Annotated in this window: 48 protein-coding genes (2 of these 48 only partly in view); 18 read left to right on the forward strand and 30 right to left on the reverse strand. The window is 59.4% G+C overall.

Annotation, left to right across the window (positions count from 1 at the left end):
* The 6 genes from BM267_RS11010 to BM267_RS11035 all read left to right on the forward strand — a co-directional run.
* A protein-coding gene (locus BM267_RS11010; RefSeq protein ID WP_074780011.1) for a mannose-1-phosphate guanylyltransferase/mannose-6-phosphate isomerase crosses the window boundary here: on the forward strand, nt 1–428 show its end. 1,024 nt of this gene lie to the left of the window's left edge; only the last 428 of its 1,452 coding nucleotides appear in the window; its start codon lies beyond the left edge, outside the window; it ends in the stop codon at nt 426–428.
* The gene (locus tag BM267_RS11015; RefSeq protein ID WP_074780014.1) at nt 425–1,927 is read left to right on the forward strand and encodes a lipopolysaccharide biosynthesis protein; all 1,503 of its coding nucleotides are present in this window, start codon (nt 425–427) and stop codon (nt 1,925–1,927) included. The genes BM267_RS11010 and BM267_RS11015 overlap by 4 nt, the downstream gene beginning before the upstream one ends.
* A 28-nt stretch (nt 1,928–1,955) precedes the next feature.
* Entirely contained in the window at nt 1,956–3,206 is a 1,251-nt protein-coding gene (locus tag BM267_RS11020) for a polysaccharide pyruvyl transferase family protein (protein WP_036992478.1), read from the forward strand.
* Nucleotides 3,193–4,569 (forward strand): Coenzyme F420 hydrogenase/dehydrogenase, beta subunit C-terminal domain, encoded by a 1,377-nt coding sequence (locus BM267_RS11025; protein ID WP_074780016.1) that lies wholly within the window; start codon nt 3,193–3,195, stop codon nt 4,567–4,569. Before BM267_RS11020 ends, BM267_RS11025 begins: the two co-directional genes overlap by 14 nt.
* A gap of 127 nt (nt 4,570–4,696) precedes the next feature.
* A complete protein-coding gene (locus BM267_RS11030; RefSeq protein ID WP_074780019.1) occupies nt 4,697–5,701 on the forward strand; it encodes a glycosyltransferase family protein in 1,005 nt (334 codons plus the stop codon).
* A gap of 111 nt (nt 5,702–5,812) precedes the next feature.
* Nucleotides 5,813–7,228, forward strand: coding sequence for an undecaprenyl-phosphate glucose phosphotransferase (locus BM267_RS11035; protein ID WP_074780022.1), 1,416 nt, complete (start codon nt 5,813–5,815; stop codon nt 7,226–7,228).
* Between the two features lie 14 nt (nt 7,229–7,242).
* Here the strand turns inward: BM267_RS11035 and dsdA are convergent, their stop codons facing one another.
* The 3 genes from dsdA to BM267_RS11050 all read right to left on the reverse strand — a co-directional run bounded on the left by dsdA (nt 7,243) and on the right by BM267_RS11050 (nt 12,027).
* Nucleotides 7,243–8,601 carry a D-serine ammonia-lyase gene (gene dsdA, locus BM267_RS11040; RefSeq protein WP_074780025.1) on the reverse strand — a complete coding sequence of 453 codons (1,359 nt, stop codon included), beginning with the start codon at nt 8,599–8,601 and terminating at the stop codon, nt 7,243–7,245.
* A gap of 171 nt (nt 8,602–8,772) precedes the next feature.
* Nucleotides 8,773–10,143, reverse strand: a complete 1,371-nt coding sequence (locus BM267_RS11045; protein WP_074780137.1) for a DUF1329 domain-containing protein — start codon at nt 10,141–10,143, stop codon at nt 8,773–8,775.
* A 24-nt stretch (nt 10,144–10,167) separates the two neighbouring features.
* Nucleotides 10,168–12,027, reverse strand: coding sequence for a DUF1302 domain-containing protein (locus tag BM267_RS11050; protein ID WP_074780028.1), 1,860 nt, complete (start codon nt 12,025–12,027; stop codon nt 10,168–10,170).
* Nucleotides 12,028–12,290: 263 nt separating this feature from the next.
* On the opposite strand from BM267_RS11050, the gene BM267_RS11055 reads away from it, so the two are divergent.
* Entirely contained in the window at nt 12,291–13,343 is a 1,053-nt protein-coding gene (locus tag BM267_RS11055; protein ID WP_083392497.1) for an AraC family transcriptional regulator, read from the forward strand.
* A gap of 56 nt (nt 13,344–13,399) precedes the next feature.
* Here the strand turns inward: BM267_RS11055 and BM267_RS11060 are convergent, their stop codons facing one another.
* The 7 genes from BM267_RS11060 to galU all read right to left on the reverse strand — a co-directional run bounded on the left by BM267_RS11060 (nt 13,400) and on the right by galU (nt 23,752).
* On the reverse strand, nt 13,400–15,199 hold the full coding sequence (locus BM267_RS11060; RefSeq protein WP_074780035.1) for a DUF1302 domain-containing protein: 1,800 nt from the start codon (nt 15,197–15,199) through the stop codon (nt 13,400–13,402).
* A 160-nt stretch (nt 15,200–15,359) separates the two neighbouring features.
* Nucleotides 15,360–17,360 (reverse strand): polysaccharide biosynthesis protein, encoded by a 2,001-nt coding sequence (locus BM267_RS11065; RefSeq protein WP_235818272.1) that lies wholly within the window; start codon nt 17,358–17,360, stop codon nt 15,360–15,362.
* A 101-nt stretch (nt 17,361–17,461) separates the two neighbouring features.
* Nucleotides 17,462–18,478 carry a UDP-glucose 4-epimerase GalE gene (gene galE / locus BM267_RS11070; protein ID WP_074780038.1) on the reverse strand — a complete coding sequence of 339 codons (1,017 nt, stop codon included), beginning with the start codon at nt 18,476–18,478 and terminating at the stop codon, nt 17,462–17,464.
* Complete coding sequence (locus BM267_RS11075; protein WP_074780041.1) at nt 18,475–19,887, reverse strand: phosphohexomutase domain-containing protein; 1,413 nt, start codon at nt 19,885–19,887, stop codon at nt 18,475–18,477. The genes galE and BM267_RS11075 overlap by 4 nt, the downstream gene beginning before the upstream one ends.
* Nucleotides 19,888–19,928: 41 nt before the next feature.
* Nucleotides 19,929–21,542 carry a glucose-6-phosphate isomerase gene (gene pgi, locus BM267_RS11080; RefSeq protein WP_074780044.1) on the reverse strand — a complete coding sequence of 538 codons (1,614 nt, stop codon included), beginning with the start codon at nt 21,540–21,542 and terminating at the stop codon, nt 19,929–19,931.
* Between the two features lie 26 nt (nt 21,543–21,568).
* Nucleotides 21,569–22,864 (reverse strand): UDP-glucose dehydrogenase family protein, encoded by a 1,296-nt coding sequence (locus BM267_RS11085; protein WP_074780046.1) that lies wholly within the window; start codon nt 22,862–22,864, stop codon nt 21,569–21,571.
* A 3-nt stretch (nt 22,865–22,867) separates the two neighbouring features.
* Nucleotides 22,868–23,752 (reverse strand): UTP--glucose-1-phosphate uridylyltransferase GalU, encoded by an 885-nt coding sequence (gene galU, locus BM267_RS11090; protein WP_074780048.1) that lies wholly within the window; start codon nt 23,750–23,752, stop codon nt 22,868–22,870.
* A gap of 236 nt (nt 23,753–23,988) precedes the next feature.
* Between galU and pyrC the strand changes: the two genes are divergently transcribed.
* The 5 genes from pyrC (at nt 23,989) to BM267_RS11115 (ending at nt 29,930) form a co-directional block, all read left to right on the forward strand.
* Entirely contained in the window at nt 23,989–25,023 is a 1,035-nt protein-coding gene (pyrC, locus tag BM267_RS11095; RefSeq protein WP_074780051.1) for a dihydroorotase, read from the forward strand.
* 96 nt (nt 25,024–25,119) lie between these two features.
* Nucleotides 25,120–25,725 (forward strand): ribonuclease T, encoded by a 606-nt coding sequence (rnt, locus tag BM267_RS11100; protein WP_407920278.1) that lies wholly within the window; start codon nt 25,120–25,122, stop codon nt 25,723–25,725.
* Between the two features lie 137 nt (nt 25,726–25,862).
* Nucleotides 25,863–26,837 carry a TAXI family TRAP transporter solute-binding subunit gene (locus BM267_RS11105; RefSeq protein WP_074780056.1) on the forward strand — a complete coding sequence of 325 codons (975 nt, stop codon included), beginning with the start codon at nt 25,863–25,865 and terminating at the stop codon, nt 26,835–26,837.
* A gap of 64 nt (nt 26,838–26,901) precedes the next feature.
* Nucleotides 26,902–29,490, forward strand: coding sequence for a TRAP transporter permease (locus BM267_RS11110; RefSeq protein ID WP_074780059.1), 2,589 nt, complete (start codon nt 26,902–26,904; stop codon nt 29,488–29,490).
* Between the two features lie 11 nt (nt 29,491–29,501).
* Nucleotides 29,502–29,930, forward strand: coding sequence for a universal stress protein (locus BM267_RS11115; protein ID WP_074780062.1), 429 nt, complete (start codon nt 29,502–29,504; stop codon nt 29,928–29,930).
* Nucleotides 29,931–30,043: 113 nt separating this feature from the next.
* Here BM267_RS11115 and BM267_RS11120 read toward each other — a convergent pair whose 3' ends face one another.
* Complete coding sequence (locus BM267_RS11120; RefSeq protein ID WP_074780143.1) at nt 30,044–31,363, reverse strand: DEAD/DEAH box helicase; 1,320 nt, start codon at nt 31,361–31,363, stop codon at nt 30,044–30,046.
* Nucleotides 31,364–31,565: 202 nt separating this feature from the next.
* Between BM267_RS11120 and dusA the strand changes: the two genes are divergently transcribed.
* Complete coding sequence (gene dusA / locus BM267_RS11125) at nt 31,566–32,591, forward strand: tRNA dihydrouridine(20/20a) synthase DusA (RefSeq protein ID WP_074780065.1); 1,026 nt, start codon at nt 31,566–31,568, stop codon at nt 32,589–32,591.
* 53 nt (nt 32,592–32,644) lie between these two features.
* On the forward strand, nt 32,645–33,595 hold the full coding sequence (gene tal / locus BM267_RS11130; protein ID WP_074780068.1) for a transaldolase: 951 nt from the start codon (nt 32,645–32,647) through the stop codon (nt 33,593–33,595).
* Here tal and rssC read toward each other — a convergent pair.
* The 3 genes from rssC to BM267_RS11145 all read right to left on the reverse strand — a co-directional run bounded on the left by rssC (nt 33,584) and on the right by BM267_RS11145 (nt 36,140).
* A complete protein-coding gene (rssC, locus tag BM267_RS11135) occupies nt 33,584–34,069 on the reverse strand; it encodes an anti-sigma factor antagonist RssC (protein ID WP_036992638.1) in 486 nt (161 codons plus the stop codon). The genes tal and rssC overlap by 12 nt on opposite strands.
* The gene (locus BM267_RS11140) at nt 34,069–35,259 is read right to left on the reverse strand and encodes a SpoIIE family protein phosphatase (RefSeq protein WP_036992499.1); all 1,191 of its coding nucleotides are present in this window, start codon (nt 35,257–35,259) and stop codon (nt 34,069–34,071) included. Before BM267_RS11140 ends, rssC begins: the two co-directional genes overlap by 1 nt.
* A 158-nt stretch (nt 35,260–35,417) precedes the next feature.
* Nucleotides 35,418–36,140 (reverse strand): MlaA family lipoprotein, encoded by a 723-nt coding sequence (locus tag BM267_RS11145; protein WP_143063067.1) that lies wholly within the window; start codon nt 36,138–36,140, stop codon nt 35,418–35,420.
* 215 nt (nt 36,141–36,355) lie between these two features.
* On the opposite strand from BM267_RS11145, the gene BM267_RS11150 reads away from it, so the two are divergent.
* A complete protein-coding gene (locus BM267_RS11150) occupies nt 36,356–36,634 on the forward strand; it encodes a DUF4404 family protein (RefSeq protein ID WP_074780074.1) in 279 nt (92 codons plus the stop codon).
* Nucleotides 36,635–36,675: 41 nt separating this feature from the next.
* On the opposite strand, the gene queF is transcribed toward BM267_RS11150, so the two are convergent.
* The 3 genes from queF to BM267_RS11165 are packed head-to-tail and all read right to left on the reverse strand — an operon-like array spanning nt 36,676 to nt 39,266.
* Nucleotides 36,676–37,509, reverse strand: a complete 834-nt coding sequence (gene queF / locus BM267_RS11155; RefSeq protein WP_074780077.1) for an NADPH-dependent 7-cyano-7-deazaguanine reductase QueF — start codon at nt 37,507–37,509, stop codon at nt 36,676–36,678.
* Between the two features lie 42 nt (nt 37,510–37,551).
* Nucleotides 37,552–38,328 (reverse strand): ABC transporter permease, encoded by a 777-nt coding sequence (locus tag BM267_RS11160; RefSeq protein ID WP_036992504.1) that lies wholly within the window; start codon nt 38,326–38,328, stop codon nt 37,552–37,554.
* Nucleotides 38,329–38,330: 2 nt separating this feature from the next.
* The gene (locus BM267_RS11165) at nt 38,331–39,266 is read right to left on the reverse strand and encodes an ABC transporter ATP-binding protein (RefSeq protein ID WP_036992505.1); all 936 of its coding nucleotides are present in this window, start codon (nt 39,264–39,266) and stop codon (nt 38,331–38,333) included.
* A gap of 71 nt (nt 39,267–39,337) precedes the next feature.
* On the opposite strand from BM267_RS11165, the gene BM267_RS11170 reads away from it, so the two are divergent.
* Nucleotides 39,338–39,661, forward strand: a complete 324-nt coding sequence (locus tag BM267_RS11170; protein ID WP_136869814.1) for a hypothetical protein — start codon at nt 39,338–39,340, stop codon at nt 39,659–39,661.
* Nucleotides 39,662–39,695: 34 nt separating this feature from the next.
* Complete coding sequence (locus tag BM267_RS11175) at nt 39,696–42,125, forward strand: acyl-CoA dehydrogenase (RefSeq protein ID WP_074780145.1); 2,430 nt, start codon at nt 39,696–39,698, stop codon at nt 42,123–42,125.
* 66 nt (nt 42,126–42,191) lie between these two features.
* Here BM267_RS11175 and BM267_RS11180 read toward each other — a convergent pair whose 3' ends face one another.
* The 7 genes from BM267_RS11180 to BM267_RS11210 form a co-directional block, all read right to left on the reverse strand.
* Nucleotides 42,192–43,988: an ABCB family ABC transporter ATP-binding protein/permease gene (locus BM267_RS11180; RefSeq protein WP_074780084.1), complete on the reverse strand. Its 1,797-nt coding sequence runs from the start codon at nt 43,986–43,988 to the stop codon at nt 42,192–42,194.
* A 64-nt stretch (nt 43,989–44,052) separates the two neighbouring features.
* Entirely contained in the window at nt 44,053–45,441 is a 1,389-nt protein-coding gene (locus tag BM267_RS11185; RefSeq protein ID WP_051611324.1) for a hypothetical protein, read from the reverse strand.
* A 181-nt stretch (nt 45,442–45,622) separates the two neighbouring features.
* Nucleotides 45,623–46,408 (reverse strand): dienelactone hydrolase family protein, encoded by a 786-nt coding sequence (locus BM267_RS11190; protein ID WP_074780087.1) that lies wholly within the window; start codon nt 46,406–46,408, stop codon nt 45,623–45,625.
* Between the two features lie 104 nt (nt 46,409–46,512).
* Nucleotides 46,513–48,417, reverse strand: coding sequence for a molecular chaperone HtpG (gene htpG, locus BM267_RS11195; protein ID WP_074780090.1), 1,905 nt, complete (start codon nt 48,415–48,417; stop codon nt 46,513–46,515).
* An 88-nt stretch (nt 48,418–48,505) separates the two neighbouring features.
* Nucleotides 48,506–49,510, reverse strand: coding sequence for a hypothetical protein (locus BM267_RS11200; RefSeq protein WP_074780093.1), 1,005 nt, complete (start codon nt 49,508–49,510; stop codon nt 48,506–48,508).
* A gap of 37 nt (nt 49,511–49,547) precedes the next feature.
* The gene (locus BM267_RS11205) at nt 49,548–49,985 is read right to left on the reverse strand and encodes a PaaI family thioesterase (protein ID WP_036992513.1); all 438 of its coding nucleotides are present in this window, start codon (nt 49,983–49,985) and stop codon (nt 49,548–49,550) included.
* Nucleotides 49,982–50,446 carry a PaaI family thioesterase gene (locus BM267_RS11210; protein ID WP_074780096.1) on the reverse strand — a complete coding sequence of 155 codons (465 nt, stop codon included), beginning with the start codon at nt 50,444–50,446 and terminating at the stop codon, nt 49,982–49,984. Before BM267_RS11210 ends, BM267_RS11205 begins: the two co-directional genes overlap by 4 nt.
* A 160-nt stretch (nt 50,447–50,606) precedes the next feature.
* On the opposite strand from BM267_RS11210, the gene BM267_RS11215 reads away from it, so the two are divergent.
* Nucleotides 50,607–50,927: a hypothetical protein gene (locus tag BM267_RS11215; RefSeq protein WP_036992515.1), complete on the forward strand. Its 321-nt coding sequence runs from the start codon at nt 50,607–50,609 to the stop codon at nt 50,925–50,927.
* Between the two features lie 68 nt (nt 50,928–50,995).
* Here BM267_RS11215 and BM267_RS11220 read toward each other — a convergent pair whose 3' ends face one another.
* From BM267_RS11220 to odhB, 6 genes are all read right to left on the reverse strand, one after another.
* Complete coding sequence (locus BM267_RS11220; protein ID WP_051611327.1) at nt 50,996–51,751, reverse strand: DUF599 domain-containing protein; 756 nt, start codon at nt 51,749–51,751, stop codon at nt 50,996–50,998.
* A gap of 22 nt (nt 51,752–51,773) precedes the next feature.
* The gene (gene brnQ, locus BM267_RS11225; RefSeq protein WP_036992516.1) at nt 51,774–53,084 is read right to left on the reverse strand and encodes a branched-chain amino acid transport system II carrier protein; all 1,311 of its coding nucleotides are present in this window, start codon (nt 53,082–53,084) and stop codon (nt 51,774–51,776) included.
* Between the two features lie 163 nt (nt 53,085–53,247).
* Nucleotides 53,248–54,129, reverse strand: coding sequence for a succinate--CoA ligase subunit alpha (gene sucD, locus BM267_RS11230; protein ID WP_036992518.1), 882 nt, complete (start codon nt 54,127–54,129; stop codon nt 53,248–53,250).
* Nucleotides 54,129–55,295, reverse strand: a complete 1,167-nt coding sequence (sucC, locus tag BM267_RS11235; protein WP_036992520.1) for an ADP-forming succinate--CoA ligase subunit beta — start codon at nt 55,293–55,295, stop codon at nt 54,129–54,131. The genes sucD and sucC overlap by 1 nt, the downstream gene beginning before the upstream one ends.
* A gap of 204 nt (nt 55,296–55,499) precedes the next feature.
* Nucleotides 55,500–56,936 (reverse strand): dihydrolipoyl dehydrogenase, encoded by a 1,437-nt coding sequence (gene lpdA / locus BM267_RS11240; protein ID WP_074780099.1) that lies wholly within the window; start codon nt 56,934–56,936, stop codon nt 55,500–55,502.
* Nucleotides 56,937–57,037: 101 nt separating this feature from the next.
* Nucleotides 57,038–57,671 carry the 3' portion of a 2-oxoglutarate dehydrogenase complex dihydrolipoyllysine-residue succinyltransferase gene (gene odhB, locus BM267_RS11245; RefSeq protein WP_074780102.1) on the reverse strand. It continues 614 nt past the right edge of the window, so the window shows 634 of its 1,248 coding nt (coding positions 615–1,248); its start codon lies off the right edge, out of view; the stop codon is at nt 57,038–57,040.

The following is a 57,671-nucleotide window of genomic DNA, read 5'->3' on the forward strand; positions in this document are numbered from 1 at the left end:
TGGTCGAGCAACTCAAGACCACCGGCCGTCAGGAGACCATCAGCCACCGCGAAGTCTATCGGCCCTGGGGAGTCTATGATTCCATCGACCATGGTCACCGCTATCAGGTCAAGCACATCACCGTAAAGCCCGGCGCCAAGCTGTCCTTGCAGATGCACCATCATCGGGCCGAGCATTGGATCGTGGTCTGCGGCACAGCCAAAGTGACCAACGGTGACAAGACCTATCTGGTGACCGAGAACCAGTCCTCCTATATCCCGGTCGGCCAGATCCATACTCTGGAGAACCCCGGCGTCATCGATTTGCAGCTGATCGAGGTGCAGTCCGGGTCCTATCTGGGCGAAGACGATATCGTGCGCTTCGAGGACCGTTACGGTCGCGTCGAAAAGGCTGCCGTCGACACCCGAGCGGTGACCCACCTCAAATGAGTGATCGCGCATCGACAACGACAACGACACCCTCTCCTGCCCGAAGCCTCGGCAGCATTGCTGCCCGAGGCGCCATACTCACCATGGGCGGCCAAGGTGTGAAGATCATGCTGCAGTTCTGCGGCATCGTGATCCTCGCGCGCCTGCTGTCGCCCAACGATTATGGCTTGATGGCCATGGTGGTGGTGCTGACCGGCATTGGCGAGGTGCTTCGTGACTTCGGCCTGTCGTCCGCGGCGATTCAGACGCGGAGCCTGTCCGTCGAGCAACGCAGCAACCTGTTCTGGATCAACTCGGCAATCGGTGTGATCCTCGCCCTGACGCTTTTTACCATCGCCCCGGTGCTCGCCGCCTTCTACGATGAGTCCCGGCTAATCCCTATCGCTCGTATCCTGGCCATCACCTACCTGTTGAATGGCATCGCTACCCAATACCGGGCCCAGCTCAATCGGGGGATGTCCTTCGGCACGCTGGCCATAATCGATATTCTCGGCATGGCCGCCGGGCTGGCGGTAGGGCTGTTCATGGCCATCGAGGGTTACCAGTATTGGGCGCTGGTCGGTCAGCAACTGGCCTTGTCCGCAGCCACGCTGGTGACATTGGTGCTTGCGGCACGCTGGCTGCCCGGCCTGCCGTGCCGCAGCGCCCCAATGGCAGACCTGCTGCGTTACGGCTGCAATCTGATGGGCACGCAGTTGATCGGCTATGCCACGCGCAACCTCGACAGCCTGATTATCGGCTATCGCTTCGGCGCAGAGGCCCTGGGGCTGTACAGCAAGTCCTACCAGCTTTCCATGTTGCCGCTGAATCAGATTAACGCACCCGCTACCACCATCGCCCTGCCCGTGCTGTCTCGCCTGCAACAACAACCGACGCGCTATGACCAGTTTCTGCTGCATGGTCAGACCCTAATGCTGCATCTGATCGTTTGTGTATTGGCATTTGCCGCTGCCTTGGCCGAACCGCTCATTCTGCTGGTGCTGGGGCCGCAGTGGCAGGAGGCGGTGCCGGTATTTCGTATTCTGGCGGTGGCGGGCATCTTCCAAGCCGCCAGCTATACCAGCTATTGGGTGTTCCTGTCCAAGGGCCTGACGCCACTGCATCTGCGTTTCACCCTGATATCCCGACCCGTAATGATCGGTTTCATCTTTCTCGGGGCACTCTGGGGCGTATCGGGCGTGGCGATTACCGTCGCCAGCGGCATGGGCGTGCTGTGGCTCTGGGGCTTGTTCTTTCTGCGGCACTCCGGCGCCCCGGTCGGCGCCATGCTGCGCAATGGCCTGATCATCATCAGCGGTTACGCGCTCAGCGCCGGGTTCGCCTGGTACAGCGCCGACCGCTGGGGCTCATCGCTACCCCTACAGTTGCTGATCGGTAGCGCAGCCATGGTCGGCGCCGTCCTGACGCTCGGCCTGAGTTGGCCGCCTTTCCGAGGCAGCCTGCTGCAAGTGCTCAGTTCCAGCACCCTATTACGTGCAGGGCGCCCGTCACAACCTTGACCACTCCAACTTTACCTGCGGGACAATCATGAAAAAACGAATCAGAGCGGCCCTCGGGCATCCACGCCTGCTGCTTTTCATCGATCGGCTGCTATTCACAGTCGGGCCAGCAACCAATCAGCGCTCCACCTTCAGCCTGCTGATCGCGCCGCCTGGTGCTGGAAATATCGGCGATCAGGCCATGATCGAGGCCTATCTGGAGAATACCCCGGGTGATATCCGCATCATCTGCCACGGGCAGCAGGACATCATTGTTCCCGACCAGCATATCGAGCGAACCCGGGTGATCGTCCTGCCAGGGCTCATTTACGGGCATCTTATCCCGCATGTGCGCAGCATCGGAGTATTTCGCCGGTTGCTCGGACGAGCCCAGTCACTGGCCATTACCGGTGCCGACATCATGGATGGCGCCTATAACTGGCAGGCTTCCACCAATCGCGCCAACATTGCCTGGCTAGCGGCCCAGGCCGGGGTTGCCGTGCGTATTCTCGGCTTCAGCTGGAATGGGCAGGCACACCCCCAGGCGGTGACCGCCTTACGGCGCGCCACCGCAGCCGGTGTCCAGCTGTGCCTTCGCGATCCGTTATCCGCCGAACGCGCCCGCGCCGACGGTCTGGCCAATGTCACCGAAGTTGCGGACATCGTATTCGCCGCCCGTACCGTCAACTTCGCAACGGCCTCGCGGTTGCTGTATTCCCTGCCGGCCCACTGCGACTATGCACTGGTCAATGCCAGCGGCCTGATTGGCCGAACACAGGGACAGATCGACGGCTACGTGCGCATTATTCGCGAACTGCAGCACCAAGGGCTGCAGGTGATACTGCTACCCCATGTCTCCCGCCCCGGCGGCGACGACCTGCCGGTCTGTCAGGCGATCCATCAGGCCCTCAAGGACCCGCAGGTCGTTCTGGTCGACCAGTTGCTCTCTCCTTCAGAAATACGCGGCCTGACCGCCAGCGCAACGCTGACCGTCACCGGACGTATGCATCTGGCGATCATGTCGCTGTATAGCGGTGTGCCAGCTATTACTCTGGCGACGCAGGGCAAGGTCGAGGGCATGATGCGATTGTTCGGTGCGGAATTCCTGTGCATTGAACCGCGGCCCGACTTCGCCGATCGCGTTATCACCGTCGCCCAGCAGATTCTGTCGCGCCCGGATGACCTGCGCCAGCATCTACATAGCAAGCTGCCTGCCGTCCGCAGGCTGGCCAGCCGCAATTTCGATAGCCCCCAACAAGACATCGTCAACCAGAAGGAATTGTCCTGTGCCTACGATTGAGCAGGTAGTCCAGCGGGATATCTGTGTGGGCTGCGGCGCTTGCCAGTTCGTCACCCGTGGTGAAATCCAGGTTCGACGCAACACGCTTGGTTACTACAGCGCCGACCTGTCACATGCCCGGCCCCGCAGCCTGGCCACGGCCAGTCGCGTTTGCCCGTTCAGCAATGAATCCCGGAATGAAGATGACATCGCCGCGGCGGTCTTCCCGGCCGAGCTCAAGAATGATCCGCGCACCGGCAAGTACCTCAGCATCGCCGCCGCCCGGACTACAGACGATGATTACCTGCGCGGCAGTAGCTCCGGCGGCCTGACCAGCTGGATCCTGATAAAACTGCTCGAGTCAGGGCATATAGACGGGGTTATCCATGTCGGCCAGGGCGGTGATGGGCTGTTTTCCTATCGCATCTCCCGCAGCCGTCAGGAACTGACCGCACGGCGCAAATCCATCTATTACTCCACCAGCTTCAATACCGCCTTGCAGAGCATCCACGGTGACGGCCAGCGCTACGCCCTGGTGGGCGTGCCCTGTTTCATCAAGAGTGCGCGGTTGCTGTGTATGGAAGACCCAGTGCTAGCTTCGCAACTGGCCTATTTCATCGGCCTGGTCTGTGGCCACCTCAAATCCGCCGCCTTTGCCGAGCTGCTGGCCTGGCAATGCGGGATCAGCCCCGATGAGCTGACCGCTGTCGATTTTCGGGTGAAGCAGCCCGGACAGGATGCGGGGCGCTACAGTTTCGGTGCGCGGGCCGGCAAGGACACCAGCGAGTGGACCACGCGCCCCACCAGCCAACTGCTGGGTGGTAACTGGGGACACGGCATGTTCCAGCTCAATGCCTGCAACTATTGCGACGACATTTTTGCCGAGACCGCCGACCTGGTGCTCGGTGACGCCTGGCTACCCCAGTACCGGTCCGATTGGCGTGGCACCAACCTCATACTGTGCCGCAATGCATTGATCCAGCAGTTGATTGATGATGGCGCGGCGATCGGCGAACTCTTCATCCAGCCTCTCTCGGTAGCCCAGGCTGCCAGTTCCCAGGCAGGCAACTTCCGTCACCGTCATGAAGGTCTCGCACTGCGCCTGGCCGATGACCAGAATGCCGGACACTGGGTTCCCAACAAGCGCGTCACGCCGGACCACAATGTGGTCGGCAACCGTCGCCGCGAACTCATCCGTCGTCGCCGCGAACTATCCCGGGCCAGCCACGAGTTGTTTGCCGAAGCCAGGGAGCAGGGTTCGCTGGCGCTCTTCATCGACCGAATCACCCCGCTGGTGCAACGGTATGAAAAGTACAAAGCAGCGTCGCTGCCGCGCCGGCTGCTGGGACTGGCCAAGCGGCGAATCCAACTGATCCTGTCCTGATTCCATCTTCGCTCACTCAACGAGCCCCCCAATGATTCGAACAGTCTGTGACGCATTGCGCTCCCGCCCAAGAGCAGCTGCCCCGGTCACGAGACCGGAAACCGGATGCTCAAAGAAGGAGTACCATTTGACGAATAACACGGCTCGCCGGCTGAAAATCGGCTATGTTCCTGGGCATGCGGAGGGCAACGCCTACGTACAACGCACCCAGGAGGCACTGGCCGAACTGGGTCAGGTTTATCCATTGTCGCCTTCCACCAAATCCCTGTGGCGGCTACTGAAGTTTCGCCCCGGCTTCTTCGACGTGATCATCGTCAACTGGCTGGAATACAAGATCGCCAACCCGGCTACCGGCAGGCCCTCCTGGGCCGGTGTGCTGGCGTATTTCATGCAGATTCTCTCCTTCCGGATATTCTGCCGAAGACTGATCTACCTGCGTCACAATACCTATCCGCACCACGCCCGCAGTCGGTCCGCCAACACCCTGACCCGAATAATTGATCTATCCGAGCACTTTTACTCCACGACCGCCACCCACAGTGGCCACTTCACCGACAAGTACTACGTTCCCCATCCGCTCTATCAGGAGCACCCCCTGGCGACCAAAGGCGACCATTTCATCGTTTTCGGACGAGTCATGCCCTACAAGAACATTGAACAACTGATCCGCCACTTCCCCGCTGATGAACAACTGATCATCGCCGGCCCCTGCGATGACCCACCCTACTTTCGCAAACTTCAGACAATCGCCGAAGGCAAGAACATCGAATTCATTTCCCGTTTCCTATCGGAAGACGAGGCCCAACACCTGGTGGGCACCGCGCGCGGCCTGATTCTGTCTCATGCCGATAACGACATGATCGTCAGCGGCAGTTTCTTCTACGCATTGAGTCTTGGCACACCGGTCATCGCCGTAAAGACGCCGTTCTTCAACTGGGTACAGCGCGAACTGGACGTGGAAGGACTGACCGTTGTCGATGAGGTCGAATCCATCGGCTTGGCACTCAAACAACAAGTCCATCTGCCGGCCGAAACGATCCTCAGATCAGCAAGAAAATACTTCTCCTTGGCGACCGTCACCACCTGCTGGGATGCGTTGTTTGCTCAGCTTCAACTCCAGGACCCGACCTGAGCCATATCCACCCGAACTGCCGAACGGACTCCGCACTCCGAGCGCCCGACGCTTCCCCCGGCTCGGAATCTGCGGGAAATCACATAACGACGCAATTGGAATGTACTCAATATGTTGAACAACCAAGACGGCATCATTCGCTCCAATGAACCTGTACTCGCAGTAATTCAGCGCTGGCTGGATCTGGGGGTCATTTGTGTGGCCCTCTTGTTGGTGATGATGTGGCGGGACATTCCCGGATCGCCTCAGCATATGCTCAGTCTGCTGGTCACGCTTTTTCTGTTCTATCTGCTCAACGATGTCAGCCAGTTGTACGGATCCTGGCGGGGTGAGCAGACCTTCCGTGAGCATCGGCGCGTGGCAGGAAACTGGGGCGCGGCTTTTGTCGGCATGTTCATCATTGATTATTTCCTGCTGCACAATGATCTGCTCACCGACCGCGACCGAGTCTACTGGTTCGCTGCAGGGTTACTCATCCTCAGTGGCTATCGCATCGCCCTGCGCCAGACGATGCGCACCTTGCGCGCAAATGGTTACAACACCCGTACGGTCGCCATCGTGGGTGCGGGCTCGCTGGGCCGGCGGCTTGCCAGCAATATCGTTGACAATCCCTGGATGGGGCTTGATCTGCTCGGGTTCTATGATGATGAGGCCAGTGATGCGATCTACCTGCACAGAATACAGGGCTTCGTGCCTGTACGCGGCGATCACCAGGCGCTCATCGACGGTGCGCGCGCGGGTTACATCGACAAGGTTTACATCACCTTGCCGATGGGGGCGGAAGAACGCATCAAATGGCTGCTTGATCAGCTCAGCGACAGCACCGCATCGGTCTACCTGATCCCGAATGTGTTTATCGTCGATCTGCTGCATGCGCGCAGCGAATCCATCAACGGTCTGCCCAGCATCAGCATCTTCGACTCACCGATGGATGGCGCCAGCCGACTGGTCAAACGCATTGAGGACATTGTTCTGTCGCTGATCATCCTGGCGCTTATTGCCGTACCCATGTTGATCATCGCCTTGGGGGTGCGCCTCACCTCCCGGGGCCCAGCGCTGTTCCGGCAGAAACGCTACGGCATGGATGGCAGACCGATCGAGGTCTGGAAATTCCGCAGCATGACCGTGATGGAAAATGGTGACACCGTTACCCAAGCCAAGCGCAACGACGCCCGCATCACCCCATTCGGTGCATTCTTGCGGCGCACCTCCCTCGACGAACTTCCCCAGTTCCTCAATGTGCTGCGCGGCGACATGTCCATTGTCGGTCCCCGCCCCCACGCGATTGCCCACAACGAGGAATATCGCAAGCTCATCAGCGGTTATATGCTGCGCCACAAGGTCAAACCGGGTATCACCGGCTGGGCTCAGATAAACGGCTGGCGTGGCGAAACTGACACCCTCGACAAAATGCAGAAACGCATCGAATACGACCTCAACTACATTCGCCGCTGGTCCCTCTGGCTCGATCTCAAAATCGTGTTTCTTACCGTATTCAAGGGATTCCTGAACAAGAATGCCTATTAACCTCAGCTCCTCCCCTATACCCTTTGTTTCAAAGCATCTTTCCCTTTAGCCACATACGCCCCCATCTCGTCATCCGGCACCATACTGCCACCGGTGGCCCAAGCCAGGTGGGTAGCGTTCTTCAGCCGATCAGGTGTCAGCTGGAGACGTTGCCGATAGGCTTCGTTTTCGGCGGCAAGCACACGCGCCACACCCGGGACCCCGGCCAGTGCGGAAGGCTCCAGCAGGACGTTCTCCAGTTGCTCCAGCAACGCGAGCAAGGCATAAAGCTCTTCATCCCGGATCGTGTAATAGCCGTCAATGAGCCGCTGCATCGCCTTTCCGACGAAGCCGGACGGCCGCCCTACGGCCAGACCATCAGCGGCAGTGACGTTGTCGATGCCGAAATCCTGCACCGCAACTTCATCATGCAAGCCGGTATATACGCCCAGCAGCATGCAGGGCGAGTGTGTGGGTTCGGCGAAGATACAGTGAACGGCATCACCGAACATCAGCTTCAAACCGAAAGCTACCCCACCCGGTCCTCCACCAACGCCACAGGGTAGATAGACAAACAGCGGGTGGTCAGCATCCACCACTACACCCGCTTCCTCCAGTTGGGGTTTCAGCCGCACTGCGGCGACAGCATAGCCAAGAAACAGGCTGGTGGAATTCTCATCATCAATGAAATGGCAACCTGGATCTGCGTCAGCCTGCTTTCTGCCTTCTGCCACAGCGACGCTGAAATCCGCCTCATACTCCACCACCGTCACGCCGTGGCCACGCAGCTTCTCTTTCTTCCATTCCCGTGCGTCAGCCGACATATGCACGGTCACGTCAAACCCCAGGGTCGCGCTCATGATGCCGATCGATAATCCCAGATTCCCGGTGGAGCCTACCGCGATACGGTGCTGGCGGAAGAATGACCGAAAAGCATCGCTATCGAGCCTTGCGTAGTTATCATCAAGGCTCAGTAGCCCTGCGTTCAGTGCCAGGTCCTCCGCATGCTTGAGCACTTCATATATTCCACCGCGCGCCTTGATCGAGCCGGAGATAGGCAGATGGCTGTCAAGTTTCAGCCAGAGCTGGCCTGGCAGCGGCAGGCCGTAACGCTCACCAAGCGCCTCCTGCAACCGAGGTACGAGCTGGATAGGAGACTCGATGATCCCGCCTGCCTCCTCGGTCTGTGGAAATACCCGACGAATATAGGGTGCGAAGCGGGTCAATCGAGCACTCGCGCCCTGCACGTCTTCCCAAGTAAGCCCCACATCCGGTAATGCGATGTCCGCCGGTTGGACGGCCGGATTGAACCATGCCGTTTCCTTCAATGCCACGAGGTCCTGAACCAGCGGGTGGCCTTGCAACCAGTGGTCAATTGAAATGCCGGTGCTCATATTGGTTCCTCATTCGGTGGGTAATAGTCTCTCCGTATCGCATGAAGTGTATCAGCCGACGAGGCGTCCTGCGGATGCCAGTCGTAACGAGCGCCCCCAGACCGGCTGCGAGCACAAAAAAGGGGCATCCGAAGATGCCCCTTAAACCCAAACGTCCAGCGAACTTACTAATCAGCGCACGCCGGAAGCCCTCAACGCAGCCGGTGTGAACTGGTTGTAGGTCGGAGGCGTACCGCCATACTGCGGGGCAGAGTTTTCTTCGGTGTACATGCCCAGGGCGATATAGCGACCGGCCAGCAGATCGTACAGAGTTTCCAGGGTGTAACCCGGGATCTTGTGCTTGTAGTTGAAGGCAATATGACCCTCACCTACGCGCCACAAAGTGCCACGACCGTCGTAGTGGTCCGCCAGGCCGATCTGCCAGGAGTCCTCGTCAACGAAGAAGTTACGCTGCGCATAGATATGCCGCTGCCCCTGCTTCACGTCACCCTGAACTTCCCATACGCGGTGCAACTCGAAACGCGTATGCTCCGGATTCACGTGACCGGCCTTCAATACATCACTGTATTTCAGATCGGGATCGGACAGCCTGCCGGAGTTATACGGCAAGTAGATTTCCTTCTTGCCGACCAACTTCCAGTTGTAGCGATCAGGCGCACCGTTGTACATGGAGAAGTTATCCGATGTACGCATACCGTCCGATGCAGTACCCGGGCCGTCGTAGGCCACCTGCGGCGCACGGCGCACACGGCGTTGACCGGCGTTGTATACCCAAGCCATACGTGGCTCTTTCAGCTGATCGAGACTATCGTGTACCAGCAGCACGTTACCGGCGAGTCGTGCCGGCGCATTCACCCGCTGCTTGAAGAACAGCAAAGTGTTAGGCATGGACGTCGCGTCGATATCGGGCATCAGGTTTGGATAGCCGACTTCTTCTTCCAGCTTGATCAGTGTGTAAGAACCATTGGTCTGCGGCATGGCCTGCATGTACCAGCGATGCACGTTGAGACGGTAGCGCGTCATGTGGTTCCAGATGACTTCGGCGCCCGACTTGGGAACCGGGAATACGAAGGAAGCACCGGGAGTGACGTTCTCGACACCATCTCCACCGTTGACCAGCTTGGCCTGGCCGGCAGTCCGCTTGACCTGATCATAGAGCTCTTGCGGATAGCCAATGCTACGGTGAGTCTGATAAACCGGCATACGGAAAGTTTCTGGATAGCGCTCGAACATTGCTACCTGGCCCGGCGTCAGATTCTCCTTATATTGCTGGTAGTTCTGCGCAGTAATTACAAACTCAGGCTGTTCGCTCTTGTACGGGTTCTCCAGAAAATTGTTAGCTAAGTCCTGTCCCGCATTGGTAGGCAAACCGCCGGTCCACTCGGGAATGGTACCTGCCGCATTACCAGCCTTCTCCGCCCCGATGGGCGTCAAGGTGGTACCCAATTGATCGATTTCAGACTGGGTAAGGTTTTGTGCCGCAATACTGGTGGCAATCAAGCTGAGGGCCAGACCGCAGGCACCGATTATTGTTTTCTGCATATGCATTTTTTTCTCCTAGCCTGCTTAGAAACTTACGCCGAAGCTGACAGCGGCAAAATCGCGATCAACCAAGGTGTTGTACTTGCCATCAAAGAAGTTGGTGTAGCTGAGACTGGCGTTGTACTTGTTGGCGTAGTCGGCATTCACCCCAACGCTGATCGACTTGGCGTTTTCGGTGAAGTTGGGGCTGTAACCCTCAACGTCATGTGACCAGGCGATGTTCGGAGTTAAGTTGATACCGGCGATTACGTTGCTGTAATCCAGAGACGCGCGCAGACGATAGCCCCAAGAGAAGTCAGTGAAGAAGCCATCGTTTTCACACCAGCTACCTGCTCTTGGAGAAGTGTCAGCTGCAGGGGGCGAGGGGTTGGAGGAACATTGCCCAGCTGTCACCCCACCTCCGTCAGTATCCTGCCATGGGCTTTGACCAAACAACGAATCGCGGCCAAATCGCGGGCCGTTGCCTCCAATACCGCCAATATGGTTGGCACCGACCTCACCGATTAACGCTAGGCGGCTGGCCCCAAAGATGCGATCAATAAAGTGCACCGCGCTCATGGAAGCTTGCCAGAAATCCTTGCGCTCGTACCCTTGAATGTAATCACCTGCTGCCCAAGGGCCGCCTCGGTGGGTGTTATCACCCGGCGCGACAAAGTCAGACAGCGCAGCACGGCTCATGTCACCACTGTTGATCTGGATAGGCATGTTCGGCCGGTAACTCAGCTCACCCGCTACCGAGACCCCACCGATGTCGGTCCCAAAACTCACACCATAAAGCCGGATATCTTCCGGGTGTTCAAAGAAGTAGCCTGCAAGCCCTTGAGCACCATCAATACCAGTAACAGCACCAGGGCCCGGGTCGCCTTTAATGTTTGAATACAACGGGTTACGGCTATGGTAGTTCATTGCATAAAAGCCGAACTCGGTATTATTCAGCTCAGGAACGAACCAGCGGAATGCGACACCGAACTGGCCACTATCGCTCGCTTCTTTATCCTTTCTTGCTCTGACGATATAGGAGGAATACGTTCCAAGGAGCGGGTGCTGGAACCCGTTTTCCAAAGTTGGATCTCCCTGTGGTAGATCCTGCCCGACCCAAATCAGACGGTCGTTACAACCACGCCCTACCACATCCGAACTGGAGAAGAACGTACCGCAGTTATCAGCAATGGTCCCATGCCACTTCAGCTGATAAAACGCCTCCATCGTCAGGTTTTCAGTCAAACCTTGTGACAGATACAACATCTCAACCGGCAGCAGGCCTTCCTTCAGCTCCGCCCCCGGGCGGCGGAAGGCGGATGCATCGATTGGGTTGATGGAGTTGATACCGTTCTGGATGAAGACGCCCTCACCCCAGCTGACTACCTGGCGACCGAGGCGAACGTTGCCGGGGTTATTGCCAATGGCGTAGTTGTGATAGACGAACGCATCCAGCAATTGAATACCGGCACCCTTTTGCAGGGGATGACGACCTGAGTCATCGATATCATAGAAGTCCTGGCTGCCGTCTTTGGTTTCGAAATCGTACCAGTAGTTGCCCCGGATGAAGGCGCCGGAGTTACCGTAGCGCAGTTCCAGATCGTGGGAGCCTTTGAAAATCTTGGAAAACACGTCCCCCTTCTCATAATTCAGACGTCCGTCGTCCGATGTCCGTGCTGCAGCCTCACCACCCTGGTTTACGCCATTAATTTCGGTAAGCGTATGGATGAAGCGCTTGTCCGGATCGGACATCGACATGCTGGCCCCGATGGAAAGCTGTGAGTCAAACTGCGCTTCCACCTCACCGATATTGAAAGTGACTGCATTTGCCGAGCCTGTAACACTTGCGAGCCCGATTGCCAGGGGCAATGCGGCCAACGCCCAAGCATGCTTTGTTTTTGTCATTGTGCTGCTCCGTTAGATTGGATCCATACCAACAGGCCTTCGCAGGGCCCGAGGGTCGGTATCAAGTCTGTCACGGCCCGCTGGGCGGATTTGTCTGATTCGGACCAATACCTTGGCCCAACGGGACATTCAGCGCATGAATGTGATCAATTTACAGAACGGAATGGTCTGTTGTTTTTTTTTGCACAATCGATGGTATTGCTCTATGTTATGTCTCAACGATAGAAATCGTTACAAAATAAAAACAACAAAGAGAATCGGGCATGAACCAGATCCATCCTCCCCTTCCCTGTGCACGACTGCAGGAACGAGCATTGTGGGCGAAAGGTATTGTCCAGGCATTAGTCCCCTACGGCAGACAGGCACGTGAGCTGCCGGAGGATCTCCGTCAATACAACGCACCAGATGACATGAGCCTGGCTCATATCAGCCAGACCGACATGAACCGGCTATGGCACGCCGCCGCCACCCTCAGCCGAGATGATTGCTTCGCCCTGCGTATGGGGCAAGCGTTCTCCAGTCCCACCTCCCAATTGCTGGCCCTTGCCAGTCGCTCCAGTGAGACGGCCAGCGCGGCTGTGCAGCGCCTGGTGCGTTTTATTCAAGTGTTCAGCACGCAGGTGCAGCTGTATTCGGTGGAAGATGAGTATCATCTGACTGTGTATTTTGAACCCAAGGGAGCTGCGCACCCGTTGCAGTTAGAGGCGCTGGTGTCGCGCTGCGTGGCAACCTGGAGAGAATTGGACACCGGGAACCTGCCGCTGATCATGGAGGTGCGTTTGGGCGATGAGATGGATAAGCGACGCGACGAATGTGAACACATCCTCGGCACCCGAGTCCGCCTGGGATGCAAGCGAATCGCTGTGCGCCTCAACCGTCGCGCTCTGCAGGTACCACTGCCGAGCCGCGATGCTTTTCTGCTGAAACGCCTGGATGCGTCTCTGGCGGACATGGTCGAAGACCTGCCCAATGTGGATTTCGCCGAGCAGGTAAAACAGCGCATCCGGGTCCTGCTGTCTGAACGGGAGGTATCCGAAGATCTGGTGGCCACGCCCTTCAACGTCAGCCCGCGACATCTGCGCCGCAAGCTCAGTGAGTCCTGCACAACTTATGAGAAGCTGCTGGATGAGGTGCGCATGGAGCTGGCTATCAAGTTGATCCAGGAACACCGCCTCAATCTCGGGCGCATCGCCTTCGAACTCGGCTTTCTCGATCCCAGCAGTTTCACCCGTGCCTTCCGCCGCTGGACCGGCATGAGTCCAACCGCCTTCCGCGAGCAGGGCCTTGGCAAATCCGAAAGCTCGGTACTTGTGTAAAAAAGAGGGCCCCACAGGGCCCTCAAGCCAGATCGCTGCTGCGATCATCCAATGCTTCAGAAACTCACACCGAAACTCAACGCAGCAAAATCCCGGTCTGTCATTACGTTATATTTACCATCAAAGAAGTTGGTATAGCTGATGCTTGCCTGATAGCGGTTCGCGTAATCGGCATTCAGGCCGATGCTCACCGACTTGGCGTCTTCAATGAAGTTGGGCCCATAACCGTTCACGTCGTGGGACCATGCGATGTTCGGGCTCAGGTTGATACCGGCGATCACGTTGCTGTAATCCAGTCCTGCCCGCACACGATAGCCCCAAGAAGAGCGCGTCACATAGCCTTCATTCTCACACCAGCGGGCATTTTCCGGACGCTGGCCGTAGCATATGCCATCGATGGCCGGGCCCTGCCCGAACAACGGGTCACGGCCATAGCGAGTACTGCCCGGCCCGCTCTCCAGCCCGCCGATGTAGTTGAAGCCCACTTCGCCTGCCAGACTCAGGCGATTGGCGCCTAGTACCCGGTCGATCAGATGCACGACCGATACCTGCGCCTGCCACAGCTCCTTGCGACGGTATCCATTGATTTCATCCAACGGCTGCAATGTCACTACCTCACCGTTATATACCGGCGTAGGGTAGAGATAACCAAGCACCCCGGCGGGGATGGCGGTCAAGCTCAGGTCGGAGGTATTGATCTGCAGATTGTAATTGGGCCGGTAGCTGATTTCCCCGGCTACCGTCGAGCCAGCGACGCTGGTCTGAAAGCTCAGCCCATACAGCTGGATATCTTCCGGATACTCCAGCAAGTAGCCCGCCGGCCCGCTGACACCGTTGATCCCCGGCACTCCCGGTATCACAGTGTCGTGTCCCCTGACCACTGAGAACGCCGGCACCCGGCTGTGGTAATTCATGGCGTATAGCCCAAACTCGGTATCATGCAGCTCAGGTACGAACCAGCGCAGGGCAATACCATACTGACCACTGTCGCTCGCCTCGCGGTCCTTGTCATAGCGAACGTTGTAGTCCGTGGTCAGGTTGGTTGGCGGATACAGGATCGACGGCATACTACCCTGCGGATTGTCCACCCCAACGCCAAGCCGGTCGTTACAGCCCTTGGCCAGGGTATCGCTGGTGGAGAAAAAGGTGCCGCAGTTGTCCACCACGCTCGGCGCCCATTTCAACTGATAGAAGAGCTCCATCGTCAGGTTCTGCGTCAAACCCTGGGAAAGGTAAAGCATCTCGACCGGAATCAACCCCTCCTTGACTTCCGCACCCGGCCGGCGGAAGGCGGACACGTCGATCGGGTTGATGGTATTGAGTGAGTTGCCAATAAACAGGCTCTCTCCCCAGCTCACAACCTGACGACCGAGCCGGATGTTTCCGGGATTATTGCCGATGAAATAGTTGTGGTACACAAAGGCGTCCATCAGCGCGATGCCAGAGCCCTTCTGCAGCGGATCGCGACCACGGTCACTAATATCGTAGAAGCGCTGGCCGCCGTCCTTGGTCTCGAAGTCGTACCAGTATTTGCCGCGGAAGAAGGCACCCGAATCGCCGTAACGCAATTCCAGATCGTGGGAACCCTTGAAGATCTTCGAGAAGGCATCGCCCTTGTCGAAGTTCAAGCGTCCATCGTCGGTGGTTTTGGCCGCCGCTCTGCCGCCGTTGTACGGATCAATGAAATCCGCATCAGGGTTGGCAGTAGCCCAACTGGCACCGATGGACAACTCGCTGTCGAATTGCCCATCCAGATTCCCCCAGGTAAAAGACGCGGCCTGGGCCAATGGTGTGAAAGCAAGGCCGATTGCCAGAGGCAGGAGCGCCAGCGGCCGTGGATTGTCTATTTTTGTCATTGTTCTAATCCCTTGTGTTGATCCACAGGCTCCAACAGGAGTCAATTAGAGACTAGCACCACATGAATGAACATTCATTTTATTTTTTGTCTATGGATCGCAGAAACCAAAAACCGGAGCATGAAGCTCCGGTTTTTAAGAACACGCCGCTGATAGCCCTTCAGCTACCCAGTTTCAAATGTTGTTCATACAGCAGATCAACAATACCGTTACTCGGTGCATAGCCCTGTACTGTGGATAGCAGTGTTTCGCGCACCAGGTTGTAATTGTCATCCCGTACCGCCTGGCGCAGGGTATCGAGAATCGGCAGCAACTGGTTCCACGGTATGTAGATCTCATTGGCCCGGTGGATCTTGCTGTGTGCGGTCGCCTCCGGGTTGTCGCCGATCAGCAGTTCCTCATACAGCTTCTCACCCGGCCGCAGTCCGCTGAAGGTCACCGCGATATCGCCCGAAGGATTGATCTCATCGCGCACTGTCAGGCCCGACAGCATGATCATCTTGCGCGCCAGATCGACAATGGTCACCGGCTCGCCCATATCCAGCACGAACACATCACCACCCTGCCCCATGGCACCCGCCTGGATTACCAACTGCGCGGCTTCGGGAATGGTCATGAAGTAACGGGTGATATCCGGGTGGGTCACGGTCACCGGGCCGCCACGGCGGATCTGCTCGCGAAAGCGTGGAATCACCGAGCCGGACGAGCCCAGCACGTTACCGAACCGAACCATGGTGAAACGTGTACGGTTCACCTGACTGACCTGCGCCTCCTCGCCCCACAGGCGCGGTGCCTGCTCGGCACTCAGCGCCTGCAATACCAGCTCCGCCAGACGCTTGGTGGAGCCCATCACGTTGGTCGGGCGCACAGCCTTGTCAGTGGAGATAAGGACGAAGTTTTCCACCCGGCACTTGATCGCCGCCTGCGCGGTATTCAGAGTGCCGAACACGTTGTTCATGATGCCTTCGGCAATATTGTGCTCCACCATCGGCACATGCTTGTAGGCTGCGGCGTGGTAGATAGTATTGATCTTCCAGGCACCGATCACATCCCGCAACCGACTGAAGTTGCGGATCGACCCCATGATCGGCACCAGCTGGATGTCCAGCTTGCGGCTGCGAATCCAACCCTCCAGCTCGCCATGGATCGCATACAGCGCATATTCGCTGTGCTCGAACAACACCAGCGTGGTTGGCTCCGACTGGACAATCTGGCGGCACAGTTCACTACCGATCGAGCCACCCGCGCCAGTGACCATCACCGCCTGACCCTTGATGCAACGCTGGAACAGCGATGGGTCCGGCGGCACTGGATCGCGCCCCAGCAGATCGGCGATGTCTACCTCCTGCAGGTCATCCACTTTCACCTTGCCGCAGGCCAGGTCCATGATCCCCGGTATGGTACGCACATGCAGACCATGGCCCTGCAGCTTGGCCAGAATCTCCTGGCGCCGCGACCGGGTCGCCGACGGCAGAGCCAGCAGCATTTCCGCCGCGCCGGTTGCGGTGATCATGCTGCCTACCTCTTCTCCGGAATACACCGGCAGGCCAGCAATAGTCCGGCCGACCAGCTTGGGATCGTCATCCACGAAAGCCACCGCCTTGTACATCCGCCCCACCTTCAGCGAAGCCAGCAACTGAGTACCCGCAGCACCTGCGCCATAAATAGCCACCGGCTGCCCAGCTATCTCGCCATCGCGGGAGCGGATGCTTGGCAGACCAGCGGTCAGCCAATCCCCCATGAAGTATTCCCGAGCCAGCAGACGCAACCCACCGATGAAGATCAGGCTCAGTGCCCAATAGGAGAAATACACCGAACGGGGGAACAGCACGTCCCAGCCCAGGTCCTTGGCCACCAGCAGGGTGAAAGCAAACGCCAGGAAGCCCAGGGTGACCGCCTTGGCGATGCAATAAAGCGCAACGTTACCGAAATGCCGCATGACGGCGCGATACATGCCCATGCGCACATAGAGCGGCAAGGCCAGCAGCGGCGCGAGCACGAATAGCAATCCTTGGCCATTCTCCGGCCAGAGCCAACCCTCATCACCCAGCCGCAGAAATAGCGCCAGCCAGAGGGCCAGTGACAACAGAAGCACATCAGCCACGATCTGAATGGAGCGTTTCTGGTTATGGTTGAGTTCAATCAGTCGTTCTTTCAACACAGGAGAAGGCCTCTGTTTTTGGGAAGCAGTACGCCGGGCGCGGCCGCACGGCGCAACCTGCCACAGATGCGACAGCTAATGTAACAGAATGTTCCGATCAATTAACGGTAGCCATTTGGGTTGGCTGACTGCCAACGCCAGGCATCGACGCACATCGCTTCGAGATCCAGGCCCGCGCGCCAGCCAAGTTCCCGCTCGGCCAGCATGGGATCAGCGTAACAGCTGGCGACATCCCCAGGACGACGATCAGTCAGGGCATAAGGCAGTTCGCGACCGCAGGCACGCTCGAACGCATGCAACATATCCAATACCGAATAACCCATGCCCGTACCAAGGTTGAAAGCCTGGATGCCCCGTCCGCGCTCCAGCCACTGCAGCGCCTTGACATGCCCCTCGGCCAGATCCATGACGTGGATGTAATCGCGAACCCCGGTGCCATCGTGGGTCGGATAGTCACTACCGTAGACACTCAACCGCTCGCGCCTACCGACCGCCACCTGGGCGATATAGGGCATCAGGTTGTTGGGGATGTCCGCCGGGTCCTCGCCGATACGGCCACTGATGTGAGCGCCTACGGGATTGAAATAGCGCAGCAATGCAACATTCCAGCTGTCATCTGACACATGCAGGTCACGCAGCATTTCTTCGATCATGAGTTTGGAGCGACCATAGGGGTTGGTCGCACTGGTTGGAAAGTCCTCACGGATCGGCAGGGTAGCCGGATCGCCATAGACAGTGGCAGAGGAGCTGAACACCATGTTCTTCACCCCGGCACGCTGCATGGCCTGGCACAGCACCACAGTGCCGCTGACGTTGTTGTGGTAGTAGCGTAGCGGCTGCGCCACCGATTCGCCCACCGCCTTCAGGCCGGCAAAGTGGATTACCGCATCGATGGCGTGGTCTTGAAACAATTGATCAAGCAATGCTGCGTCGTTGATGTCACCTTCAACCAGAGTCACCGCGTGGCCGACGATATCCTCGACCCGCCGCACCGCTTCACGGCAGCTGTTGCTGAAATTGTCCAGCACCACGACCCGGTATCCCGACTCCAGCAATCTGATGCAAGTGTGCGAGCCGATATAGCCTGCACCGCCTGTCACCAAAATGGACTTGCTCATGCATTGTTTCCTTGATCAATTGCGCGTATGGCTTCCAGCAACCTGTCCGTTTCGCGTTGCATCAGGGTTTCATCACCGCGGCTTTCCACGTTCAGGCGAATAACCGGCTCCGTATTCGAGGCCCGCAGATTGAAGCGCCAGTCCGCGAAACAGACACTCAGGCCGTCAGTGTAATCGATATCCAGCGCACCGGGCGCGTACCGTGCCTCCATCGCCTTGAGCATCGCCGGGGCATCACTGATTGTCAGATTGATTTCTCCAGAAGACGGATAGGCTGCAATGCGTTCACCTACCAGCTCAGAAAGCGGCTTGCCCTTGCGACAAACCAGTTCCGCCACCAGCAGCCAGGGAATCATGCCACTGTCGCAATAGGCGAAGTCACGGAAATAGTGATGCGCACTCATCTCGCCGCCGTAGGCCGCATCCTCGGCGCGCATGCGCTCCTTGATGAAGGCATGCCCGGCCTTGGTTTGCACCGCCGTTCCGCCATTCTGTTCGACCTGCTCCACGGTATTCCATACCAGTCGCGGATCATGAATGATGCGTGCCCCCGGCTCCTTCTGCAGAAAGGCCTCGGCCAGCAACCCGACAATGTAATAACCCTCGATAAAGCGACCCTGCTCATCGAACAGGAAACAGCGATCGAAATCGCCATCCCAGGCAATTCCCATATCGGCCCGGTATTCGAGCACCGCATCGCGGGTCACGCCACGGTTCTCGGTCAGTAACGGGTTCGGGATACCGTTGGGGAAGCTGGCGTCGGGCTCATGACATATCTTTACCATTTCCACCGGCATGTGCAGTTCGGCAAAGGCCTCCTCCAGCGCGTCCACCACCGGGCCGGCCGAGCCATTGCCGGCATTGACCACAAGACGCAGCGGCGTGAATGCCGCCGGGTCGATATAGCCGAGCAGATGCTCGATGTAATCGGCGCGAATATCGATCTGCTCGTAACCGCCACGGTCCACATCGGCGACAGTGGGATCGCGGCCATCGACCAGATCGTATTCATTGGCCTCGGCAAGAGCGCGGATATCCGCCAGACCGGTATCCGCCGAGATCGGTCGCGAGCCTTCGCGTACCAGCTTGAAACCGTTGTAATCGATGGGGTTATGCGAGGCTGTCACCTCGATCCCCCCATCTACCCCCAGGTGGAACGTGGCGAAATACACTTCCTCAGTGCCGACCATACCCAGATCCAGCACATCCACGCCTTCGTCACGCAGTCCGTTGGCCAGCGCCGCCTTCAATACCGATGAGGTTTCTCGCACATCGCCACCCAGAACGACTTGTTTGGGCTTGAGCCATTGCGCGAACGCTCGGGCGATGCGGTAAGCAATGCTCTCATCCAGTTGCGAGCCCAACTGGCCGCGGATGTCATAGGCCTTGAAACAGGTGATCTCAGACATGTTGGTTCCTTTGCTTGAAAATCAGAAAATCGTCCGAACCGCTAACCCAATATCCGCCGCAGCAACCCTGCCGTCGATGAATCCACTCCCTCCAGGTCTTCTCGCTCCCCTCGAATTTGCGCCAGCGTATCCACCGCCAGCCGCTTGCCCATCTCCACTCCCCATTGATCGAAGGGGTTGATATTCCAGATCACCGATTGTACGAACACCTTGTGTTCGTACAGTGCGATCAGTGCGCCAAGACTGTGGGGAGTAAGCTCATCCAGCAGCAGTGTGGAACTCGGCTGGTTCCCACGGTAGCGCTTGTAGCTGGGCATGCTATCGGGGTCCGGGAGCGCGGCGTCGCCCAGAGCCAGCAGACGGGACTGGGCGAGGCAGTTGGCCAACGCCAGTTCATGTTGAGCGGCGAGCTCCTCCACCGGTTGCCCCTGTGCTTCGCGGTAACGCCGAGCCGGCATGATGAAGTCACAGGTCACCGCTTCGGTGCCCTGGTGCAGCAATTGGTAGAACGCATGCTGGGCGTTGGGGCCTACATCGCCCCAGATGATCGGGCAGGTGCTCTGCTCCACCGGCGTGCCATTGCGCGTCACGCTCTTGCCATTGGACTCCATTTCCAGCTGTTCAAGATACATCGGCAGGTGTTTCAATCGCCCGTCATAGGGCAATATCGCCTGGGCATTGATGCCCAGCACATTGGTATTCCACACCCCGATCATCGCCATCAGTACCGGCAGGTTGCGTTCCCAGGACGCGGTACGGAAATGCTCATCGATCAAATGCGCACCGGCGAGCATATTGCGAAAGCCATCCATGCCTACCGTCAGCGCGATCGGCAGGCCGATCGCTGACCACAGCGAGTACCGGCCGCCAACCCACTCCCATATCTGCAATTGGTTCTCTTCGCTGATGCCCCACTCGGTCATCTTCGCCACAGCTGACGAGACACCCAGGAAATGGCAGTGCAACACCCCGCTATTGCTGCCCAACGTCCGCTGCAACCACTGCCGGGCGGTTTCCGCATTGCTCAGCGTATCGATGGTGGTGAATGACTTGGAAGAAATGATGAACAGGGTGGAATGCGGATTCAGGGTTCGCAGCAGTTGCGACAATTGGCTGCCATCCATGGTCGAGGCAAAGTGTACCGTCAGCCGCGACGAGGTAGGCATCGCGCTGTCGCACAGCGCCTCACTAACCATCAAGGGGCCCAGGTCCGAGCCGCCAACACCGATATTGACCACGTCCGTCACCACCTCGCCGGTCACGCCCCGCCACTGTCCGGCGTGGAGCTTGTTGACGATGCGGTCCATACGGTGCAATTGCTCATGTACCTGAGCAGTGATGTTCTGGCCCCCAACCATGCATTTGGTCTCGGCCGGTAGTCGCAATGCCCAATGCATGGCCGGGCGTTGTTCAGTGCAGTTGACCGGGTCGCCAGCGAACAAACGCCCGATCCAGTCATCCAATTTGGCCTGTCGTGCGAGCTCGAACAGATCGGACAATGTCTGCCCCGTCAACCGCTGTTTGGAATAGTCGAATAGCAACGGCCCGCATTCACAATGCAGCTGCTTGAAGCGCTGGGGATCGCTCGCGAACAGCTGCGCCAGATGTTGTTCCTTCATGGTGTCGGCGTGGTCCGCCAGAACGCGCCAGATCATATGCTGTCTCCCACTGCCGTAGCCATTCAACGCCGCCCGATGCCGTAGTACATAAACCCGCTGCGCTTCACGAAGCCCGGATCCCAGATGTTACGCCCATCCAATAGCAGCGGCGTCGCCATCTCGGCATGCAGCCGCGTGAAGTCGGGGCTCCAGTAGGACTTCCACTCGGTCACCAACATCAGCGCATCGGTTGCTGCCGCTGCCGCATAGGGATCATCATGCAACACCAGGTCATCCCGCTCACCAGCCCATTCAGCCAGCGCCGGCAATGCTCGCGGATCATGTACATGCACCTGCACTCCCTGGGCCCACAACGCTTCGATCAGTTTCAGCGCCGGCGCATTGTCAATGCGCGCCGATTCGGGTTTGAATGCCACGCCCCAGATAGCCACCCGGCGTCCTTCCAGCTGCGTGTCATAATGGCGCCAGAGCTTGCGAAACAGCGACTCCTTCTGCCGCTCGTTGATTTGCAGTACCTCTTCCAGCAGCTGCGCCTGCAGACCGCTGTGTTGCAATGTGCTGGCCAGGCTCATCACATCGCGGGAGAAGCTCAGGCCGCCGAACCCGCAACCGGGGTACAGGTAGGCTTCACCAATACGCGTATCCGCTCCCATGCCCTGGCGTACACGTTCGATATCAACGTCCAGACTGTCTGCCAGATTGGCCATATCATTCATATAGCTCAGGCGCGTCGCCAACATGCCGTTGATCGCCAGCTTGGTAAATTCGGCCTCGCGCGGGCGCATATGCATGATGCCGTCACGTCGGCGGTTGAAGGGGCGCAGCAGCTCGGCCACCAGCCGGCTGGCCCAGGGCGTGTCGGCGCCCACCAGCCAGTGATTGGGCCGAGTGAATCCGGTCAGCGCCCCCCCCTCGGTCAACAGGTCCGGCACGCTGACTACCGCACCGAATCGCGAATCTGCACCCGGGCGGTTCAGCAGCGCGCGCTGCAAGGCTTCGGTGCTCCCCACCGGAAAAGTCGACTGGTTGACCACCAGAAATTCCGGATCGATATCCGCCGGCAGGCCTTCAACCAGACGGTGCGCAAGCCCCAGCGCGTCCGGCGATAACGCCAGCCACAAAACGGTACAACGCGCATCAGGCAACACATTAAGGGGGGCCACAGTCAGCCGACCGGTCCGCTTCTGTTCCACCATCAAAGGCGCCAGACCAGGTTCACGCAGAGTGAACTCATCACTGTCCAGGGTGTTTGCGACCGAACCGGGTGAAACATGCAGGGTCACCTGATGCCCCGTCGACGCCATCGCCGCCGCGCTCACCAGGGCGCACAGCGTATCGCCATACACTTCAAGGTTCATTTATCAGCCCTCAGCCTGATAACGTGCCAACAGCGCGCGAAAATCCGCGCCCAGTTGCGGGTCCTGCACACCATAGGCCAGTGTCGCCTCCAGGTAGCCCAGCTTGCTGCCGCAGTCATAGGAGCGCCCCGCTATATGCCAGGCCTCCACGCCTTCGCTCTTCATCAGCTCGGCAATCGCATCGGTCAACTGAATCTCACCACCTGCGCCCGGCGCCGTGTTGGCCAGCAGATCAAAAATGCCGGCAGGCAACACATAACGCCCGACGATCGCCAAATTCGAAGGTGCCTGCTCGCGCGGCGGCTTCTCCACCACGCGGGTCATGCTGGCATGTCCGGCTGGCTGCAGATCAGCGCCGTTCAGGTCGACAACCCCGTACTGATGAACAAGCTCAACCGGCACCGGCTCGACCATGATCTGCGCCCGGCCGGTGTCGGCAAAACGCTGGGTCATCAACCCCAGATCGCTGCCATGGCCGGCCTGTTCCACCAGCACATCCGGCAGCATCACCGCAAAAGGAGCGTCACCGACGACCGGGCGCGCGCAGTACACCGCATGCCCCAATCCGAGGGCCCGCCCCTGGCGTACCGCCGTCACCTTCAATTGCGGTGGTGCGATATCGCGTAATACCTGCAGCAGTTCTTGCTTGCCCCGGCGTTCCAGCTCCGCCTCCAGTTCGTAGTTCACATCGAAGTGATCCTCGATGGCCTTCTTGCTGGAATGCGTCACCAACACGATTTCATTGATTCCCGCGGCCAGGGCCTCTTCCACCACATACTGGATCACCGGCTTGTCCACCACCGTGACCATTTCCTTGGGAATCGCCTTGCTGGCCGGCAAAAAGCGTGTGCCCAGCCCCGCAACCGGTAGAACTGCCTTGGTAACCATCACGGTAACTCCTGAATATCCAAAAAATGCTCCATTTAAGAAAGCGCAGCGTACAGAGAGTTCAGATGATATCTGTGCCACCGCTCCTTTTCCCACCTATAACTGAACCGTTATGGAAAAGTGGCCAGAGCGGCCCTGGACGCCGCTGCCGCTCACCCGGCAACCGGCGCGTGCGACGTGTAAAGCAGTGGCGTTTCCGGTAGCATGACGCCATCGTAACCGCCTGGAATTCACCCATGACCGATCGCCTTACCTTGATCCGGCCCGACGACTGGCATATTCACCTGCGTGACGGCGCTGCGCTGCAGCATACCGTTGCCGATGCAGCACGCCATTTCGCCCGCGCCATCATCATGCCGAACCTCGTGCCACCGGTGCGCGATGGCCAGCAGGCGGACGCTTACAAGGCGCGCATTCTGGGCGCGCGCCCGCAGGGTAACGCCTTCGAGCCGTTGATGGTGCTCTACCTGACTGACCAGACCACACCCGAGATCATTCGCCAGGCCTGGCAACAACGTCAGGCCATCGCCGCCAAGTTGTATCCCGCCGGCGCCACGACCAATTCGGACTCCGGTGTAACAGCGCTGGAGAAAATCTACCCAGCCCTGGAAGTCATGGCCGAGCTGGGCATGCCGTTGCTGGTGCACGGTGAGGTGACCCATGCCGAGGTGGATATCTTCGACCGGGAAAAGGCTTTCATCGACCAACAGCTGGTCGCGCTGACCGAACGCTTCCCAACACTGAAGGTAGTGTTCGAACACATCACCACCGCCGATGCCGTGGATTTCGTGCGCAGCGCCTCCGGTCGCGTTGGCGCCACCATCACCGCCCATCACCTGCTGTACAACCGCAACCATATGCTGGTGGGCGGTATCCGGCCGCACTTCTTCTGCCTGCCGATTCTCAAGCGTCAGCGCCATCAGCAGGCGCTGGGCGATGCAGTGCTGTCGGGCTCCAACAAGTTTTTTCTCGGTACCGACTCAGCCCCCCATGCGCGCCATGCCAAGGAAGCCGCCTGCGGCTGTGCGGGCTGCTACAGTGCCCATGCGGCAATCGAACTTTATGCCGATGCGTTCGAAGAGCTGGGTGCGCTGGATCGGCTGGAAGGGTTCGCCAGTCTGCATGGTCCGGACTTCTATGGCCTGCCGCGCAATACCGACCGTATCACCCTGGTGCGCGAGCCCTGGACCGTACCCGCGACACTGCAATTGGGTGAGCAGGAGCTGGTGCCATTGCGGGCCGGTGAAACCATCCATTGGCGGGTCGTCTGATCCCTTTTGAATTAAGGACGCTGTGTGAGCGAGTTTGACTACGACGATAACGATGCGCTGGAGGGCCCGGCCCATTCCGGTGGCCCCAAACCACCGATGGCCTACCGCTTTCGTGGCTTTCTGCCGGTGGTCGTGGATGTGGAGACCGGCGGCTTCAATTCAGCGACCGACGCCCTGCTGGAAATTGCCGCTACGCCAATCCTGATGGATGACGATGGGCAGGTGTATCCTGACCAGACGCATTTTTTCCGGATCGAGCCCTTCGAGGGCGCTAATGTCGAGCCGGCGGCGCTGGAATTCACCGGCATCAAGCTGGACCATCCGCTGCGTATGGCCGTAAGCGAAAGCCATGCCCTGACGGAAATCTTCAAGCATGTGCGCAAGGCCGTGAAATCCGCTGGTTGCAAACGGGCGGTACTGGTTGGCCATAATGCCTTCTTCGACCTCGGCTTCCTCAATGCGGCTGTCGAGCGCACCGACATCAAGCGCAACCCCTTTCATCCCTTCTCCTGCTTCGATACCGCCACCCTTGGCGGCCTTGCCTATGGTCAGACCGTACTGGCCAAGGCCTGCGCTGCGGCCGATATCGAGTTCGACGGTCGCGAAGCCCATTCGGCTCGGTACGATACCGAGAAGACCGCTGAACTGTTCTGCACCATCGTCAATCGCTGGCGCGACATGGGTGGCTGGCCACCGGTCTGAAGCGCCGCGCAGGCCGGCCAGATAATTTCGATCTGGTCGGCTACACTTTACAGCGGTATTAACAGTTGCTCTGCCAACCACGTGATACCGGCGTGCCTCTGGCATACCGGTGAGACCAAGAAGAAGGAACTATTCCCATGAAATTCAAAGCACTCCCGTATATTTTTTCTGCAGCACTGGGCTACGCCGCAGTGGCGGCCACACCCGCGGTCGCCCAGCAGAATTTCATCACCATCGGTACTGGTGGCCAGACTGGCGTCTACTATGTGGTCGGACAGTCCATGTGCCGTCTGGTCAACCGTAACACCAACGAGCATGGTATCCGCTGCAACGCACCCTCCAGTGGCGGTTCGGTCGCCAACGTCAACGCCATTCGCGGCGGTGAGATGGACATGGGCGTAGTGCAGTCCGACATCCAGTACAAGGCCTATGAAGGGATCGAGAACTTTGCCGATACCGGTGAGTTCAAGGAAATGCGCGCAGTCTTCGCCCTGCACGGGGAGCCCCTGACCATCGTCGCTCGCCGAGACGCAAACATCGAGCATGTCAAAGACCTCAAGGGCAAGCGCTTCAACGTCGGCAACCCCGGCTCCGGTCAGCGTGACACCATGGACGTGGTCATGGACGCGCTGGGCTGGACGCTTAATGATTTCGCCCTGGCCTCCCAGCTGTCCGCTGCGGAACAGGCGGCTGCGCTGGGTGACAACAACATCGACGCCATGGTCTATGTGGCTGGCCACCCCAACGGTTCAATTCAGGAAGCCACCACTACCGTGGACTCGGTCATCGTCGCGGTCAACGGCGAGGAAATCGACGGCATCATCGCCGCGCAACCCTACTATGCCAAGGCAGTCATTCCCGGCGGCATGTACCGCGGCAACGACAACGATGTAGAAACCTTCGGCGTACGTGCCACCATGGTCGCTTCGACCAATGTTCCGGAAGAGACCGTATACCAGACCGTAAAGGCCGTATTCGATAACTTTGATCGGTTCAAACGCCTGCACCCCGCTTTTGCCAATCTCGATGAACAGGAAATGATCAAGGAAGGCCTGTCCATTCCGCTGCATGATGGCGCCGTGCGCTATTACAAGGAACGCGGCTGGATGTAAGCCCTGGGTCGGGCCTGCCCGAGGCAGGCCCGATCTTATCTGAAACACCCACAGGGAATAGTCAATGACCGACTCTGCCAAGCGCGAAGACCTCCTTACCGAACTGGATGACCTCGTCGCCACAAGCGACACCGGTGCGCGCAAACCTCACGGCCTGACGGGCAAGCTGTTACTCTCAGTTGCCGCTTTCTGGTCCCTCTTTCAACTCTGGATCGCCTCACCGCTCCCTTACATGGTCGGGTTTGGCGTATTCAACAGTACCGAAGCCCGCTCTATTCACCTGGCCCTGGCGGTGTTTCTCGGCTTCATGGCCTTCCCCGCACTGCGCCGCTCGCCACGAGACCGAGTGCCCCTGTCGGATTGGATCATGGCGTTGGCCGGCGCCTTCTGCGCCGCCTATATCTACCTGTTTTATGCCGCACTGGCGGGACGCCCCGGCAACCCCACCACCCTGGACGTAGCCGTCGCCATTGTCGGCCTGCTGCTGTTGTTGGAGGCCACGCGCCGCGCCCTGGGCCCTCCCCTGATGATTGTGGCCCTGGTCTTCATCGTCTACTCTCTGGCCGGCCCCTGGATGCCCGGCATGCTGGCCCACCGCGGCGTCAGCCTGACATCCCTGGCCAACCATCAATGGTTGAGCACCCAGGGGGTGTTCGGTATCGCCCTGGGCGTATCCACCAGTTTCGTCTTTCTATTCGTGCTGTTCGGCTCTCTGCTAGACAAGGCCGGCGCCGGCAACTACTTCATCAAGCTGGCGTTCTCCCTGCTGGGCCATTACCGCGGCGGTCCGGCCAAGGCTGCCGTGGCCGCCTCGGGCATGACTGGCCTGATTTCCGGCTCGTCCATTGCCAACACCGTGACCACCGGCACCTTCACCATTCCGATGATGAAACGCGTCGGCTATACCGCAGAACAGTCCGGTGCAGTAGAAGTATCCGCGTCGGTCAACGGTCAGATCATGCCGCCGGTAATGGGTGCGGCGGCCTTCCTGATGGTTGAGTACGTCGGCATCTCCTATACGGAAGTCATCAAGCATGCCTTCCTGCCGGCGATGATTTCCTATATCGCCTTGTTCTACATCGTGCATCTGGCCGCCCTGAAAGCGGGCATGCAGGGATTACAGAGCAGTAACCCTGACCGCCCCATGCTACGCAAGGTGCTGGGGTTTCTCACCGGCCTGCTATTGATCATGGGATTGTCGGTAGCCGTCTATTACGGGCTTGGGTGGCTGAAACCCTTGTTGGGCGATTACGCCGCCTGGGTCATCGCGGCCGGTCTCGCGGCCACCTACCTTGCCTTGGTGCGAATCGGCGCCCGTTATCCGGATCTGGAGCTGGATGATCCGAACTCCCCCGTGGTGTCCATGCCGCAGACCAGACCCACGCTGATGACCGGCTTGCATTACATTCTGCCGGTGATCGTGCTGGTGTGGTGCCTGATGGTCGAGCGGCTCTCGCCCGGTCTGTCTGCATTCTGGGCCACGGTGTTCATGATCGCCATTATCATCACCCAACACCCGCTCATCGCCCTGTTTCGCAAGGAGCAGGATGTCGCCACGAAGGTCCGCCAGGGCTTTTCTGACCTCTGGGAAGGTCTGGTCGCCGGCGCGCGCAACATGATCGGCATTGGTATCGCCACCGCAACCGCAGGCATTATTGTTGGCGCCGTATCCCAAACCGGCGTCGGGCTGGTGCTGGCAGACCTGGTGGAAGTCCTGTCCATGGGCAACCTGATGCTGATGCTGATGCTGACGGCGGTGCTCAGCCTGATCCTCGGCATGGGCCTACCCACCACGGCGAACTACATCGTGGTATCGGCGCTTCTGGCCCCGGTGATCGTTACGCTGGGGCAGCAGAACGGCCTCATCGTACCGCTGATCGCGGTGCACCTGTTCGTGTTCTACTTCGGCATCATGGCGGATGTCACGCCGCCCGTCGGCCTGGCCTCCTTTGCCGCTGCAGCGATTTCCAGGGGTGACCCCATCCGTACCGGCTTCCAGGCGTTCTACTACAGCCTGCGCACCGCGGCTCTGCCCTTCCTGTTCATCTTCAATACCGACCTGCTGCTGATCGACGTGAGCTTCGTATATGGCGTGGTGATATTTGTGATTGCCACCATTGCCATGCTGATCTTTGCCGCCGCCACTCAGGGCTGGATGATCACCCGTAGCCGCCGCTACGAAAGCCTGCTGCTTCTGCTGGTAGCCTTCACCCTGTTCCGCCCCGGATTCTGGATGGATCTGTTGCATGACCCCTACCGCTCCATTCCACCGGCGGAGATCACCCAGGCCCTGGATCGGATGGACGAGGACAGCAATCTGCGCATGCAGATCAGCGGTGTTGATGATATCGGCAACCCGACCACCTTCTATTTGCTCGTCCCGATTCCCAATGGCCTGACCGGCGAGGAAAAACTGGAAAACCTCGGTCTGACACTGATGCAGGAAGGCGACCGCACCCTGGTGGACATGGTGAGCTTTGGCAGCCTGGCGTCACAGCTCGGCTTCGATTTCGATCAGGAGATACTCGAGGTAATGGCACCGGTTGACCGCTACCGCAAGGAATGGATGTGGATTCCCGCACTGCTGATATTCGCACTGGTAGCCTGGCTGCAGTGGCGTCGTCGCCCCGCGACGCCGGCAACCACGGCGTAAGGAGCCCAAGCATGTACAAGGTGATATTGGTACCGGTAGACATCGACCACAAGGCCTCCTGGGCCAAGTCGCTGCCTACGGCGATTCAGCTGTGCCAGACCTATGGCGCCTCATTGCATCTCGTGAGCATCATTCCCAGTGTCAGGATGCCGATGGTCGATGGATTCTTCCCCGAGGATTTCACCGCAACGGCGAAGAAGAAAATGAAGGAAGCGCTGCAGGCCTTTGCCGCCAAGCAAGTACCAGCCGAGCTGAAAGCCAAGCTGATCGTGGTCGATGGCAAAGCCTATGAAGGCATTCTGCGGGTGGCGAAGAAGATCAATGCCGACCTGATCGTCATGTCCACGCATAAGCGCAAGCGCATCGAGGACTATCTGATCGGCACCAATGCCATGCGGGTGCTGCAACAGTCGAAGGTATCGGTGTTGGTGGTGCGCTGAGGCCGCTGCCAACATGACGTGAAACCCAGGCGTCGGGTGGCAGAGGGGCCTCCTCTGCTCTGTAGGAGCCCCGCCCCGAGGCGATGCTGGCCGCGAGGCCAGCCAAGCTACCGTCAGGTACGCCGCTTCGGTGGTGCCAGCCCGTCGGAACTGGTTACCACTTCGCCCTTGGGCACCGCCGGTTTGCGCCGGGCTGCCGGCTTCGGCGTTTTCGGCCGCTTGATCTTCTTCTTGTCATCTTTTTTCTTCTTGGCGCCCACTGGCTTGCCGGACGCCTTGAGCTTTTTCGGCCCCTTGAAACTGCCAGCCAGCTCCTTGATCACCCGCCGCTCGAACTGTCGACGCAGGTAGCGCTCGATGCTCGACATCAGGCTCCACTCATGGGGAGCCACCAGGGATACGGCAACCCCTTCCCCACCGGCCCGACCGGTGCGGCCCACCCGATGGAGATAGTCATCACCACTGCGCGGCATGTCGAAGTTGATCACCAGGTCCAGCTCGCTGATGTCCAGGCCACGGGCGGCTACATCCGTAGCGACCAGCACACCGCTGCCACCCTGCTTGAAGCGCTCAATGGCCAGCTTGCGGTCCTTCTGATCCTTTTCGCCATGCAGCACATACACCCGCAGCCCTTCCACCGCCCGCAGCACGCCATTCAAGCGATCAGCCATCACCCGCGTATTGGTGAAGACAATCGCCTTGCCCTGACATTCATTGAGCAGTAGCCATTTGACCAATGCCTCGCGGTGCGCATTGTCATCCACCGCGATCACTTGCTGACGAATGGCTGGGGTATCGTCGCGCACGCTGTCCAACTCCAGCCAGCGCGGCTCGCGCAGTACCTGCTCGATAATACGCTTCAGGCCCGCGTTGCCGGTGGTAGCGGAGAACAGCATGGTCTGGCGTTGCTCGGGGCAGGCCTGGGCGATAGTCAGCACATCTTCGGCAAAGCCCATATCCAGCATGCGATCAGCTTCATCGATGATCAGCGTCTGAATGGTGGACAGATCCAATCCGCCGGCACCCAGTTGCTCCAGGCAGCGACCCGGCGTGGCAATGACGATGTCCGGATTCTTGCGCAGCTTGGCAGCCTGGACCTTGAAATCCTCACCACCGATGACCAACTCGGATTTGAGAAAGGTAAAGCGCGCCAGGTCCTGGATGTCCTTGTGAATCTGCTGCGCCAGCTCGCGGGTCGGCGACAGGATCAGCGCCCGTGGCGCCAGCGGCTTGCTGTCATCGTCCAGCAGACGCTGCAGAGTCGGCAGCACGTAGGCCGCCGTCTTGCCACTGCCGGTCTGAGCGATGATATACAGATCCTCACCAGCAATCGCATGGGGAATCGCCGCCGCCTGAACCGGCGTGGGCTTTTCGAAGGACAGGGCCGAGAGTGCCTTGAGCAGGCGTTCATGCAGGGAGAGTTCTGTGAACACAAGTTTACCTTTCTGGAAACGGGGGTACTGATAATCCGACATGCCGCTAGTGTATCACTGCTTGCAGAAAACACCGGTAGCTTCGCCATACCAGACGCCTGACGCCGGTCGCCCGCGCCGGTCGCCTCCATCGTCCAAGATGCGGCGTTCCTGATACACTAGCGCCCCTATTTATCGCCTCAGCGCCAGGATAATCTCTTCAATGCAGCAACCGTCGCCCTCTCTCTCACGCCCCGGCCCATCCCGCCGCTTTTCCGTGGCGCCCATGATGGATTGGTCTGACCGCCATTACCGCTATTTCGCGCGCCTGATCAGCCAGCATGCACTGCTGTACACCGAGATGGTCACCACCGGCGCGGTATTGCATGGGGATCGTGCGCGGTTTCTGGGTTACAGCCCGGAGGAACAGCCGTTGGCGCTGCAGTTGGGCGGCAGCAATGCCCAGGAATTGGCGCAGTGCGCCCGACTGGCCGAGGACGCCGGTTATGCCGAGGTGAACCTCAATGTCGGCTGCCCCAGCGACCGGGTGCAGAACAATCTGATCGGCGCCTGCCTGATGGGCCACCCGCAGTTGGTGGCCGATGCTGTGAAGGCAATACGGGATGCCTGCAGCATCCCGGTCACCGTCAAGCACCGCATCGGCATCAATGGCCGGGACAGCTATGAGCAGCTGGTGGATTTTGTGGGCCAGGTCCATGAGGCCGGCTGCGATACCTTCATCGTGCACGCCCGTATCGCCATCCTGGAGGGGCTGTCGCCCAAGGAGAACCGGGATATCCCGCCGTTACGCTATGAGGTGGTGCATCAGCTGAAAGCGGATTTTCCGCAGATGGAAATTATCCTCAACGGTGGCCTGACCGACCTGGATGTGATGCAGGAGCATCTTCATGGGCTCGATGGCGTGATGGTCGGCCGTGAGGCATACCACAATCCCTATCTGCTGGCAGAGGTGGACCAGCGTTTCTATGCTGACGAGGCGCCAGTACGCAGTCGCATCGAGGTGCTGGAAGCGCTGCGTCCCTACATCGCTGCACACCTGGCCCAGGGCGGCATAATGCATCACGTCACCCGCCATATTCTCGGCCTGTTTCAGGGGCTGCCGGGCGCGCGGCATTTCCGCCGGCAATTGAGTACCGAAATTCATCGCACCGACCAGCCCCTGGCGCTCTATGACCAGCTGGTCACGCAGATGGCTGAACGCACACAACCGCAGGATTGCCCCCTGTAACAGGCTTGAGGTAAGGTCGAAGTCTACTTTCTTCGCAATCACCTTGGGCCATCATGACAAGCAAACTGGACAATCTCCGTCAGCACACGTTGATTGTCGCCGACACCGGTGACATCGACGCGATCCGCACTCTGCAACCGGTGGATGCCACCACCAATCCTTCACTGTTGCTCAAAGCCGCCCAACAACCGGACTACAGCCACCTGCTGGACCGAGCCTTGCTGCAGGCAGCTGGCAGTTATGACCTTATTACCGATGCCTGCGATCACTTCGCGGTGGCCGTCGGCAGCCAGATCATCAAGCTGATTCCAGGAAGAGTCTCGACCGAGGTGGATGCACGGCTTTCCTTCGACCGCGCCGCCACTCTCGACAAGGCCCGCAAACTGATCGAACTATATGAGCAGGCCGGCGTTACCCGTGATCGGGTGCTGATCAAGATCGCCGCCACCTGGGAGGGCATCCAGGCCGCTGCCGAGCTGGAACGCGAAGGCATCCAGTGCAACCTGACACTGCTGTTCTCTTTCGCCCAGGCCCAGGCTTGTGCTGATGCGGGTGTGTTTCTGATCTCGCCCTTCGTCGGGCGCATCTACGATTGGTACAAGCAGCGCGACGGCGTTGATTATCAGGGTGTGGATGATCCCGGTGTGCAATCAGTGGCACGCATCTTCCGCTATTACAAGGAGCACCTGTACGCCACCGTGGTCATGGGTGCGAGCTTCCGTAATATCGGCCAGATCGAAGCGCTGTGCGGCTGCGATCGTCTGACTATCAGCCCTGCCCTGTTGCAGCAGTTGGCCAAGGAGGCCGGCAACCTGTCGCCCTCCGCGTTCCTGACCGGCGCTTCGGATGACCCAAGGGAGGAATTGAACGAGCCGGCTTTCCGCTGGGCACACAATGAAGACGCCATGGCCACGGAGAAACTCGCCGAAGGCATTCGCGCCTTCGCCGCGGATCAACTCAAACTGGAAAAGTTGCTGGCTGAACGGGCCGCGTCAGTGGCCTGATTCGAGCGTGCTGACCAGGTCGGTGAAAGCCGACCGGTTATGCTCGTTGAGGTTCATCAGGATACGATGGGCCTCCAGCACTCGGCTTTTCACCTGCTCCTCCGAAAGAACCTGACCGGGCAGATCCTGCAGTTCGGTATCGGTAGGCGTGGATTCGGTCACGATATTGAATATCTGGTCAAACCCCATACTCTGCAGCAGCCGGTTCATGTCCTCATGGGTGGATACCAGGGTCGGCAACAGGCCGACCCTATCCCGTGACAGGATCGACAGCTTGGCCAGCAAACCCAGGGAAGTGCTGTCAATGTTATCTGTTTCGGTCAGATCAATGACGATGCAGCTGAAGTTCAGGCTGCTGAAAATCTTCTCGATGTAGGCATCCAGCGCAGCGCAGAGTGTCAGGCGCACATCGCCAATGAATTTGAGGATAAAAGTACTCTCGGATTCAGCGAACTGAATCCTGCCTGTGGTCATCATTCCGAGGTCCTGCTCAACAACAATACTGAGATATCGTCCGGCATCACCTTGGTCTGGTCGAGGCCGAGCAAATGCATGAAACGCTGCATGTCTCCTCCTGCCTGGCCGATCAGCCCAGGTAGCCGGTCTTCCTTTTCCTTCAGAGTAGTCCCTTCGACACAATCAAGCACGCCATCCGAACACAGCGTCAGGGAGAACCGGGACGGCAGTGGAATCTGGTGGTTTTCAAATTCGGCTTCGGGAAACAACCCCACCGGTCGCCCCTTGCCCAGCAGATACTCTGCCTTGCCATCGACACACAGCACCGGCAGCGGCAAATGCCCACCAATACTGTAGGTAAGCGTCTGCTGCGCCTCGTCGATGACACCGCCGAGCATGGTGACATGCTTACCCAGGTTACAACTGATCAGGCTGCGGTTGATATGCCCAAGCACATCCGATGGCTGGAACCGGATCGGCCCCTGCTCCTGCAGCTTGCGCTGCTCATAGAGCAGCCGCGTGGTCATGAACTTGAGCAGCACGGTGACGAACGCCGACGAGGCGCCATGCCCGGAGACATCCGCCAGATAAAACGCCAGTTGGGTTTCCGACACACGAAAGTAGTCGACGAAATCGCCGGACAGATACAGTGAGGGGATGATGCGGTGTTCAAATAGATACTGACCGCTTCCCCAGGGCGAAGCCGGCAACATGTTGAGCTGTACCTGTCGCCCCGCGGTCTGATCATCGCGCAGTTCGCGCAGATGATTTTCCAGTTCGCGGTTGGCCAGCTCAAGACGCTCACGGATACGCTGGTTTTCGGTGCGCAGCCGCGCCCGATCAAGCGAGCGGCGTACCGCGTGCTCAAGCAATTCAAGGTCCGCCTGGGGCTTGATCAGATAATCGCTGGCGCCCAGCCGCAAGGCCTCGACCACATCGCTCATGACGCCGTCATCGGAGATGACCACCACCGGCGTATCCGGCCTGGCGTCGGCAATCTGGGCAAGCAGCTCGAAACCGCTCATGTCCGACATGTACAGATCGCAGAGTACCAGTTCAGGACGCTGGCCCGCGACGAGTGTCAGTCCTTCGTGGGCGCGACTGGCCTGCAGTACCTCGAAGCCACACTGTTCAAGATGAATCGAGATGCTTTGACGAACCTGATCGTCATCATCAATAACCAGCAAAGTGGTGCCAGGAAGCTGCATAGATTCCCTACGTCATTGCCGAGAAGCCAGGCTGAGCGTCTCGGCCACAGGGTGTATTCGAAGTCAGACTCGAGTCTGAAGCCCAGGGATGTCTCCCGAAGGGGCAGACATTACTCCCATCCGCTCCGGCAGGCAACCATCGACAGGACGGTGCAGGATCAGAAGTCGTCTTCCACCTGCCCATCCATGACCTTGAACTCGCGATTCTGTAACCAGACATTGCGCACGAAGCTATATTTGTCGCCGCGAATGAGCCGTTCCTGGGACAGCAACCCGGCGCGGGTATCGACCACATCCACCCCCAGCGCGGTGTTGCGGCTGGGTACGTGGTCCATCTGGCCGCGGTAGCTATAACCGGCATAACCTTCAACGGCAAGGGCGCTACCATCGCGCACGGTGCTCGGGCCAAAGAAGGGCAACATGACATACGGCCCGCTATCGACGCCCCAGGCGCCCAGGGTCTGGCCGAAATCTTCGTCGTTGCGCTGCAGGCCCATGCGGGTAGCCACATCGAACATGCCCACCAAGCCGACGGTGGTGTTCATCAGAAACCGCGACAGGTCCACACTGGCATCATGGAATTTGCCCTGGAGCAGGTTATTGACCAGGTTCTTCGGCTCACCCAGATTGTTGAAGACGTTGGTGATGCCATTATTCAGTGCCATCGGCATGACTCGATCGTAGCCCTGGGCAACAGGCCTGAGGGCGTAGGTATCGAGGGTATCGTTGAAACGGAAAACCACACGGTTGACCGGCTCCCAGGGGTCGGGATTGCGATACTCGGCCGCATAGTCATCATCGTCACCCTCATTCGCCAAGGCCGGGATAACCAGCGACAGGGCGAGTGCTCCGGCCAGCAGACTGTGTGCAGTGGAGTTCATCAGGTTCATTGTTGCTAAAGTCTCCATTCAGGATGGCAAGTGACCGAGACAGCAATACCACGCTGCAAGCCGCCATTGTAATCCAAACAGGCTGCTCGACCAGTGACTTTGTGATGAATTCGGTCGATCGTGACATCGGGAATGCCAGCCGGCAGGCAGACGTCTCCCATGCGCAGCGCTATAGTGTGGTCAGGATCTTACCGAGGAGAGCCCCCATGGCAGATGAACAACTGCAAGCCCAGCTTGAGTCCCTGCAGCAGACACTGAACGATCCGGACGTCACTCTGAGCGAGGAAGAACGCAGCGCCGTGCAGGCCCTGGCGGACAATATCGAAGCGCGATTGCTGGTCAGCGAAGCCGGCGAAGAGGGCGTGGCCGACCCCAGCCTGGTCGACAGCGTCAATCTACTGATCGAGGAGTTCTCCGAGCGCCACCCCACCCTGGCCGCAACCCTGCAGAATGTCGTGCAGAGTCTGTCGAACATGGGGATTTGACCCCAAGCCTGCCCTGCACCATGCCGGGCAGGCTGTCCACCCTACTGGCGCGCCAGCCGCATGTTGTCCGGCATACCGGCGCGGGTCGAACGCCAGGGGTTGATATCCAACCCACCACGGCGTAGATACCGCGCATAGACTGTCAGCTCGCAGTCATCACCAAGCACCCGCTGCACATCGAGAAAAATCCGCTCGACGCATTGCTCGTGAAAGTCGCCATGCTGACGAAATGAAATCAGATAGCGCAGCAGGCCGGCCTTATCGAGCGCTGGCCCGGCATAGTTGATCATCACACTGCCCCAGTCCGGCTGCCCGGTGACCGGGCAGTTGGATTTGAGCAGGTGACTGTACAGGGTCTCCCGCGCCCAACCACCACCGGAAACGCACTGCAACAGCTCCGGCATGTACTCATAGGTGTCGATCGTCACATCCAGATCATCCAGGCACTCACCCGGCAAGCGCCCGATGCCTTCCTGCTGCAGCTGACCCACGTTCAGTACCCGCACCATCACCGGCGCCTGCGCGGTCACGCTCAGGTCAGATTCAAGCGTTCGCAGCACATCAGCGCGATCACTGAATACCGTCTGGTTGAAGGAGTTCAGATACAGCTTGAAGGATTTGGATTCGACAATGCGCGCATTCGCCGTCACCGGGAAGGTGAACTCCACCGCCGCCACCTCGGGCTTGCCCGACGGCGTCAACCAGGAGACCTCGTAACTGTTCCATACATCCACCCCATGGAACGGCAACTGCTGCGGGTCCACCCCGAGGTCCTGCCAGATGGGTTGGCGCGAGATCGGATACAGCAGCGACGGGGTATAGATGCCGTTGTAGCCGCTGGACTTACCGAGGGGCGATTGCTCTGCCGGATGCATCTGCGAGTCTCCTTTAGTTAGGGTCAGGTCAATAATCGATGACTACTGTCGCAGCCCGGTGCCCCGCACCAGCAGGCGATAGCTGAACAGGTACAGCCCCAGCGCGAATACGACCATCAAAATCAGTGCGATCCCGATATTGATATCCGACACACCGAGAATACCAAAGCGGAACGCATTGACCATATGCAGGATCGGATTGATCAGCGACACGCTCTGCCAGAACTCCGGCAGCAGGCTGATCGAGTAGAACACGCCGCCCAGATAGGTCAGTGGCGTCAGCACGAACGTCGGCACAATGGAGATATCGTCGAAATTCCGGGCATACACCGCGTTGATAAAGCCACCAAGCGAAAATACCAGCGAGGTGAGAAATACCACGCCAATGGTCAAACCGATATGCTGCACCTGTAGTCGGGTGAAGAACAGGGACATCAGCGTGACGATCAACCCCACCGCCAGCCCCCGCGCCACGCCACCCAGGGAGTAGCCCAGCAGAATCACATGGGGCGACACCGGTGCCACCATCAATTCTTCGATGGAGCGCTGGAACTTGGTGCTGAAGAAGCTCGACACCACGTTGGAATAGCTGTTGGTGATCACCGACATCATGATCAGCCCCGGCACGATGTAATCGATATAGGCGAAACCATCCATTTCACCGATCCGGCCGCCGATCAGGTTGCCGAAGATGACGAAGTAAAGGGCCATGGTGATACCCGGCGGCAATAGCGTCTGCGGCCAGATACGGGAAAAGCGCCGCACTTCCTTATTGAGAATAGTGATGAAGGCGATCCAGCTGCTGCGCCGATGACCCATATTCAAGCCGCTCCTTTGTCGTTATTGCCTTCCACCACGCCGAGAAACAGTTCCTCGAGGCGGTTGCTCTTGTTGCGCAGGCTCAGCACCTCGATACCTTGCGCGGCCAGTTCGACGAACAGGCTATTCATCCCCTGTTCCTTGTCCACCTGTACCTCCAGCGTGTGGTCATCCGCCAGGACGCAGGGGAAACCCGGTAGCGCCGGTGCCTGCTCCATCGCGTCGCGGCAATCGAGCAGAAAGGTCTCGACATGCAGCTGCTTGAGCAGCTTGCGCATGCTGGTGTTATGGATGATCTGCCCGCCGTCGATGATCGCGATGTTGCGACACAGCTGTTCAGCCTCTTCCAGATAGTGCGTGGTCAGGACGATGGTCACACCCTGGGCGTTGATCTCCTCGAGAAACTGCCACATCGAGCGGCGGATTTCGATATCCACACCGGCGGTCGGCTCGTCGAGAATCAGCAGCCGAGGTTCGTGGATCAACGCCCGGGCGATCATCAGCCGGCGCTTCATGCCGCCCGACAGCATGCGCGTGGGCACATCGCGCTTGTCCCACAGGCTCAGGCGGCGGAGAAAATGCTCGGCCCGCTCCCGCGCCTCACCCGCAGGGATCCCGTAATAGCCGGCCTGGTTGACCAGGATATCCTGCACCTTCTCGAACTGGCTGAAGTTGAACTCCTGTGGCACCACGCCGATGCAACGCTTGGCGGCTATCAGGTCGGTATCCAGATCATGGCCAAAGATGCTCACCTTACCGGCACTCTTGTTGACCAGGGAAGAGAGGATACCGATGGTGGTGGACTTGCCTGCACCGTTGGGACCGAGCAAGGCGAAGAAGTCGCCCTGCCCCACATCCAGATCTAGCCCTTTGAGCGCACGCATGCCGTTGGGGTAGGTTTTCTCGAGCCCGCGGATTGTGATTGCTGCCGTCGTCATGCATGCCCCTCAATCAATTCATGGATCAGCCCGACGATATGGGGGCGAAATCCGCGGATTCAAGCCTCACGGTGATACTGATAACACTGTTCGGTCTGGGTTTCTGCCCGCAACTGACCGGCCTGGCCAGTGATCTCATGAACACAGCCTACGGCATGGACAGCCTGCGTTATGCGCTGATCGCCGCATCGCTGATGAATATCTGGGCCTGCTTCCACTACTATCTTGCTGGCCGTACCATCAAAAATACGATACGGCCAATATCGAGCCCTGATACTCTGCCCTACCGGGGCAACAGACCTGCGCTGTTGCCCTTTTTCCTTTCCTGCCCCTCCTCCCAGGTGATATCCCGTTACAGCCCCAGCCACATAGTGACGGCAGACCGACTATGCTGAAAGCTGGATTTCCACCCTGAAGGAGTGCTTCATGTTGACCCTGCTCTGGCTGCTGGGCCTGATACTTCTCGTTACCGTGCTCGCCTGGGTACGCAGCGGCCTGCTGAACGGCTGCCTGGTCGTCGGCGTCTACCTGCTGGCAATGACCCTGCTGGGTCCGGTCCACTGGCTGCTGGATGTCATCCTGTGGGCGCTGTTCCTCGGCGTTGCAATTCCGCTGAACTTGACCGACTGGCGCCGCCGCAGCATTACCACCCCACTGTTCCATTGGTTTCGCAAGGTGCTGCCACCGATTTCCGATACCGAACAGGAAGCGCTGGATGCCGGCACCGTCTGGTGGGACGGCGAGATTTTCAGTGGTCGCCCCGACTGGAACCGACTGCACAGCTACCCCATGCCCACCCTGACCGCAGAGGAACAGGCTTTTCTCGATGGACCGGTGGAAGAGCTCTGCAGCATGACCAATGAATGGCAGGTCACCACCGAACTGCAGGACCTGCCGGCGCCGGTCTGGGACTTCATCAAGGGCAACGGCTTCTTCGGCCTGATCATCCCCAGAGAATACGGCGGCAAGGGCTTCTCAGCCTACGCTCATTCACAGGTCGCCATGAAGCTGGCCAGCCGCAGTGGCGATCTGGGATCCACAGTGATGGTCCCCAACTCCCTGGGCCCTGCCGAGCTGCTGATGCAGTACGGCACCGACGACCAGAAGCAGTATTACCTGCCGCGCCTGGCGGCCGGGCAGGAAGTACCCTGCTTCGCCCTGACCTCTCCCGAAGCCGGCTCGGATGCCGGCGGCATGCCGGACCGGGGCATCGTCTGCCGGGGGCAATGGCAAGGGGAAGAGGTATTGGGCCTGAGCGTGACCTGGGAGAAGCGCTACATCACCCTCGGCCCGGTAGCCACGCTGCTCGGCTTGGCATTCAAGGTCTATGATCCCGACGGCCTGCTGGGTGATCAGGAAGACCTAGGCATCACCCTGGCACTTATTCCCACGGATACCGAGGGCGTCGAGATCGGGCGGCGCCACTTCCCGCTCAATGCGGCCTTCATGAACGGGCCGAACTCCGGCAAGGATGTGTTCATTCCGATGGATTACCTGATCGGCGGCCAGCCGATGATCGGCCATGGCTGGAAGATGCTGATGAATTGCCTGGCCGTGGGGCGTTCGATTTCCCTGCCGGCCGGCAGCACCGGCGCGGCGAAGATGACCAGCATGACCACCGGGGCCTATGCCCGTATCCGGCGGCAGTTCAACCTGCCCATCGGTGAGTTCGAAGGCGTACAGGAAGCGCTCGCGCGCATTGGTGGCAATACCTATGTGATGGACGCAGCCCGCACCATGACCGCTGGCGCGGTGGACCTGGGCGAGAAACCTGCCGTGCTGTCCGGCGTGGTCAAGTATCACCTCACCGAGCGTATGCGCCAATGCATCAACGACGCCATGGATGTGCATGGTGGCAAGGGCATCTGCATGGGGCCGAAGAATTACCTCGGCCGCGGTTATCAGTCGGTGCCGATTTCCATCACCGTGGAAGGGGCCAATATCCTCACCCGTAGCATGATGATCTTCGGTCAGGGTGCGATTCGTTGCCACCCGTACGTGTTGCAGGAAATGCAGGCCACCCAGGACCCGGACCAGGACCGCGCCATCGCGCGCTTCGACAGACTGCTGTTCGAACACATCGGTCACGCCCTGGGCAACGCCGCCGGCAGCCTGCTGCTGGGCCTGACCTGCGGTGCTTTGGTGAAAACTCCGGGCAACGACGACACCCGTGCTTATTATCGGCAGCTGTCACGCCTCAGCGCGGCCTTCGCTACCTTGACCGATACCAGCATGCTGATGCTGGGTGGCGAGCTGAAACGGCGCGAGCGGCTGTCAGCCCGGCTGGGCGACGTGCTCAGCTTCATCTACCTGGCCAGCGCCACGCTCAAGCACTATCACGACCAGGGCGAACCGGAAGAAGATCTGCCGCTGTTGCGCTGGGGAGTGGAGGACCTGCTGGCGAAGATCGAACAGGCCATGCACGAGATCCTGCTGAACTTCCCGGACCGCTGCATGGGTATCGCTCTACGGGTGTTGATCTTCCCGCTGGGCCGGCGTCTCAAGCCACCGTCCGACCGCACCGGCGGTGAGGTCGCGCGTCGGTTGATGACCCCCGGCGCCTCACGCGACCGCCTGCTGGCTGGCTGCTACCGCAGCAGCGATCCGGACGATGCCACCGGTCTGCTCAATGACACGCTGGACAAGGTCATCCTCGCCGACCCGATCGAGCACCGCCTGAGCAAGGCGATCCGCTCCGGTGAACTGGAACATGAAAGTGCAGCCGATGATCTTGCGGTCGCGGCCGAAAGCGGCGTCCTTAGCCCCGATGAAGCGCAGAAGCTGCGTGATGCCCGGCTGGCCCGCCGGGCGGTCATTGAGGTGGATGATTTTTCACAGGAGGAAATGCGACCCGGTTGAGCCAGGGTGTTCACGGCGGGCCGGGGTCTATCCCGGCCCAGCGGTGTTGCCGGCTAGCCATGGTGCTCAGGCTTCGGAGGTGTCCTCCCCCTCACGCTGCTGCTCTGCCCACAGCCGCGCATAGGCTCCGCCCGCCGCCAGTAACTGCTGATGCGTGCCCTGCTCCACCACCTGCCCCTGGTCCAGCACCAGGATCTGCTCCGCATGGGTGATGGTTGACAGCCGATGAGCAATGGCCAGGGTGGTACGCCGCCGCGATACCAGGTTCAGCGCGTCCAGAATCCGCCGCTCCGAATGCGTATCCAGTGACGAGGTCGCCTCGTCGAGGATCAGCAATTGTGGGTCCTTGAGCAGCACCCGGGCGATGGCGATACGCTGTTTCTCGCCGCCGGACAGCTTCAGCCCCCGCTCCCCCACTTGCGTCTGCAGGCCTTCGGGCAGACGCTGGACAAAGTCTTCCAGCTGCGCCATGCGCAACACCGCCCAGACTTCCTCATCGCTGGCACCCGGCTTACCGTAGGCAATGTTGTAACCGATGCTGTCATTGAACAGCACGGTATCCTGCGGCACCACGCCGATGGCCTGGCGCAGGCTGCGCTGGGTCACCGTGCGGATATCCTGACCATCAATGGTGATGCCGCCACTGCTGACGTCATAGAAGCGAAACAGCAACCGCGCCAGTGTGGACTTACCGGCGCCGCTGGGGCCGACCACAGCCAACGTCTGGCCGGCCGGAATCGTAAAGCTGACGTCCTTGAGGATCGGCCGCTCCGCCGTGTAAGAATGATTGACGTGCTCGAAGCGCACCGTGCCGCCCTCAACCCGCAGCGCCGCCGCCTCATCCACATCAGCCACCTTGACCGGCGCCTCCAGCAATCCGAACAAACGCTCGATATTGATCAGCGCTTCACGTATTTCCCGGTAGATGAAACCGAGGAAATTCAGCGGAACGAACAGCTGGATCATGTAGGCGTTGATCATGACCAACTCACCCAGCGTCATGCTACCAGCGGACACCTGGTTCGCCGCCAGCACCATCATCAGCGTCACCGAGCCGGCAATGATCAGTGCCTGCCCCGAATTCAGCGCTGACAACGACAGCCGAGTCTTCATCCGCGCTGATTCCCAGCCAGCCAGGTGCTCGTCGTACTGCCTGGCCTCAAACGGCTCGTTACCGAAATACTTCACCGTTTCATAGTTCAGCAGGCTGTCCACTGCTCGGGTATTGGAGCGGTTGTCGAGCTGATTGCTTTCACGCACGAAGCGGTTGCGCCATTCGGTAAAGGCAATGGTGAACAGGCTATAAACCACCACCGCACCGAGTACCGTCAACGCATACACCGGACTGAAGTTGGCCAGCAGAATGACAGTGATCAGGCCAATTTCCAGCAAGGTCGGCAGGATATTGAACACCATGAAGCGCAACAGAAAGCTGATGCCACTGGTACCGCGCTCGATATCCCGCGCCAGTCCACCGGTCCGGCGCGACAAATGAAAGCCAAGATCCAACCGGTGCAGGTGCTCGAATACCTTGAGCGATACCCGCCGCATTGCCCGCTCGGCTACCCGGGCGAACACCGCATCACGCAATTCGGAGAAGAACACTGTGGAGAAACGCAGCAGGCCATATGCCGTCAGCAACGCCACCGGCACCAGGATCAGCGCATCGGTGACTGCCTCGTAATGCTCGACAATCAGCTTTAGCATCCAGGGCACCGCCACCCCGGCCAGCTTGGCCAGCAACAGACAGGTCATGGCCAGGGCCACCCGGCCACGGAACTCACTCAGATAGGGAAGGAGACTGCGGATGATCCGCCAGTTGACCGGACCACCGGCATAGGAATTGTCGCTACTGGGTCGCAATGCAAGGGCCTCGGGTGATTGTGCCGAGACGGCAGTCTATCATCCCGAGGCCTGTTTATTTGCTCTAGCCTTCGGCCTCCAGCTTCACCGGTGCCGGCGCTTCCTCATGCTCCTCGGGAATCGGCTCAACGCTGCGATCCCAGCCCACCAGCAGCAGTGTGGTCAACACACCGAACAGCAGGCCTACCCAGGGCTCGAAGAAGGCCAGCCCCGCACCAATCAACAGCACCGCGCCCCGCGACGCGTTGTTCTTGGGAATGGCCATGGCGATATAGGCGCAGGCAAAACCGGTCAGCACCAGCGTCAACGACAGCGCGATGCCCAGCAGCGGCTGCAGGCCGGTTACCAGTGGCAACAGGAAGAACAGAATCGGGATGCCCATGCCGTAATAGGAGATCAGCCCGCTGTGCAGACTATCCATGGTCTGCCGACCCTGCTTCCAGCGCTGGATGATGATCACGTGAACGCCGGTCCACATCGGCCCCTGAGTGGGGAAAAACGGTGCGCTGATACCCATCACTGCGTTACGGATGGCCAGGGCGAAATGCGAACGGGTCGGATTGATGTCGATGTGTTCATCGTTGCGCTCTTTCAGGCCCTCGCGGATCACTTCGTTGCCGGTCACCAGGTCACCGAACAGGATGACATAGGTGATGATGGCCAGCGGCATGGCCTGGATCATCATGCTCATGTCCGGGAAACCAATGGCAAACGGCGACATCTTGTTCCACATATCGCCGACCGGTGGGATTAAAAAACCCCACTGCACGTCATAGGCGACCTCTCCCACCAGCGGCCCGACAATCCCGGCGATGACAAAGCCCGGCAGCAGCCCCAGCGCCGCGATCATGGCAACCCAGCGGTATTTCTCCTTGAGCCGTTGCATCGGCAGGGAAAAGGCAAAGATCAGGCACACCGCGCAGGCCAAGGTGGTGGCGATAGGTTGCTGCAGGAGAAAACGCTCGGCGTCATCGATAAATACCCGCTTGAGCGCAGCCAGGGCGGCCCCCAGGATGATCCCGGCCTTGAGAGTATCCGGCAGCCAGATGACGAACTTCTTGCCCAGGCCGGTCAGGCCCAGCACGAACAGCAACAGCGCAAAATCCAGCGACAGCGCCGTCATCGCCTGCAGTCGCAGCGTCGGATCGTCCCCCGCGCCGATGGCAAAGGCCAGCGCCAGCGGTAGCGCAGGGGTAAGCCAGCCCGGCGCATAGGGCTCACCAAACACGATCAACGCTGAGCTGATCAGAATCGAATGGATCATCGAGGCGGCAACGGCCTCCTCGAAGGTAAGACCGAAGAACATGGTCATCAGCGGAATAAGGGATAACCCCGTCGCCGCAGCAATGAAGATGCCCTGAAACAGTTCCGGCCAGTACAACCGGGTGTGGTAGAACGGCAAGCGGAAGGTAAAGGGTCCCCAGCGCCAGCCGGGCAGTTCAGGTTGCGACATGATCCATCTCCATCGTTTATTGTTATCGGTGCGCGATCTCGCCTTACCTGGCCTTCGCTGCTTGTTCGTATTATTGATGGGGAGCTGATGAAAGCTCTAGTCGCATCATCTCTTCATCAGTTCGCTGAATATCACCCGTTAAGGTGAAGTCGCGATGGCATTATGCATAGCACCGGCGACTTCAGTCGGCGAGCACTTCGCCGAAGAAGCTGCGCATTTGCATGAAGGCGCGCTCAGCGACCCGCGGATGGTATTGGGCCTGGCCCTTCACGTTGGCCGATGGGTCGGTGAACGAATGCACTGCCCCGCCGTAACTGAGCAACTGCCAGTCCGCCACGCCAGCGTTGCGCATTTCCTGTTCGAAGGCTGCCACCTGCTCCGGCGGCACGTAGGGATCATCCGCCCCATGCAGCACCAACAGCGGCATCCGGATAGCCTTGGCAGCATCCGGGTCCGGCGTATCCAGATTACCGTGGAAGGACACCACGCCGCCGATCTCGGTACCCGAGCGGGCCAGCTCCAATACCGCCGTGCCGCCGAAACAGAAGCCGATGGCGCCCAGCCGCTGGGTATCCAGCGCGACCGTATCGCTTTGCGCCTTGAAGACTTCCAGAGCGGCATTGACCCGCTTGCGCATCACGGCACGATCAGAACGTACCTCCCCCGCCGCCGCGCTCGCCTGCTTCGCATCGGTCGGGCGAATATCCCGGCCATACAGGTCAGCGATGAACACCACATAATCGGTACCCGCAGCACGGTAGGCCTTCTTCGCCGCGTTGTCGGTGACGCCCATCCAGTTCGGCACCATCAACAGACCCGGACGCGGCTCCGTCACCGCCTCGTCATACACCAGCAAGCCCTGATAGGCCTCGCCATCGATTTCGTAATCCACTGTGTGCGTAATCATATCCGCCTGCGCCAACCCGACCGTCGCGGTCATCAAGAGAGTGGTGAGTGTCTTCTTCATGCAGATGTCCCTTGCAGGAGTGTTGAACAGCAAGAATAGACGATGGGGAAAGAAAAAACGCCCGGCGCGGAAATCCGGGCCGGGCGTTTTTATCGCGCAGAGGTTTACTTGCTCAGTTCCACCAACAGCGCGTTCAGGCGGCGTACGTAGCTGCCCGGATCCTGCAGGGCTTCGCCGGCGGCCAGGGCCGCCTGGTCGAAGAGGATATGGGTGAGGTCGGCAAAGCGGTCCTCGTCCTGTTCCTGATCGAGCTTGTCCAGCAGCGGGTGCGCCGGGTTGATCTCCAGGATCGGCTTGCTTTCCGGCGCCTTCTGGCCGGTGGCTTCGAGGATCTTGCGCATCTGCAGGCCCATGCCATCTTCAGTGACCACCAGCACCGCCGGTGAGTCGGTCAGACGGTGGGAGACCTTGACCTCGTCCACGCTGTCCTTGAGCACATCCTTGACCCGCTGCACCAGGTCCGCCTTGGCCTTGGCCACTTCGTCCTGCGCCTGCTTGTCTTCCTCGCCTTCCAGCTTGCCCAGGTCCAGATCGCCACGGGCGACGTCGACGAACTGCTTGCCCTGGTATTCGCTCAGATGGCTCATCAGCCACTCGTCGATCCGGTCGGTCAGCAGCAACACCTCGATGCCTTTCTTGCGGAAGATCTCCAGATGCGGGCTGTTCTTGACCTGGCTGTAGCGCTCACCGGTGAGGTAGTAGATCTTGTCCTGACCTTCCTGCATGCGCTCGATATAGGCATCCAGGCTGACCACTTCGCTGTCGTCGTTCTGCGCGGTGGAAGCAAAGCGCAACAGGCCAGCAATCTTCTCGCGGTTGGCGAAGTCTTCCGCCGGGCCTTCCTTCATCACGCTGCCGAAGGCCTTCCAGAAGGTGGCGTATTGCTCGGCATCGTTCTTCGCCAGTTTCTCCAACATGTCGAGCACACGCTTGGTCAGTGCCGACTTCATGCTGTCGATGGCCGGATCCTTCTGCAGGATCTCGCGGGAAACGTTCAGTGACAGATCGTTGGAATCGACCACACCCTTGATGAAACGCAGGTACAGCGGCAGGAACTGCTCGGCGTCATCCATGATGAATACGCGCTGCACATACAATTTCAAGCCCCGCGGCGCCTCGCGCTGGTACAGATCGAACGGTGCACGACCCGGTACGTACAACAGGCTGGTGTACTCCAGCTTGCCTTCGACCTTGTTGTGGCTCCAGCTCAGCGGGTTCTCGAAGTCGTGGGCAACATGCTTGTAGAACTCCTGGTATTCCTCTTCCTTGACCTCGGTGCGCGGACGGGTCCACAGGGCGCTGGCGCGGTTGACGCTTTCCCACTCCGGCTCAGCCGGCTGGTCCTGCTCTTCACCCATCTGCTGCTTCGGCAGCTCGATGGGCAGGGAGATATGGTCGGAATACTTCTTGATGATGTTGCGCAGGCGCCAGCCATCGGCGAACTCGCTCTCGTCTGCCTTGAGATGCAGAACGATACGGGTGCCGCGCTCGGGCTTGTCGATATTCTCGATGGTGAAATCGCCTTCGCCCGCCGATTCCCAGCGCACCCCTTCAGCGGCGCTGGCGCCGGCCCGGCGGGTAAATACTTCCACCTTATCGGCGACGATGAAGGCACTGTAGAAGCCCACGCCGAACTGGCCAATCAGACTGGCGTCCTTCTTCTGGTCACCGGTCAACTGCTGCATGAAGGCAGCGGTGCCGGATTTGGCGATGGTGCCCAGATGGCTGATGACTTCATCGCGGGACATGCCGATGCCGTTGTCCTCGATGATCAGCGTCTTCGCCTGTTCGTCAGCGCTGATGCGGATACGCAGGTTCGGATCGTCTTCCAGCAGCTCAGGCTTGGCGATCGCCTCGAAGCGCAGTTTGTCCGATGCGTCCGACGCGTTGGAAATCAGCTCACGGAGAAAGATCTCCTTGTTCGAGTACATCGAATGGATCATCAGGTGCAGCAGTTGCTTCACCTCGGTCTGGAATCCGAGCGTTTCCTTTTGGGCTTCCACGGTCATGTTTGCAGTATCTCCATGTTTCACAAGGATTGTTGGCCCACGCGTGGGCGGGCGGATGGATCCTTGATGGGGATGCTGCGGTCGTATTTCAAGGCGTGGCGCGCGACTCGATCATACGAATGTCCAGCGGATGAAAATGCAGCTCGACCCGATCCGCGCCCCGGGCCTGGGCGAGAATCAGCCGCTGTTCCGCGCTGAGCTCACGGAAGGTACCCAGATGCACCCGGCCCGACCAGGTCGTCAGACGCACCGCCGAGCCGCTGAATAGCGCGGGCTCGTCAATCAGTGCCAGCAGGCTCAGCTCTTGCCATTCCTTCTCCTCCCCTGGCTGTCGACCCTCCTCCCGAGCGACAGCTGCAGCGGCATGGGCGGCTGCCTGTTCTTGCGCAAGCTGCTCGGCCTGCTCGCGTTCGAGCAACCATGGCGGTACCGACGCCAACTCAATGCGACCGGTCAGCCAGGTGCTGTAGATGGTCGGCAGATGCAGGTGGATACGCCCCTCGACCCGCCCTTGCACCGGCTCGCCGAAATCCAGGCTCAGGCTGTAGTCATCCACTACCTTGCGCAGCCCCGGCGCCGCCAGCGCGCCTGAGTACCACTGCAGTACCAGCTCGGGCCACTCGCCCTCGTCACCGGGCAGACGCTGGACCACAGGCTCCTGCAACAAGCTGCGAGCGCCAGCGAAACGAATGGTCAGCACCCGGCGCAGCCGCTCTGGCGGACCTTCCTCGAAAACCAGATCCTCACCACGCCAGACTATCCGCTCGGGAACAAAGGGTTGCCCCATGATGGTGCCCTGCAGATCGCTGGTGGCCGGCGCGGCGGCGGACCAGTGGCCACTCAACAGCAGATCCAGCCGCTCGGGCTGCTGGCGCTGCAGTTCAAGGGTACCGACCACCAGACTGACGATACCCAGCAACAACAGCAAACGCGGCCAGGTCGGATAGCCGCGGCCACGCAGAAACAGAGTGAGGGGAGCAAGAAACAAGGCCACCAGCATGCGGCCGACGGACAGACGGATGGCTGCAATCACCAACCAGAACCAGCCCAGCACCAACAACAGCCCACCGGCCAATATCATCAAGGCTTCCATGTCTCGACTATCTCCTTTTGGCGCCAGAATGTCTGGTTCAATCCAGCTTGAAATGCGCTCGCGCAGTGGCTACCGGTTCTTCCGAGCGGGTTTGCCAGGCGGTAATGGCCACATTACCCACTCGGCGGCCCTGACGCCATACCTGGCAGGTGGCATAGGTATCACGCGACAGCCCGGCCCGCAGATAATCCACGGAAAAGTCGATGATCTTCGGAAAGGTCTGGCTATGCATGGAAGTCATCAGGTGCAGCATCGCCGCCTGCTCCATGAATCCAGCCAGCACGCCACCGTGCAGCGCCGGCAGCATCGGGTTACCGATGTTGTCAGCCTTGATCGGCAGATGAAAGATCATTTCCTCACCGAGGCGCATCACTCGTATCCCGAGCATGCGGGCGTAAGGAATTTCCGCGATCAGCGGCATGTAGTCACCGGACTCATGGGCATCCCGCACCAGCTGTTCGATATGCTCGTTCATGCTGTTCCTCCCGACGCAGCCGGCACCTGCTGGCTATCAATCGTTCCCTTGCCCATGCGCATGAAGGTACCAACAACATGGGCCAGCGGCTCTTCACGACTCTGCTGATAAGCCACCCCGCGGGTAAAGATCACTGTCGGGGTCACCCGGTAGCATTCGGCAAAACCGAAAATCGGCGCTCCGGGTTCAGCCGGATGCATGTAATCGATGCGCAGGTCCAACGTCGGACAGATCTCGAACTCATCCAGATAACAGACCGTCGATATACCGCAACAGGTATCCATCAATGTCGTGATGGCCCCGCCATGGACCACTCCGGTCACCGGATTACCAATGATGAGGTCGCTGTAGGGCAGCTTGATCACCAGCCCGTTCTCGTCAGCCTGTTCTACCGTCATGCCGAGCAGTTGACAGTGGCGCAGCACGGAAAGGAAGCTCTGCGCGCGTTGTTCGATGGTCATAGGTTATCCATACCGGACAGGGTAAAAGTGGATGGATTTTAACAGATCGCGGCATGTTGGCGCCAAAGCAGCGGCGATATCCGACTTCATTTAAGCGCAGCGGGAACTCTTGCCGTTCCGGTTGGACTAAGTTCTCGTGAATCATCACTTGGAGAATCAGATGAAAAAGCTTTGCGCAACTGCCGTCCTGATAGCTAGTTTCGGTTTGCTGGCAGCCTGCCAGGATGAGCCGGAAGACAAGATGGAGTCGGCCCAGGAGTCGATGTCCGATGCGATGGAAAACATGGGTGACGCTGCCGAGGATGCGGGCGAGGCCATCGAGCAGAAGGCCGACCAGACCTTCAACAACGAACCTACCACCGGGGAAAGGATCGAAGAAAATCTTGATGAAGCCGGTGAGCGGATCGGTGAAGCCTATGACGACTCGGCTGCTTACCTGGAAGAGAAAGGTGAGGACATCAAGGCCGCTGTGACCGAATAAAGCTGGCTCATTTGCTGTAATCCCACGACATTACCGGCCGCTTCTGCGGCCGGTAATGTTTCTACCACTCACTGCTCCGGTTTCGCGGTCTCTTCGGCCGACGATTCGGGAAAGTGGGTCGGCGTCGCCATCAGCACTTCCAGTACAGCAGAGCGAAACTCCCGGCGGTACAACACGTACACCACGCCGGTGGTCATCATCATGAACACCCAGGGATTGATGAACCAGCTGAGTGTCGCCAGGGCGAAATAATAGGAACGCAGCCCCAGGTTGAACGAGTGCGCTGCTTTGGACAACACCTTGGCCGCCCGACTGGTGAAGGCCTTACGCTCGATCTCACTGACATGCTTCTCCCCTACCAGCGGCGCCGCACCGAACAGCACCGAGGCAAAGTTGTATTGGCGCATGGCCCAGGAGAAAGTAAAGAAGGCGTAGACAAAAATGCCGAGCATGATCAGCAATTTCATCTCCGAGACCTCGCGGCTGACCGGCGCCACGAAGGGCAGATCGTGCAGCAGATTCTGCGCCTGGTCGCTGGCCCCCATCACCGTGATCAGACCCGCCAGGATCAGCAACGTACTGGAGGCGAAGAACGAGGTATTGCGCTCCAGGTTGCTGATCAGGCTGGCATCGGCGATGCGCTGCTCACGCAGCAGCAGCCGGCTCATCCAATCCTTGCGATACAGATGCAACACACTCGCCAGGCAAGGCGTATCGCGTCCCCGATGCCAGGCATAACGCGTGTAGCCCACCCAGCAGAACATGAACCAGCACAGTGCCGCGAGATTCAGCCACAGCGATCCCGCATCGGGTAGCCCGGTCATTCCCTCTCCTTCAAACATGCCATCAAGCCTGTTGCCCCCTGGGGTGGCGCAGGCGATCAACCACCAATGCCACGATCAGCATGATGATAGCCGGCACCAGCCAGCCCAGCCCCTGTGAGGTGAATGGCAGTGAACTGAGCCAGGCCACGTCCCGCTCGATGAACCCGGCGGCCTTCAGGCCATCGATGATGCCAAAGACCAGGGCCACCAGCATCACCGGGCGCATGATGTTTTGCGGGCGCTGCCAGCCGGGTATGAACAGACCAAGACATACCAGCACGATCGCCAGCGGATACAGCCCCACCAGCACCGGAATGGAGACCCGGATCAGGCTGTCCAGCCCCTGGTTGGCTACCGCCATGCAGAAGATGGTGAAGACCCAGACCACCTGCGCATAACTGACCGGGAACTCGCGGCTGAAGAAGGCGCCACAGGCAGATATCAGCCCCACCGCGGTGGTCAGGCAGGCCAGCGTGATAACCACTGCCAGCAACAGGCTGCCGAGGTTGCCGAAACGATGCTGTACGAACGCCGCCAGAATCTCACCGCCATTGGCGCCGGGCTCTACCAGCGCACTGCTGGTACCGCCGAGCTGGAACAGGGCAAGGTAGACGAGGGCCAGACCAATCGCCGCGATGATCGCCGCGATAACGGTGTACCGGGTGATGATATGGGTTTCCTGCACCTGGCGGTCCCGAATCGCCCGGGTGATCACCACACCGAACACCAGGGCGCCCAGCGCGTCCATGGTCAGATAGCCTTGCAGCACACCTTCGACCAGTGGGCTGTCGCGATAGGTCGGTATGGGCGCGCCCACCTCGCCCAGAGGGAACAGCACCGCAGACAGCCCAAGAACCACCAACGCCAGCAGCAACACCGGAGTGATCAACTTGCCGATGTTGTCCACCAGCCGGCCGGGCTTGAGCGCCAACGCCAGCACCACGGCAAAGTACAGCAGCGAGTAGATCAACAAGGTCTGCCAACTGTCACCTACCAGACCGACGACGCCGACTTCATAAGATACAACCGCCGTGCGCGGCGTAGCGAACAGCGGCCCAATGGACAGGTAAACCAGGACGGCCAGGCACAGTCCCGGGAGGCGCCCCAGCGGCGCAGTCAGTTCCTGGATACCACCGCCCACCCGGGCCAGGGCCACCAGCGTCAACAATGGCAAGCCTACCGCGGTCAGCAGAAACCCAGCGGCCGTGGGCCACATGTTCACGCCAGCGGACAGGCCGGCACTGGGTGGAAAGATGATGTTGCCAGCCCCGAGAAACAGGGCAAAAGTCATAAAGCCAAGGGCTATGAGGTTAGCCGGAGATAGTGTTTTCATCGAAATTCTTCTGTGCAGTCTGCCCGGTACAGGCAAAAATCACCGGCATTATAAACAGCCAGAAGGGCAAAGGCCCATGTTGACCCGCCCTGCAGTGGAACAGCGCCTATCGCACCCACAAAAAAGCCCCGCCGAAGCGGGGCTTTTTAATGGCGCAGAAGTATTACTTCATTGCCCAGCCGGTCAGTTCCGACAGTGCCTTGCCGATATCGGCAAGCGAACGCACGGTCTTCACGCCAGCATCTTCCAGTGCGGCGAACTTCTCGTCGGCAGTACCCTTGCCGCCGGAGATGATCGCACCAGCGTGACCCATGCGCTTGCCTGCCGGAGCAGTAACACCTGCGATGTAGGACACAACCGGCTTGGTCACATTGGCCTTGATGTAGGCGGCAGCTTCTTCTTCAGCGCTACCACCGATCTCGCCGATCATGACGATCGCTTCGGTCTGCGGGTCGTTCTGGAACATTTCCAGAATGTCGATGAAGTTGGAGCCCGGGATCGGGTCACCACCGATACCAACACAGCTGGACTGACCGAAACCGGCGTCAGTGGTCTGCTTGACCGCTTCATAGGTCAGGGTGCCGGAGCGCGACACGATACCGACCTTGCCCGGCAGGTGGATGTGACCGGGCATGATGCCGATCTTGCTCTCGCCGGGGGTGATCACGCCCGGGCAGTTCGGCCCGATCAGACGCACGCCCAGTTCGTCACACTTGACCTTGGCATCCAGCATGTCGAGGGTAGCGATACCTTCGGTGATGCAGACAATCAGTTTGATACCAGCGTTAGCGGCTTCAAGGATGGAGTCCTTGCAGAACGGGGCCGGAACATAGATAACCGTTGCTTCAGCGCCAGTAGCCTGGACCGCTTCTTCAACAGTGTTGAACACGGGCAGACCCAGGTGAGTAGTACCGCCCTTACCAGGAGTAACACCACCAACCATCTTGGTGCCGTATTCGATGGCTTGCTCGGTGTGGAAGGAACCCTGGGAACCAGTGATACCCTGGCAGATTACCTTGGTGTTCTTGTCGATCAGGATGCTCATTACTTGCCCTCCGCCGCTTTCACGACCTGTACTGCAGCGTCGGTCAGACTGGTTGCAGCGATGATGTTCAAACCACTTTCGGCCAGGACCTTGGCGCCCAGGTCAGCATTGTTGCCTTCCAGACGTACCACGACCGGCACCTTCACACCTACGTCCTTGACTGCACCAATGATGCCTTCGGCAATCATGTCGCAACGAACGATACCGCCGAAGATGTTGACCAGAACCGCAGCCACATTGGTGTCGGACAGGATGATCTTGAACGCTTCGGTTACGCGCTCCTTGGTTGCGCCACCGCCAACATCGAGGAAGTTGGCCGGCTTGCCGCCGTGGTGGTTGACGATGTCCATGGTACCCATGGCCAGGCCAGCACCGTTGACCATGCAGCCGATGTTGCCGTCCAGCGCCACGTAGTTCAGTTCGAACTGGGCAGCGTGGGCTTCACGCGGATCGTCCTGGGACGGATCGTGCATGGCGCGCAGCTTGGGCTGACGGTACAGAGCGTTGGCATCGATGTTGATCTTGGCGTCCAGGCAGTGCAGGTTGCCGTCTTTCTTGATGACCAGCGGGTTGATTTCCAGCAGCGCCAGATCGTAGTCGGCAAACAGCTTGCCCAGACCGACGAAGATGTTGGTGAACTGCTTGATCTGGTCGCCCTTCAGGCCCAGTTTGAAAGCCAGGTCACGGCCCTGGTAGGGCTGCGGCCCAACCAGCGGGTCGATGGTAGCCTTGAGGATCTTCTCGGGAGTCTCCTCGGCGACCTTCTCGATTTCAACACCACCTTCGGTGGAGGCCATGAACACGATACGGCGAGTGGAACGGTCCACTACGGCACCCAGGTACAGTTCCTGGTCGATATCAGTGCAGGATTCAACCAGAATCTTGGCAACCGGCTGACCATTGGCGTCTGTCTGGTAGGTCACCAGGCGCTTGCCCAGCCACTGCTCAGCGAAGGCCTTGGCGTCTTCCTTGCTCTTGACCAGCTTCACACCGCCAGCCTTACCACGACCACCGGCATGCACCTGGGCCTTGACCACCCACTCAGTACCACCAATGGTATCGCACGCCTCGGCAGCTGCTTCGGGAGTCTCGACAGCAATGCCCTTGGAGACGGGAAGGCCGTACTCAGCGAACAGCTGCTTCCCCTGATATTCGTGAAGGTTCATTCTTTTGTACCGTTGTTCATATGAATTCAATAACGATGGCCCTACCGCACCACCGCCACCAGTCAGGCTGCCGGATCAGAAACCCGACACACCGGTTCACCCTCCCAGGGGTGATGGTCAATCCGTTGACCTTGCCTTGTGAATGGCAACCAGGCTACCGGCACGCCCCCTGCGGGACCTGCCGGCAGCAACCGGGAAGATTCTTCAGCGCTTCTTGCGGTTGGCGATGTGAATGGCCTGACCATTCACTGCCAGAGCAGCTTCCTTCATCGCTTCCGACATGGTCGGATGCGCAAAGACCATCATGCCCAGATCTTCAGCGCTGGTGCCGAATTCCATGGCAATGGCGCCCTGCTGTACCAGCTCGGCCGCGCTCGGGCCGATTACGTGTACACCCAGTACGCGATCGGACTTGGCGCAGGCGATGATCTTGACGAAACCGCTGGTGTCGTTGGCAGCCATGGCACGACCGCTGGCAGCGAAGGGGAACACGCCGACGTTGACGTCAACGCCTTCGGCCTTCAACTGCTGCTCGTTCTGGCCAACCCAGGCGGCTTCCGGATGGGTGTAGATGACGGACGGGATCAGATCGTAGTTCATCTGAGCCTTGTGACCGGCGATGCGCTCGGCAACCACCACGCCCTCTTCCGACGCCTTGTGCGCCAGCATCAGACCGCGCACCACGTCACCGATAGCGTACACGCCCGGTACCGAGGTGGCGCAGTGATCGTCGACGTAGACATAGCCGCGCTCGTCCAGGGTAACACCGGAGTCGGCAGCCAGCAGATCGGTGGTGACCGGACGACGGCCAACGGCAACGATCAGCTTGTCGAAGGTGATTTCCTGATCGCCCTTGGCATCAGTGAACTTGACGGTAACTTCCTCGCCCTTGACATCACTGCCAGTGACGCGCGCGCCCAGCAGCACCTTCAGGCCCTGCTTGGTATAGATTTTCAGAGCTTCTTTGGACAGCTGCTCGTCAGCTGCGGGCAGGAACTTGTCCAGCGCCTCGATGACGGTCACTTCCGCACCCAGACGGGACCACACCGAACCCAGCTCCAGACCGATGACGCCAGCGCCGATCACGCCCAGACGTGCCGGAACCGCTTCGAAGTCCAGGGCACCAGTGGAGTCGACGATGATCTTCTGATCCACCGGAGCCGGCGGAATTTCGACCGGACGGGAGCCGGAAGCCAGAATGACGTTTTCAGCGGCCAGCACTTCGCTGCTGCCGTCTTCCTTGGTGACTTCGACCTGCTTGCCGGCCAGCAGCTTGCCGTGACCCTGGTAAACAGTGACGCCATTGGCCTTGAGCAGCCCGGCAACACCGCCGGTGAGGTTCTTGACGATCTGATCCTTGCGGCCAATCATCGTGCTGACGTCCATCTTCACTTCGCCAGTGCTGATGCCATGAACCTGGAATGCATCCTTTGCCTCATGGTATTTCCAGGAGCTGTCCAGTAGCGCCTTGGAAGGAATGCAACCCACGTTCAGGCAGGTGCCACCCAGGGCCAGCTTGTCATCCTTGCCTTTGTACTTTTCGATACAGGCTGTCTTGAGACCCAGCTGGGCAGCGCGGATAGCGGCTACGTAGCCTCCCGGGCCTGAACCGATGACCACTACATCAAATTTATCGCTCATAAACCAATTCCTCTTTTTGCAGCTATGTGCTCAAGGCTGCCGGTGGGATCGCCACCAGCAGCTTGCCGCTTGATGCGTTGAAGCCTGACACCGATGCTGGATCAGATGTCCAGCAGCATGCGCGCCGGGTCTTCCAGCAGTTCCTTGATGGCGACCAGGAAGCTCACCGCTTCCTTGCCATCGATCAGGCGGTGGTCATAGGACAGCGCCAGATACATCATCGGCAGGATCACCACCTGACCGTCAACGGCCATCGGACGATCCTGGATCTTGTGCATGCCCAGGATCGCCGCCTGTGGCGGGTTGACGATCGGTGAGGACAACAGGGAACCGAACACACCACCGTTGGAGATAGTGAAGGTGCCGCCAGTCATTTCTTCCATGGACAGCTTGCCGTCACGCGCCTTGCGACCGTACTCGGCAATGGTACCTTCGACCTGTGCCAGATTCATGAATTCAGTGTTACGCAGTACCGGCACCACCAGGCCGCGATCACTGGATACGGCAACGCCGATGTCCTGGTAACCGTGGTAGACGATGTCCTTGCCATCGATCGAGGCGTTGACTGCCGGATAGCGCTTCAGCGCCTCGGTAGCAGCCTTGACGAAGAAGGACATGAAGCCCAGACGCACACCGTTGTGCTTCTTCTCGAACAGGTCCTTGTACTTCTTGCGCAGGTCCATGATCGGCTTCATGTTGATTTCGTTGTAGGTGGTCAACATGGCCATGCTGGAC

The sequence above is a fragment of the Halopseudomonas bauzanensis genome (genome assembly GCF_900114735.1).
GTDB lineage: Bacteria > Pseudomonadota > Gammaproteobacteria > Pseudomonadales > Pseudomonadaceae > Halopseudomonas > Halopseudomonas bauzanensis.

Bases quoted from the DNA above. Each gene is read 5' to 3' on its own strand.
- galU (WP_074780048.1), bottom strand. From the start codon at position 23,752: ATGGTTACCAAGGCAGTTCTACCGGTTGCGGGGCTGGGCACACGCTTT.
- sucD (WP_036992518.1), bottom strand. From the start codon at position 54,129: ATGAGCATCCTGATCGACAAGAACACCAAGGTAATCTGCCAGGGTATC.
- BM267_RS11160 (WP_036992504.1), bottom strand. From the start codon at position 38,328: ATGGGTCATCGGCGCAGCAGCTGGATCGCCTTCATCACTATTCTCAAT.
- BM267_RS11200 (WP_074780093.1), bottom strand. From the start codon at position 49,510: ATGGAAGCCTTGATGATATTGGCCGGTGGGCTGTTGTTGGTGCTGGGC.
- BM267_RS11045 (WP_074780137.1), bottom strand. From the start codon at position 10,143: ATGCAGAAAACAATAATCGGTGCCTGCGGTCTGGCCCTCAGCTTGATT.
- BM267_RS11145 (WP_143063067.1), bottom strand. From the start codon at position 36,140: ATGAACTCCACTGCACACAGTCTGCTGGCCGGAGCACTCGCCCTGTCG.
- rssC (WP_036992638.1), bottom strand. From the start codon at position 34,069: ATGACCACAGGCAGGATTCAGTTCGCTGAATCCGAGAGTACTTTTATC.
- BM267_RS11020 (WP_036992478.1), top strand. From the start codon at position 1,956: ATGAAAAAACGAATCAGAGCGGCCCTCGGGCATCCACGCCTGCTGCTT.
- sucC (WP_036992520.1), bottom strand. From the start codon at position 55,295: ATGAACCTTCACGAATATCAGGGGAAGCAGCTGTTCGCTGAGTACGGC.
- lpdA (WP_074780099.1), bottom strand. From the start codon at position 56,936: ATGAGCGATAAATTTGATGTAGTGGTCATCGGTTCAGGCCCGGGAGGC.
- BM267_RS11055 (WP_083392497.1), top strand. From the start codon at position 12,291: ATGAACCAGATCCATCCTCCCCTTCCCTGTGCACGACTGCAGGAACGA.
- brnQ (WP_036992516.1), bottom strand. From the start codon at position 53,084: ATGAAAACACTATCTCCGGCTAACCTCATAGCCCTTGGCTTTATGACT.
- BM267_RS11205 (WP_036992513.1), bottom strand. From the start codon at position 49,985: ATGAACGAGCATATCGAACAGCTGGTGCGGGATGCCCATGAGTCCGGT.
- BM267_RS11035 (WP_074780022.1), top strand. From the start codon at position 5,813: ATGTTGAACAACCAAGACGGCATCATTCGCTCCAATGAACCTGTACTC.
- BM267_RS11220 (WP_051611327.1), bottom strand. From the start codon at position 51,751: ATGACCGGGCTACCCGATGCGGGATCGCTGTGGCTGAATCTCGCGGCA.
- BM267_RS11050 (WP_074780028.1), bottom strand. From the start codon at position 12,027: ATGACAAAAACAAAGCATGCTTGGGCGTTGGCCGCATTGCCCCTGGCA.
- tal (WP_074780068.1), top strand. From the start codon at position 32,645: ATGACAAGCAAACTGGACAATCTCCGTCAGCACACGTTGATTGTCGCC.
- BM267_RS11185 (WP_051611324.1), bottom strand. From the start codon at position 45,441: ATGTCGCAACCTGAACTGCCCGGCTGGCGCTGGGGACCCTTTACCTTC.
- BM267_RS11115 (WP_074780062.1), top strand. From the start codon at position 29,502: ATGTACAAGGTGATATTGGTACCGGTAGACATCGACCACAAGGCCTCC.
- BM267_RS11215 (WP_036992515.1), top strand. From the start codon at position 50,607: ATGAAAAAGCTTTGCGCAACTGCCGTCCTGATAGCTAGTTTCGGTTTG.
- BM267_RS11190 (WP_074780087.1), bottom strand. From the start codon at position 46,408: ATGAAGAAGACACTCACCACTCTCTTGATGACCGCGACGGTCGGGTTG.
- BM267_RS11110 (WP_074780059.1), top strand. From the start codon at position 26,902: ATGACCGACTCTGCCAAGCGCGAAGACCTCCTTACCGAACTGGATGAC.
- BM267_RS11075 (WP_074780041.1), bottom strand. From the start codon at position 19,887: ATGTCTGAGATCACCTGTTTCAAGGCCTATGACATCCGCGGCCAGTTG.
- BM267_RS11150 (WP_074780074.1), top strand. From the start codon at position 36,356: ATGGCAGATGAACAACTGCAAGCCCAGCTTGAGTCCCTGCAGCAGACA.
- BM267_RS11060 (WP_074780035.1), bottom strand. From the start codon at position 15,199: ATGACAAAAATAGACAATCCACGGCCGCTGGCGCTCCTGCCTCTGGCA.
- BM267_RS11085 (WP_074780046.1), bottom strand. From the start codon at position 22,864: ATGAACCTTGAAGTGTATGGCGATACGCTGTGCGCCCTGGTGAGCGCG.
- BM267_RS11140 (WP_036992499.1), bottom strand. From the start codon at position 35,259: ATGCAGCTTCCTGGCACCACTTTGCTGGTTATTGATGATGACGATCAG.
- BM267_RS11165 (WP_036992505.1), bottom strand. From the start codon at position 39,266: ATGACGACGGCAGCAATCACAATCCGCGGGCTCGAGAAAACCTACCCC.
- pgi (WP_074780044.1), bottom strand. From the start codon at position 21,542: ATGATCTGGCGCGTTCTGGCGGACCACGCCGACACCATGAAGGAACAA.
- pyrC (WP_074780051.1), top strand. From the start codon at position 23,989: ATGACCGATCGCCTTACCTTGATCCGGCCCGACGACTGGCATATTCAC.
- BM267_RS11210 (WP_074780096.1), bottom strand. From the start codon at position 50,446: ATGACCATCGAACAACGCGCGCAGAGCTTCCTTTCCGTGCTGCGCCAC.
- queF (WP_074780077.1), bottom strand. From the start codon at position 37,509: ATGCATCCGGCAGAGCAATCGCCCCTCGGTAAGTCCAGCGGCTACAAC.
- BM267_RS11105 (WP_074780056.1), top strand. From the start codon at position 25,863: ATGAAATTCAAAGCACTCCCGTATATTTTTTCTGCAGCACTGGGCTAC.
- BM267_RS11015 (WP_074780014.1), top strand. From the start codon at position 425: ATGAGTGATCGCGCATCGACAACGACAACGACACCCTCTCCTGCCCGA.
- rnt (WP_407920278.1), top strand. From the start codon at position 25,120: ATGGCCTACCGCTTTCGTGGCTTTCTGCCGGTGGTCGTGGATGTGGAG.
- dusA (WP_074780065.1), top strand. From the start codon at position 31,566: ATGCAGCAACCGTCGCCCTCTCTCTCACGCCCCGGCCCATCCCGCCGC.
- htpG (WP_074780090.1), bottom strand. From the start codon at position 48,417: ATGACCGTGGAAGCCCAAAAGGAAACGCTCGGATTCCAGACCGAGGTG.
- galE (WP_074780038.1), bottom strand. From the start codon at position 18,478: ATGAGCAAGTCCATTTTGGTGACAGGCGGTGCAGGCTATATCGGCTCG.
- dsdA (WP_074780025.1), bottom strand. From the start codon at position 8,601: ATGAGCACCGGCATTTCAATTGACCACTGGTTGCAAGGCCACCCGCTG.